This is a genomic window from Aeromicrobium wangtongii (assembly GCF_024584515.1).
GTDB lineage: Bacteria > Actinomycetota > Actinomycetes > Propionibacteriales > Nocardioidaceae > Aeromicrobium > Aeromicrobium wangtongii.
Map to the genome: position 1 here is coordinate 2,021,634 of NZ_CP102173.1, position 57,671 is coordinate 2,079,304.

The following is a 57,671-nucleotide window of genomic DNA, read 5'->3' on the forward strand; positions in this document are numbered from 1 at the left end:
CCGCGACCGACGAGCCGGCGCTCCAGCTCCTCGAAGCTCGGCGGCGCCAGGAAGCACATCAACGCCTCCGGCATGGTCTTGCGCACCTGGCGCGCACCCTGCAGGTCGATCTCGAGCAGTGCCGGCCGACCGGCGGCGAGGTGCTCCTCGACGGGGGCCCGGGGCGTGCCGTACCGCGCGGCGCTGTGCACCACGGCCCACTCCAGCAGACCGTCCTCGGCCACGAGCCGGTCGAACTCCTCATCGGAGATGAAGTGATAGTGCACACCGTCGATCTCACCGGGACGCGCCGGTCGGGTCGTGACCGACACGGAGATCCAGATGTCGGGGTGCTGGTCGCGGACGCACGCCGCCACGGTGCCCTTGCCGACGGCGGTCGGCCCGGCCAGGACGATGAGCCGGGACCGTGCTGGGGCCTCAGACACGCCGGGTACGTCCCGTGCGGCCGGCGAACTCGGCCAGCAGCGCCTCGACCTGGTGCGCGCCCAGGCCGCGCAGCCGGCGGCTGTCGGCGATGCCGATGCGCTGCATGATCTCCTGCGCGCGCACCTTGCCGACACCGGGCATCGACTGCAGCAGGTCGACGACCCGCAGCTTGGCGACCACCTGGTTGACCTTCGACTCCTGGATGACCTCCTGGAGGTCTGCCGACGAGGACTTGAGCCGCGCCTTCAGGTCGGCGCGCATCTGCCGGGCGGCGGCAGCCTTCTCCAGGGCAGCGCTGCGCTGCTCGGGGGTGAGTGTCGGAAGAGCCACTCGGGTCACCTCTCTGCTTGGGTGAGCTGGGTCATTTGAGCGTGATGCCGCAGACGTCCTTGACGTCCTTGACGACAGCCTCGCGCTGCTTGGTGGTGCCGTTGAACGCACTGTAGGCGTTGTTCAGCGATGTGAGGTCCCCGGAGTCGAGCTTGGCGACCTTGGCCGGGTCGTCCATGTCCTGCAGGGCGATGTCGGTCTTCTTCTGGGCCTTCAGCACCCGGTCGGTGACGGCACCGAGCTTGGCCCAGTCGTCCTTGCTCGAGTCGGGAGCCGTCGTGGTGATCGCCCGCAGCGCATCGGCGTACTTCGCGAACCCCGCATTGGTGCGCTTCTGCCCGAAGGTGTCCAGCGCTGCCTTGTTCTCCTTGACGGCGACGCAGTACGGGTCATCGCCCCCACAACCGGCCAGGACGCTGCCGGCCACGAGGGCCGTGACCAGCACCGTAGCGGTCTTCTTCATTCAGATCTCCTCGATCGAGCGGCCACTGGGCGTCTACGAGCCTACAAGTTCGGCATTGACGCGCGCGGCCGCCTCGCGCAGCGCGGCGACATCGGGTCCGGCGGCCAGGACGCCGCGGGAGGTGGACGGGATGACGTGGTCGATGACGTCGCCGAACAGCCGGCGGATGTCCTCGACCGTGCCGCCCTGTGCCCCGAATCCGGGCACCAGGATCGGCCCGTTGATCGACAGGTCTTCGTCCGCGCTGCCGATCGTCGCGCCCACCACGGCGCCGTACGAGCCCATGGGAGCGGCGCCGGCGTTGAGGTCGGCGAGCTGCGCCAGCACTCCCCCGGCGACCGTCGTGCCGCTGGAGTCCGCGAGGCGTGCGTGCTGGACCTCGGGCCCCTCAGGGTTGGAGGTCAGCGCCAGCACGAAGACCCCGGCGTCGTTCTTCTCGGCCACCTCGAAGAACGGTGCCAACGAGCCGAAGCCCAGGAACGGGCTGACCGTGATCGCGTCGGCCGCCATGGGCGCGTCGTCGTCCAGGTAGGCCTCGGCGTACGCCTGCGCGGTCGACCCGATGTCGCCGCGCTTGACGTCCAGGACGACCAACGACCCGGTGTGGCGCAGGTCCTCGATCGTGCGCTCCAGCACGACGACACCGCGGGCGCCGAAGCGCTCGAAGAAGGCCGACTGCGGCTTGACGAAGGCGACCTGCCCCGCGAAGGCCTCCACGCAGATGCTCGCGAACCGGTCGAGTCCCTCGACCGAGTCCTCCAGTCCCCACTGCTCCAGCAGCGCGGCGTGCGGGTCGATGCCGATGCACGCCGGCCCGTAGGCCTGCATCGCCACGTGGGCGCGCGAACCGAAGCTCACGAGTGCTCCCCTCCCCGCTGAGTGTGACGTTTGCGCGAGGCTGCACGCGGACCGACGCGCGGAAACGTCGCACTCAGCGGGTGCGGGGTCATGCGCGGGCCTCCGCGAGGACCTCGGCCCACTCCTGGAGCGACTTGACGCCGATGCTGCCCTCGATGAGCGCCTCGATGCCCTGCACCGCCGCGGCCAGGCCCTGCACCGTGGTGATGCACGGGATGCCCTCGGCGACCGCCGCCGTCCGGATCTCGTAGCCGTCGATGCGGGGGCTGCCCCCGGACGTCACACCGTGCGGCGTGTTGATGATGAGCTGCACGTCCTGCTCGCGGATCTTCTCCACGATCGTGCTGCGCGACTGGCCCGGCAGCGGCTCCTCGTGGATCTTGCGGATCACCGTGGCCTGCACGCCGTTGCGGGCCAGGACGACCGCCGTGCCGCTGGTCGCGAGGATCTCGAAACCGAGGTCGGCGAGCCGCTTGACCGGGAAGATCATGTGCCGCTTGTCGCGGTTGGCGACCGACACGAAGACCTTGCCCGAGGTGGGCAGGCCGTTCTGGGCGCCGGCCTGCGCCTTGGCGAACGCCTGGCCGAAGCCGGCGTCGAAGCCCATGACCTCACCGGTGGACCGCATCTCGGGGCCGAGCAGCGTGTCGACGTACGTCCCCTCGTAGGTGCGGAAGCGGTTGAAGGGCATGACCGCCTCCTTGACCGCGATGGGCGCGGCGTCGGGCAGCCGTCCACCGTCGCCGGTGGCCGGCAGCGCACCCGCGGCGCGCAGATCGGCGATCGACTCGCCCAGCATGAGCCGCGCGGCGGCCTTGGCCAGCTGCGTCGCCGTGGCCTTGGACACGAACGGCACCGTGCGGGACGCGCGGGGGTTCGCCTCGATGACGTACAGGATGTCCGAGGACAGCGCGAACTGGATGTTGATCAGGCCGCGCACCCCCACGCCCTTGGCGATCGCCTCGGTCGACTCCCGGATGCGCTGGATCTCCAGGTCGCCGAGCGTGATCGGCGGGAGCGCGCAGGCCGAGTCGCCCGAGTGGACCCCGGCCTCCTCGATGTGCTCCATGACGCCACCCAGGAACAGCTCGTGGCCGTCGTAGAGCGCGTCCACGTCGATCTCGATCGAGTCGTCCAGGAAGCGGTCGACCAGCACCGGGCGGTCGGGCGAGATCTCCGTCGAGCGGCTGATGTACTCGCTCAGCGTGGTCTCGTCGTAGACGATCTCCATGCCGCGGCCGCCCAGGACGTACGACGGACGCACCAGGACCGGGTAGCCGATCTCGTCGGCGATCGCCTTGGCGTGGTCGAACGTCGTGGCCATGCCGTGCTTGGGGGCCGGCAGGTTCGCCGCGGCCAGCACCTGTCCGAAGGCGCCACGCTCCTCGGCCAGGTCGATCGCGGCCGGCTGGGTGCCGACGATCGTGACACCGGCCGCCTCCAGTCCCGCGGCCAGGCCGAGCGGCGTCTGCCCGCCGAGCTGCACGATGACACCGGCGACGGGGCCGGCCTGCTCCTCGGCGTGGACGATCTCCAGCACGTCCTCGAGCGTCAACGGCTCGAAGTAGAGCCGGTCGGCGGTGTCGTAGTCGGTCGAGACGGTCTCGGGGTTGCAGTTGACCATGACGGTCTCGTAGCCGACCTCCGACAGCGCCATCGCGGCGTGGACGCACGAGTAGTCGAACTCGATGCCCTGGCCGATGCGGTTGGGGCCGCTGCCCAGGATCAGCACCGCGGGCTTGGTCCGCGGCTCGACCTCGGTCTCCTCGTCGTACGAGGAGTAGTGGTACGGCGTCTTGGCGGCGAACTCGGCCGCGCAGGTGTCCACCGTCTTGTAGACCGGGCGCACGCCGAGCGCGTGGCGGACGCCGCGGATGACGTCCTCGCTCACGCCGCGGATGCGTCCCAGCTGGGCATCGGAGAAGCCGTGCCGCTTGGCGCGGCGCAGCAGCGCCGGCGACAGCTCGGGAGCCTCGATGAGCTCGACCGCGATCTCGTTGATCAGCGCCAGCTGGTCCAGGAACCACGGATCGATGCGGGTCGCGGCGAACACCTCTTCGGGCGTCGCGCCGGCCCGGATGGCGTCCATGACCTTCTTGATGCGTCCGTCGTGCGGGACGGCGATCTGCTTGAGCAGCTCGTCCTTGTCCAGCTCGACCCAGCTCTTGCTCCAGTCGAACACCGACTCGGACTTCTCCAGCGAGCGCAGCGCCTTCTGCAGCGCCTCGGTGAAGTTGCGGCCGAATGCCATCGCCTCACCGACCGACTTCATGTGCGTCGTCAGCGTCGGGTCGGCGGCGGTGAACTTCTCGAAGGCAAAGCGCGGGACCTTGACCACGACGTAGTCCAGGGTCGGCTCGAACGAGGCCGGCGTCTCGGCCGTGATGTCGTTGGGGATCTCGTCCAGCGTGTAGCCGATCGCGACCTTCGCGGCGATCTTGGCGATCGGGAAGCCGGTGGCCTTCGAGGCCAGGGCGGACGACCGGGACACGCGCGGGTTCATCTCGATGACGACGATGCGCCCGTCCTCGGGGTTGACCGCGAACTGGATGTTGCAGCCGCCCGTGTCGACGCCGACCTCCCGGATGATGCCGATCGAGATGTCCCGCAGTCGCTGGTACTCCACATCGGTCAGCGTCATCGCCGGGGCGACGGTGATCGAGTCGCCCGTGTGCACGCCCATGGGGTCGAAGTTCTCGATGGAGCACACGATCACCACGTTGTCGGCGGTGTCGCGCATGACCTCCAGCTCGTACTCCTTCCACCCCAGGATCGACTCCTCGAGCAGCACCTCGGTGGTCGGGCTCAGCGCGAGGCCCGAGCCGGCGATGCGGTGCAGGTCCTCCTCGTTGTAGGCCAGTCCGCTGCCCGAGCCGCCCATCGTGAAGGAGGGACGCACGACGACGGGGTAGCCGCCGAGACCCTCGACGCCGTCGAGGCACTCCTGCATCGTGTGGCAGATGACCGAGTTGGCCGACTCCGCGCCCCACTCGGGCGGCAGGGTCGCGACGACCTGCTTGAAGGACTCGCGGTTCTCGCCCTTCTGGATCGCCGCGATCGACGCGCCGATCAGCTCGACGTTGTACTTCTCCAGCACACCGGCCTCGTGCATCTGGATCGCGGCGTTGAGGGCGGTCTGTCCGCCGAGGGTCGCCAGCAGCGCGTCGGGGCGCTCCTTGGCGATGACCTTCTCGACGAACTCCGGCGTGATCGGCTCGACGTAGGTCGCGTCGGCGAAGCCCGGGTCGGTCATGATCGTGGCGGGGTTGGAGTTGATCAGGATGACCCGGATGCCCTCCTCGCGCAGCACCCGGCAGGCCTGGGTGCCGGAGTAGTCGAACTCCGCCGCCTGGCCGATGACGATGGGTCCCGAGCCGATGACCAGGACGCTCTTGATGTCAGTTCTCTTGGGCATTACGCATCCTCGCTGGCTGAGCTCGTCGAAGCCATGAGCTCCACGAACCGGTCGAACAGGTAGGCCGCATCGTGCGGGCCGGCGGCGGCCTCGGGGTGGTACTGGACGCTGAAGGCCGGCTGGTCCAGCAGCGCCAGACCCTCGACCACGTCGTCGTTGAGGCACACATGGGTCACGCGGCCGGGCCCGTAGGGGGTCTCGAACGTCCCCTCGAGCGGCGCGTCGACCGCGAAGCCGTGGTTGTGCGCGGTGATCTCGACCTTGCCGGTCGTGAGGTCCTGCACCGGCTGGTTGATGCCGCGGTGACCGTAGGTCAGCTTGTAGGTGCCCCGGTCGAGCGCGCGACCGAAGATCTGGTTGCCCAGGCAGATGCCGAAGTACGGGGTGCGGGCGGCCAGCACGTCCTTGAGCGTCTCGACGGCGTGGTCGGCCGTCGCCGGGTCTCCGGGCCCGTTGGACATGAAGACACCGTCCGGCTCGAGGGCGGCGATCTGCTCGTAGGTCGTGGTGGCCGGCATGACGTGCACCTCGATGCCGCGCTCGGCCAGGCGACGCGGGGTCATGCCCTTGATGCCCAGGTCGATCGCGGCGACCGTGAAGCGCTTCTCCCCCACCGCCGGCACGACGTAGGTCTGGTCGGTCGTGACGTCGGCCAGGAAGTTCGCGCCCTTCATGGTCGGCGCGGCGGACACCCGCTGCAGCACCGCATCGACATCGGTGGACGTCGAGCTGATGGCACCGCGCATCGATCCCCGCTCGCGCAGGTGACGGGTCAGGGCGCGCGTGTCGATGCCGGAGATGCCGACGACGTCCTGCGCCGCGAGCTCCTCGTCGAGGCTGCGGTTGGAGCGCCAGCTGCTGCGGACACGGGCGGGGTCGCGGACGATGTAGCCGTCGACCCAGATGCGGCGGGACTCGAAGTCCTCGTCGTTGACGCCGGTGTTGCCCACGTGCGGCGCGGTCATCGCCACGATCTGCCCCTTGTAGGACGGATCGGTGAGGGTCTCCTGGTAGCCGGTCATGCCGGTCGAGAACACGATCTCGCCGATCGTCTCGCCGACGGCGCCGAACGACTCGCCGCGGAACACGCGGCCGTCCTCCAGCACGAGAATTGCCTCGGTCATGCGGTCACAGCCTCTTTCACTAGCGGAGTCACGAGGGCACGGTCACGGACCGTCGGCCTGCCGCGCAGGAAGGTCGCGACGACCTCCCCGGGCAGGGTCAGCCCGTCGTAGGGGTTGTTGCGCGACAGCGATGCGGTGTCGCGGGCGTCGATCGTGCGCTGCGCGGCGGGGTCGACCAGCACGATGTTGGCCGGCTCCCCCACCGCGATCGGACGACCCTGGTTGGAGACGCGGCCGATCTCGGCCGGCTTGGTCGACATCTTCTCGGCGACCTGTTCCCACGTGAGGCGGCCGGTGTCGACCATCGTCTGCTGGACGACCGACAGCGCGGTCTCGAGCCCGAGCATGCCGAAGGCTGCGGCCGCCCACTCGCACTCCTTGTCCTCCATGGGGTGCGGTGCGTGATCGGTCGCGACGATGTCGATCGTCCCGTCGGCCAGGCCGTCGCGGACCGCCTCGACGTCGTCGTTGGAACGCAGCGGCGGGTTGACCTTGTAGATCGGGTCGTAGCTGCGCACCAGGTCGTCGCTCAGCAGCAGGTGGTGAGGGGTCACCTCGGCGGTGACGTCGATGCCCCGGCTCTTGGCCCAGCGGATGATCTCGACCGATCCGCGGGTCGACAGGTGGCACACGTGCAGGCGCGACCCGACGTGCTCGGCCAGCAGGACGTCGCGGGCGATGATCGCCTCCTCGGCGACCGCGGGCCAGCCGACGAGTCCCAGCTCGCCGGACAGCGGTCCCTCGTTCATCTGGGCGCCCTCGGTGAGGCGGGGCTCCTGGGCGTGCTGCGCGATGACGCCGTCGAAGGCCTTGACGTACTCCAGCGCACGGCGCATCAGCACGGCGTCCGAGACGCACTTGCCGTCGTCGGAGAAGACCTTGACCCCGGCTGCGGAGTCGGCCATCGCCCCGAGCTCGGCGAGCTGGGTGCCCTTCAGGCCGGCCGTGACGGCGCCGACGGGCTGCACGTCGCAGTAGCCGCCCTCGCGGCCGAGCCGCCAGACCTGCTCGACGACGCCGGCGGTGTCGGCGACCGGCTCGGTGTTGGCCATCGCGTGCACGCAGGTGAAGCCGCCGCGGGCGGCGGCCTGCGAACCGGTCAGGACGGTCTCGGCGTCCTCACGACCGGGCTCACGCACGTGCGTGTGCAGGTCGACGAGGCCGGGCAGGGCCACCAGTCCGGTGGCGTCGATCTCCTCGCCACCGCTCAGGTCGGCACCGATGCCGGTGATGACGCCGTCCTCGATCGCGATGTCGGTCGGTTCTCCGCCGAGGATCTTGGCTCCCCGGATCACGTACGAGGTCATTCCCGTCCTTCGTTCGATGAGGTGTCTTGGCTGCTGGTGTCACCGGAGGCGCCGCCCAGCAGGAGGTACAGGACCGCCATGCGGACCGCGACGCCGTTGGTGACCTGCTCGACGATGACCGACCGGGCGTGGTCGGCGACATCGGCGGTGATCTCCATGCCGCGGTTCATGGGCCCGGGGTGCATCACGATCGCGTGCGACGGCAGGCGCCCGAGCCGGGCGGTGTCGAGGCCGTAGCGGCGTGAGTACTCGCGCGCGCTGGGGAAGTACGAGGCGTTCATCCGCTCGGCCTGCACGCGCAGCATCATGACCGCGTCGGCGTTCTCCAGCGAGGCGTCCAGGTCGTACGACGTCTTGACCGGCCAGTGGTCGACACCGACCGGCAGCAGGGTCGGCGGCGCGACCAGCGTGACGTTCGCGCCGAGGGTGTCCAGCAGCAGGGCGTTCGACCGGGCGACCCGGCTGTGCAGGACGTCGCCGACGATCGTGATGTTCTTGCCGACCAGGCTGCCGTCGCCGTCCGGGGCGAGGTGGCGGCGCATCGTGAACGCATCCAGCAGTGCCTGGGTGGGGTGCTCGTGCGTGCCGTCACCGGCGTTGATGACCGCGCCCTTGACCCACTTGGACTGGGCCAGCCGGTGCGGTGCGCCCGACGAGTGGTGGCGGATGATGACCGCGTCGGCGCCCATCGCCTGCAGGGTCAGCGCGGTGTCCTTCAGGCTCTCGCCCTTGGAGACGCTCGATCCCTTGGCCGAGAAGTTGATGACATCGGCGCTGAGCCGCTTGGCGGCGGCCTCGAACGAGATGCGGGTGCGGGTGGAGTCCTCGAAGAACAGATTCACCACGGTGCGTCCGCGCAGGGTCGGCAGCTTCTTGATGGGGCGCTGGGCCACGCCCAGCAGCTCCTCGGCGGTGTCGAGGATCCTGATGGCGTCCGCCCGGTCCAGGTCCCCGGCGCTCAAGAGGTTGCTGATCATGCGGCACCCCCGGTGATCGAGACGGAGTCGTCGCCATCGGTCTCGGCGACCCTGACCTTGACCTTCTCGGCCAGCGACGTCGGCAGGTTCTTGCCCACGAAGTCGGCCCGGATCGGCAGCTCGCGGTGCCCGCGGTCGATCAGCACGGCCAGCTGGACGGCCTTGGGGCGTCCCAGCTCGGTGAGGGCGTCCAGCGCCGCACGGATCGTGCGTCCCGAGAACAGGACGTCGTCGATCAGCACGACGATCTTGCCGTCGATGTCATCGGGGATCTCGGTGTGCTCCAGCGCCCGGGCCGGCTTGAGCCGCAGGTCGTCGCGGTACATCGTGACGTCGAGGGCTCCCGCGGTGATCTCGCGGCCCTCGACCTCGGACATGCGCTGGGCGATGCGACGGGCCAGGTGCACCCCGCGCGTCGGGATGCCCAGCAGGACGAGACCGGCGGAGTCGCGGTTGCGTTCGAGGATCTCGTGGGTGATGCGAGTCAGCGCCCGGGAGATGTCCTGGTCGTCGAGGACCGTGCGTACGGTCGACTCGGGGGGTGTGTGCGTGGCGTCAGCACGTGCGGCGTCATCGGACGCAACCATGTCTGACCTCCTTCTCCGCCTCTCGGGACGGCCGTTAAAGGATGTCGATTGAACGCTGCAACAGTATCAGCGGGCGTCCCCGGCCCTTCGAGCGCCTCGCGGAGGCATCCGCCCACCGAGGCCCCGCCCGTGGGCGGTGCCTGAGCCACCTGTCCCGGCCGTGGGCGGTGCCTGAGCCACCGATCCCGGCCGTGATGGGTGGCACAGGCACCGCCGACCGGCGCGAAAGGTGGCAGGGACACCGCCCAGCCCGGGTCAGCGGTTCTTGCGCCAGATCGCCGCCGTCAGCACGGTGGCGAAGCTGTTCCAGGCGGCATACGGCGCCAGCGCCTTGCCGGCACCGGGCGAGGCCGCTCCTGCCGTGCGGGCCAGGTCGACCGTGCTGGCGGCGAGGGCGCCGGCCACCGCGATCGACGGGACCAGGCGGTGACCCCGGAAGAACGACCAGCACCAGCCCGCGTTGAGGACCATGTTGGCCGCCAGCTTGCGCCGGTAGGTCTTCGCCTCGGCGGGCGTCATGCGGGACTGCGCGACGGCCGAGGCCGCGGCGGTCTGGGTGTACAACGCGGTCCAGACGACCGGGAACACCACCGGCGGCGGCTGGATGGCGGGCTTGCGCAGCGAGCGGTACCAGGCGCTCTGCGTGCCGGATGCCGTCGCCAGGGATCCGAGGGCTGCAGCACCCAGGGGCAGGCCGACGCTGCTGACGATCGTTCGAGTCTCCATGCGGTCACCCTAGGGGCAGCCGGGCGGCGCCGCCGGACGAGTCTCAGGCGGCCCGGCCGTCGGTCAGCGCCTGTCGGGGACGGCTGGCCGGCAGCTGCTCGGGCACCCGTTCGGCGCGCCAGACCTGCGGCAGGACGTACTTGACGAACACCGGCAGGCACTCGATGAAGTACCGGCGGAACAACCGTCGCGGCTCCTGCGCCAGACGGTAGAACCACTCCATCTTGGCCGCACGCACCCACTCGGGGGCGAGCGACGTGTCACCGGCGAACATGTCGACCGCGCCGCCGACGTTGACGACCACCCCGTCGAAGCCGGCGAGCCGGATCTCCTCGCCGATCATGTCCCCGAAGGGCGGTGTCACGGCGATGATCAGCAGCTGGACGCCGTACTTGCGCAGCTTCTTGGCCACGCGCTTGGGCTTCCAGTCGCGCCGGCTGCCGTGGTCACGGAAGACGACGTGCAGGCCGGAGTCGTGCAGCTGGCCACGGAAGTCGAACCCCGCGTCGCGACTCGCCCCCAGGATCGCGGCCTTGACGCCGTGGAACTGCCGCCCCGCCAGCATCCGCTCGATGAACTCCGAGCCGGTGACGCGCGCCGGGTCGATGCCCCGCGACCGCATCAGCGAGACGATCGGCCAGCCGTCGGCGGTGATGTAGTCGGCCCGCTCGATCGTCCGGGCGAACTCCGCCGATCGGGAGGCCAGCGCGAGGTGGTGCAGGTTGACCGTCTGGATCCGTTTGGACCCGTGGTCCAGCACGGCCGCGTCCAAGGCGTCGTCGTCAACCAGGCACTTGCGCGCCATCTGGTCGATGAGCTCTTCGGTGATCACCCTGCGTCTGCCTCCTGCGCGCCACGAGACCCGTCGTGGGCCTCATGGTGGTAGAGCAGGCACGGGGCAGTTCATGACGCGACGGCCATGGCGCCGGGTCAGACGGTCAGGCTGGGCTTCAGCTCGACGATGCGGCTCAGCAGCCCGTTGACGAACGACGGCGACTCATCGGTCGACAGCTCGCTGGCCAGGTTCACGGCCTCGCTCACGGCGACGACGTCCGGGACGTCCTCGACGTACAGGATCTCGAAGGCGCCGATGCGCAGCAGGTTGCGGTCGACGGCCGGCATCCGGTCGAGCGTCCAGTCCTTGGCGTTCTCGGTGATGATCTCGTCGAGGCGGTCGCGGTGCGCCACGACGCCCTCGACGAGCAGCACCGCGTACTCGTTGACGGGGTACTCCGCATCCTTCCGCCGTTCGGCGAGCGTGCCGCCCGGCGGAAGGTTCTGCGCCTCGGACTCGAACAGGATGTCGAGGGCGCGCTTGCGGGACTTGGTGCGGGCTGACATCAGGACGACACGCGACCGAGGTAGCTGCCGTCGCGGGTGTCGACCTTGATCTTCTCGCCGTTGACGATGAACAGCGGGACCTGGATCTCCTTGCCGGTCTCCAGGCGGGCCGGCTTGGTGCCGCCGCTGGAACGATCGCCCTGCAGGCCCGGCTCGGTGTACTCCACGAGGAGCTCGACCGAGGCCGGCAGCTCGATGTACAGCGGGACGCCCTCGTGCAGCGCGAGCATCGCGTCCTGGTTGTCCAGCATGTAGTCCTTGGCGTCGCCGACGACGGCCTCGCTGACGTTGATCTGGTCGTAGGTGACCTTGTCCATGAACACGTACGAGTCGCCGTCGTGGTACAGGTACTGGAAGTCGCGCTTGTCGACGTTGGCGGTCTCGATCTTGAGGCCGGCGTTGAAGGTCTTGTCGACGGTCTTGCCGCTCATGACGTTCTTGAGCGTGGTCTTGACCATCGCTCCGCCCTTGCCGGGCTTGTGGTGCTGGAACCAGACGACGGACCAGAGCTGCCCGTCGAGGTCGAGGACCATGCCGTTCTTGATGTCGTTCGTGGTGGCCATCAGCCGATCTCCAGGAGGTCTTTGGTCATCGTGGTGAGTACCTCGGGGGCACCCGCGGTCACGAGGACGGTGTCTTCGATGCGCACTCCCCCACGACCCGGCACGTAGATGCCCGGTTCCATCGTGAGGACGGTGCGACTGGTCAGTTTACCTGTGTGTGAGGCGGCGACGAACGGGTCCTCGTGGATCTCGAGCCCGACGCCGTGCCCGAGCCCCGTCGTGAAGGCCTCGAGCCAGCCCGATGCCTCCAGCGAGCCACGTGCCGCGGTGTCCGCATCGCTGACGGGGACGCCGTCTCGCAGGCGGTCCAGCCCAGCGGCCTGCGAGGCCTTGACGGCGGCGTGGACCTCTCGCTGCCAGTCATCGGCCGTGCCCAGGACGACCGTCCGCGTGCAGTCCGCGTGGTAGCCGTCGACGCGCGCGCCGAAGTCGATCTTGAGCAGGTCGCCCTGGGCCAGGACCCGGTCGGTCGGGTGGTGGTGCGGGATCGCGGAGTTCTCGCCGGCGGCCAGGATCGTCTCGAAGGCGATGGCCTCGGCGCCCAGGTCGAGCATGCGGTTCTCGAGGTCGCGGGCGACCTCGCGCTCGGTGCGGCCGACGAGGGGGCCCTCGAGCAGACCGGCGAGCGCGCGGGTCGAGATGTCGCAGGCCCGGGTGAGGGCGTCGATCTCCTCGGCGTCCTTGACCTCGCGCAGCTTCTCGACGACGCGGCCGGTACCGGTCAGCGACGTGGACGGCAGCAGCTCGCGCAGGCGGGCGTGCGCGTCGACGCTGAGCGTGTGCGACTCGATGCCGAGGCGGGCGACGTCCGCCCGCTCGGCCATGCCACCGATCAGGTCGCGGGTGATGACGTGCTCAAGGTCGGGCACCTCCTCGGCGGCCTGGTCGCGGTAGCGGCCGTCGGTGAAGAACACCGCGCTGCCGTCCGCGAGCACCAGCACCGCGCCGTTGGAGCCGGTGAACCCGGTCAGGTAGCGCACGTTGACCAGCGTCGTGACGAGCAGTGCCTCGACGCCGAGATCGGTCAGGGCGGCGCCGAGGCGCTGACGACGCAGCTGCGTGCTCGCGCTCACGACGACACGGCTCGGTAGCAGTCGACCAGGACCGACTCGTCAGGGCCGGCGAGGATCGTCGGGCCGGCCAGCTCCTCGAGCACCACGAACCGCAGCTGGTCGCCGCGGGTCTTCTTGTCCAGGCGCATCGTCGTGGACAGCGCCTCCCAGATGCCCGGACGCAGGTACGCCGTCGGGAGGCCCACGAGCGACAGCACCGCGCGGTGCCGGTCCAGCAGGTCCTTCTCGATCAGCCCGGAGCGGTGCGCCAGCTCGGCCACGAACACCATGCCGATCGAGATCGCCTCGCCGTGCCGCACCCGGTAGTGCTCGAAGCGCTCGATCGCGTGGCCGAAGGTGTGCCCGTAGTTGAGCGCCTCCCGGCCGATCGAGCCGTCCGCGCCGGTCTCGTGCAGGTCACCGGCGACCGTCCGCGCCTTGACCGCGATGCCCTTGGTGATCAGCTCGGCCACGATCGACGACGTCGGGTCGGCCACGGCGTCCGGGGCCGCTTCGACCAGGTCAAGGATCGTCGGATCGGCGATGAACCCGCACTTGATCACCTCGGCCATGCCGCTGCGCATCTCGCGCGCGGGCAGGCCGGCCAGGACGTCCAGGTCGCACAGCACGCCGACGGGCTCGTGGAAGGCGCCGACGAGATTCTTGCCCTCGGCGGTGTTGATGCCGGTCTTGCCACCCACGGCCGCGTCGACCATGCCGAGCACCGTGGTCGGCACGTTGACGAACCGCACCCCGCGCAGCCAGCTGGCGGCCACGAAGCCGGCCAGGTCGGTCGTGGCTCCCCCGCCGAGCCCCACGATGACGTCGGAGCGGGTGAATCCGGCCCCGCCCAGCACCTTCCAGCAGAACGCCAGGACGTCGGCGGTCTTGGCCTGCTCGCTGTCGGGCACCTCGATGAGGTGCACCTCCAGGTGGTCCGCGGCCAGCGGCGCACGCAGGCGGGCGGCCTGGGCCGCCATGGTGGGCGCGTGGATGATCGCGACGCGCCGCACATCGGCTCCGACCAGCCCGCGCAGCTGGTCGTGGACGCCGTTGCCGATGACGACCTCGTACGGGTGCGCGGTGGGCACGGTCAGCCGGGTGCTCATGCTCGGTCCTGCTCGATCAGGCGCAGCACCTCGTCGACGACCCCGGCGGCGTCGAGGTCGTCGGTGAGCACCGTGTGACGGGCGACCTCGGCGTACAGCGGGCGGCGGTGGTCCATGAGCCCCTTCATCTGCGAACGGACGTTGCCCAGCAGCAGCGGCCGGTTGCCGTTGAGCCCGACGCGGGCGACGGCAGCGGCCATCCCGGTGTCCAGGAACACGACGCGGTGCTCACGCAGCAGCGCGCGGGACGCGTCGCTGAGGACGGCACCGCCGCCGAGCGCCAGGACGCCGTCGTGCTCGGCCAGGGCCGTGGCGACGGCCTGCTCCTCCAGTGCACGGAAGTGCTGCTCACCGTGCTCGACGAAGATGTCCTGCACCGAGGTGCCGGTGAGCTCCTCGACGTCCAGGTCGGTGTCACGGAAGGTCAACCCGAGCCGTGTCGCGATGCGGCGGGCGACCGTCGTCTTGCCGGCGCCGGGAGGCCCGACGAGGACGACGACCGGGCTCAACGGAGCCTCAGGTTCGCCAGGTAGCCCTCGACATTGCGTCGGGTCTCCTCGACCGAGTCACCACCGAACTTCTCGACGATGGAGTCGGCCACGACCAGCGCGACCATGGCCTCGGCGACGATGCCGGCGGCCGGCACGGCGCAGACGTCGGAACGCTGGTGGTGCGCCCGCGCCTCCTCGCCGGTCTGGACGTCGATCGTGCGCAGGGCACGCGGGACCGTCGCGATGGGCTTCATGGCGGCCCGGACGCGCAGCATCTCACCGGTCGTCATGCCGCCCTCGGTGCCGCCGGCACGGCCGGAGACCCGCCGGATGCCCTCGGGCGTCGGGACGATCTCGTCGTGCGCGAGGGAGCCGCGGGTGCGGGCGAGCTCGAAGCCGTCACCGATCTCGACGCCCTTGATCGCCTGGATGCCCATCAGGGCCTGGGCCAGACGGCCGTCCAGGCGCTTGTCCCAGTGGGTGTAGGAGCCGAGTCCGGGCGGGAGCCCTTCCACGACGACCTCGACGACACCGCCGAGGGTGTCGCCCTCCTTGTGGGCCAGGTCGATCTCAGCGACCATCGCGGCGCTGGTGTCCGCGTCGAAGCAGCGGACCGGGTCGGCGTCGAGTGCGTCGACGTCGGCGTGGGTGGGGATGACCCCGGCGGGCGCGCGCACGGTGCCGAGCTCGACGACGTGCGAGACGATCGTGGCCCCGGTCGTCTGCTGGATGAACTGGGCGGCGATCTCGCCGAGCGCCACCCGGGCCGCGGTCTCGCGGGCGCTGGCGCGCTCGAGGACCGGACGGGCCTCCTCGAAGCCGTACTTCTGCATGCCGGCCAGATCGGCGTGGCCGGGACGCGGCCGGGTCAGCGGCGCATTGCGCTTGAGCCCTGCGAGGATCTCGCTGTCGACCGGATCGGCCGACATGACCTGCTCCCACTTGGGCCACTCGCTGTTGCCGATGCGCAGGGCGATCGGGCTGCCCATCGTCGTGCCGTGGCGCAGGCCACCGACGATCTCGAGCTCATCGGCCTCGAAGGCCATCCGCGCACCGCGGCCGTAGCCGAGGCGACGGCGGGCCAGCGCGGCCTGGATCTCCTTGCTGGTCACCTGCACGCCGGCGGGCAGACCTTCCAGGACGGCGACAAGCGCAGGGCCATGGGACTCACCAGCGGTCAACCAACGAAGCATGACGATGATTCTCCCATGCCGCGCCGGTCACCCCCGCACGCGTCCGCCCCGGTGGGCCCGCGCCGGGCTCAGCCGTAGAAGGACGGCCCCCACGCTGCGCCGATCACGGCGCCGACCACCATGTACGGGCCGAAGGCGTAGCCCCGCGGGTCGACCAGCTTCAACCGCGACAGCACGACGCCCAGCACCGCCCCGAGGATGAATCCCGCGTAGATGCCGACGAACACCTGGCTGTACCCCAGGGCACCCAGCGCGAGGGCGAGCACAGCCGAGAGACGGACGTCGCCGTAGCCGAACGCACCGGCGAAGAATCGGTTGCCGAACCAGTGGAACAGGCGGAACAGCGCGTAGACCACGGCATTGGCGATCAGCGCGTTCACCAGGACGTCGCGATCGTCCAGGAGCCAGGCGCTCAGCGCGACCAGCACCAACGAGACCACGTACAGAGGTGCCACGATCCGGTACGGCAGCAGCTGGGTGTGCCAGTCGATGAAGGCCAGCCAGACACCGACACCGGTCAGGACGACCCACACCGGCAGCAGCCCGGGATCGGCGATCCGCCACGCGACCACCGCGGCCAGCACGGCCGCGGCCATCGCCAGTCCGATGCGCAGGAACCGGAACTCCGCCAGCACCGCATAGGGCAGCTTGTCGCCCGCCGGGTCCGGGGGCTCCGGCACACGCCGGAGGATCTCAGGGCACGCCGCGCCGATGAGGGCCGCGACGAGCGCCGAGATCACGATGGACACGGACGCACCTTAGCGAGCGGACAGCTGGGCGAGGGCGGCCTCGCGCAACAGCTGTGGAGAAACTCCCGAGCCCGTCATCAGCTCGACCTGCAGCACCGCCTGGTGCGCGAGCAGGTCGATCCCCGACAACAGCGGGACGTCCGACTCGGCAGCGGCATGGCCCAGCGCGGTCGGCCAGGGGTCGTACACGACGTCGAAGACCGCCCGCGAGGAGTCGACGAGCTCGTGCGAGCGTGACCCGACCACCTCGCTCGGGACGGTCGACACCAGCAGGTCGACCCGGGTCATCAGCGGCTCGTCGAGCAGGCGGACCACGACCTCGACCCCCCGGCTGCGGGCGACGGCCACGGCCTCGGCGGCACGGGAGGTGTCGCGGACGACGAACTCCAGCGTCTCGACCCCGAGGCGGGCGAGCGTCAGGGTCATCGAGGTCGCCGTGGCGCCCCCGCCCAGGATGCGGGCCGTCCGTGGCGGCTTGATGCCGAGCTCGGCGATCGCGGACGCTGCGCCGGGCACATCGGTGTTGTACGCCGCGAGCACACCGTCCTCGACGATCAGGGTGTTGGCCACACCGAGGGTCTCGACCTCCTCGCTGCGCTGGTTGCCGACCGCGGCGGCCTCGCGCTTGAGCGGCGCGGTGACCGACAGGCCCCGCACGTCATCGCCCAAGGCGCCCACGAACGAGGCCAGCTCTCCCTCGGCGACCTCGACGGCCTCGTACGACCAGTCCAGCCCCAGCTCCGCATAGGCGGCGCGGTGCATGGCCGGCGAGAGGGAGTGGGCGATGGGCGACCCGATGACGGCGCACTGCATCAGCGGACGCTCAGCACTGGGTGTCGGCCCCGAAGGCGGCCTTGCATGCCTTCACGTGTTCTGCGTACGTGTTGCTGAATGTCGTCTCACCCGTCTCGAGATCGGTCGCCAGGAAGTACAGCCACGAGCCCTCCGCGGGGTTCAGCGCGGCCTCGATGGTCTTCTCCCCCGGTGACCCGATGGGGCCCGGCGGCAGCCCCGGGTTCTGGTACGTGTTGTAGAGCGAGGGATTGGCCCGCTCCTCCGGTGTCGTCCACACATCGCCCTCGCGGCCGCTGACGTACGACACCGTCGAGTCCAGCTGCAGCGGCATGCCATCGGCGATGCGGTTGTACAGGACGCGCGCGATCTTCGGGTAGTCCTGGTCGAGCTTGCCCTCGAACTCCAGGATGCTGGCGACGGTGAGGACCTCCTCGCCGGTGAGCCCCAGCGCCTTGGCGCGGGTGGAGATGTCCAGGGACTTGGCGACGTCGACGGTCTTCTTGACCATCCGCCGCAACAGCTCGGTCGCGGTGGTGCCGGGCTCGACCTCGTAGGTGGCGGGGTACAGATAGCCCTCGGGGTTGAGCTGCGCGACGGCGGGCAGGCCGAGTGTCTCGGGCTTGTCCAGCGCGGCGGTCAGCTCCTCCTCGGTGATGTCGGTGTTCTTGGCGATCGCGGCGACGATCTGGCCGACGCGCGATCCCTCGGGGATCGTGACCTTGCCCTCGGCGCGGTTGCCGCGGTCGGTCAGCTCACGCATCGCCCACTCGGCCGACATCTCCTTGCGCAGGTTGAACGAACCGGCCTGGATCGACTGGAACCGGGCGTCCTTCAGCGCGAGCTGGTAGAACGCGTCGGCGCTCTTGACCACGCCGGCGTCGTACAGGATGGTGGCGATCTTCTGACCGTCGGCTCCCGGCGGGATCGTCACGACGACCTGGCCCGTCCCCTGCCCGGTGTAGTCCTCGGCGCTGGAGAAGAAGCGGTCCTTGACCTTGCCGCCCACGACCACGACGGCGATCACCAGGACCACCACGACGGCCAGGGCGATGATCCGGCGTCCCCACGGGGGCCGCGGGGGGCGCTCCGCGCGGCGCCTGCCGGGCGTGTGGTCGGGCTCGGACGTGCCGTCCATGATCAGGTCCAGGCCACTGGGACCCATGGGATCGCCGGTTGTACTCATTGTGTCCTCACATGCTCTCGCCGGGGGCAGACCCGCGGCTTCGCTCGGAATCCAACGCGGTCTGCAGAATCACCGTAGCGGCCGCCTGGTCGATGATGCTGCGTTTGCCACGGCCGGAGCGGCCACTTTCGCGCAGCATCGAGTCGGCCGTGATGGTCGACATCCGCTCGTCGAACAGCCGGATCGGCACGGGGTCGATCGCTGCGGACAGCTCGTCGCAGAAGGCCCGCACCTTGATCGCCGCGGGTCCTTCTCGCCCCGACAGACCCATCGGGAGGCCGACGATGCACTCGAACACGTCGTACTCGCGGACGATCTCGGCCAGACGCTTGATCGCGCCCTGACCGGCCGGGACGGTCTCGACGGGAGTCGCCAGGATGCCATCGGGGTCGCTGATCGCGACGCCGATGCGGACATCACCCACATCCACGCCGAGCCGCCGGCCACGCCTGGTCGTCACGCTGTCAGCGCCGCCTCGACCGCGGCCAGCGCGGCGGGGATGCCCGCCACGTCGGTGCCGCCCCCCTGCGCCACATCGGCCTTGCCGCCGCCACGCCCGCCGATGTGCTGACCGACGACCTTGATCAGGTCGTTGGCGGACAGTCCACGGTCCTGGGCGGCGTCGTTCAGCGCCACGACGGCGGCGGGCTTGTCGCCCGCATCGCCGATCACGACGACGACGGCCGGGCGTCCCGCGAGGCGCTTGCGGATGTCGAGCGCGATGGTGCGCACGTCTCCCCCGCCGGCGCCGGCCGCGTGGTGACCGACATAGGCCACCCCGCCGACGTCCTTCGCGCTGTTGGCGACATCGCCGGCGGCACCCAGCAGCTGGGCGGCCTTGATCTTCTCGGCGGCCTTCTCGGCGGCCTTGAGCCGGTCCATCAGGTCCTGGACGCGGCCGGGCACGTCCTCGGGCTGGGTCTTGAGGATCTCCGTCAGCTGGCGGACGACGTCACGCTCGCGGGCGAGGTACTGGAAGCCCTCGATGCCGACCAGGGCCTCGACGCGGCGGGTGCCCGCGCCGACGGAGCCGTCCGACGTGATGACCAGGGTGCCGATCTGGGACGAGCGGTCGACGTGGGTGCCGCCGCACAGCTCGCGCGACCAGGGGCCACCGATCTCGACGACCCGGACGTCCTCGCCGTAGGTCTCGCCGAACAGCGCCAGCGCACCCCACTCGCGGGCCTCGGCCAGCGACATCGTCTGCGCGGTGACGGGCAGGTCGGCGCGCAGGGCGCGGTTCGACACCTCCTCGACGCCGGAGAGCTGATCGGGCGACAGGCCGCCGCTCCAGCCGTAGTCCAGGCGCAGATACCCGGGTCGGTTGAACGAGCCGGACTGCAGCGCCGTGGGGCCCAGCACCTGGCGCAGCGCGGCGTGGACGACGTGGGTGCCCGAGTGCGCCTGACGCGCACCGAGACGCCACTCGGGGTCGACATCGGCCTCGAGTGTCCGGTCGACCGTCAGCTCGCCCTCCAGGACGCGCACCTGGTGCACGACCAGACCGCGGACGGGGCGCTGGACGTCCAGCACCTCGGCGCGGCCGCCGTCCCACACCAGGTGGCCGGCATCGGCGTGCTGGCCGCCGGACTCGGCGTAGAACGGGGTGCGGTCGAGCACGACCTCGCCGACCGATCCGGCGCCGATCGCGGGCACCGTGCCGCCGCCGGCGATGAGCGCCAGGACGCGCGACTCGGTGGTCAGCGTCGTGTACGCCTGCCAGTCGGTGGGTCCGTTGGCGTCGAGCGCGGCCCGGTAGACCGTGGTGTCGGCGTGGTTGCCCTTCTTGGACTTGGCGTCGGCCTTCGCGCGCGAGCGCTGCTCGGCCATGAGGGCGCGGAAGCCGTCCTCGTCGACGCTGAGGCCCTGCTCGGAGGCCATCTCCAGGGTCAGGTCGATCGGGAAGCCGTAGGTGTCGTGCAGGGCGAAGGCCTGGTCGCCGGGCAGCGTCGAGCCGCCCTTCTCCTTGACCGCGACGGCGGCGCTCTCGAAGATCTGCGTGCCCTTGCCGAGGGTCTGGCGGAAGGTCTCCTCCTCGGCGTACGCGATCTGCTCGATGCGCGGGAAGTCCGCCTCGAGCTCGGGGTACGACGACTTCATGCGCTCCAGGCTGACCGGCAGCAGCAGCGGCAGGGCCGGGTCCTCGAAGCCGAGCAGACGGACCGAGCGCACCGCGCGACGCAGCAGACGACGCAGGACGTACCCGCGGGCCTCGTTGCCGGGGGTCACGCCGTCGCCCATCAGCATCAGGCCGCTGCGGACGTGATCGGCGATGACCCGGAAGCGGACATCGTCGGTGTGATCGCGGCCGTAGGCGCGCCCGGAGATCTCGGCGGCCTTCTCGATGACCGGGAAGACCTCGTCGATCTCGTACAGGTTGCCCTTGCCCTGCAACAGGTAGGCGACGCGCTCCAGGCCCATGCCGGTGTCGATGTTCTTGTTCGGCAGCTCACCGATGACATCGAACTGGTCCTTGGCGCGGACGTTGGTGATCTCCTCCTGCATGAACACCAGGTTCCAGATCTCCAGGAAGCGGTCCTCGTCGACGACCGGGCCCCCGTCGGGCCCGAACTCGGGGCCGCGGTCGACGTAGATCTCGCTGCACGGGCCACCGGGGCCGGGAACGCCCATGTGCCAGTAGTTGTCGAGCAGGCCGCGGTCCTGGATGCGCTCGTCCGGCAGGCCGGCGACCTTCTTCCACAGCGCACGCGACTCCTGGTCGGTGTGCAGGACGGTGACCCAGATCTTGTCGGGGTCGATGCCCAGCCCGCCCTCGTCGACCGAGCCGGTGATCAGGCCCCACGCGTGGGTGATGGCGCCTTCCTTGAAGTAGTCGCCGAACGAGAAGTTGCCGTTCATCTGGAAGAACGTGCCGTGCCGGGTGGTCTTGCCGACCTCCTCGATGTCGAGGGTGCGCACGCACTTCTGGACGCTCGTGGCGGTGTGCCACGGCGGCGTCTCCTGGCCGAGGAAGTACGGCTTGAACGGCACCATGCCGGCGTTGACGAACAGCAGGTTCGGGTCGTCGAACAGCAACGGGGCCGAGGGCACGACGGTGTGTCCCGCCTTCTCGAAGTGGTCGAGGAATCGGCGGCGGATCTCCGCGGTCTGCATCAGGTTGCCTTCTTGTCGAGTGGGGCCCGGTGGGCCTCTGCGAGGGGGATGTCTTCGGGGTGGGCCTCGTCGAGGCCCAGGGAGTCGGGAGCGGAACGGTCCGCCAGGGTCCGGGCGATCTGCTGCTCGCGCGCGGTCATGCCGACCCGCATCTCGGAGCTGAACGCCCGCCAGCCGACGCCGAGGGCCGCGGCCTGGTCGACGACGCCGGGAGCCGACAGCCGGTACGCGACGCGACGCGCCTTCGCGGCGGAGTAGACCCCCGCCGCGGAGCCGGCGACGAACCACACGATGCGCGACTTCATGGCGTCCTCCTCATGATCCGAGCCACTGGTCGGACGGCGGGGTGGGGCGCGTGGAGCGGACCGCGCGACGTCCGGCCTGCAGCCGCTCGCGCCGGCGGCGCCGGAACTCCCGGCGCATCAGTGCCGAGATGCGGTCGCGGCTCTCGGGTCGCAGCGCGTGGGCGGCACCGTGGAGGAACACCGACAGGCGCACGCCGGGTCGTCCGAGCACGGTCTGCACGACCTGCTGCTGCGTCGGCGGGACGACGAGGCGTCCCTCCACGATGCGCGGCTCCAGGTCGTCGGTCGTGACGTCGGCCGAGTCGAGCAGCACGACCTCGGCGGCAGGACGCGTGGGCGTCTCGACGACGGCGGCCGGAGCCGGCTGCGGAGCCACCGCGGGCTGCGAGTTCCGCGACATCTGGCGCACCGCGCGGACGGCGACGAGGGCAGCACAGATCGCGACCACGGCCAGCACCGCGGTCGCCACGAGGACCCAGACCTCTGCCGACATGCCTACGAGCCTATCGCGGCGCCGCGCGTCGCGAATCTGCTGGCCGGGAGCCTCAACGGTCGCGCAGGATCTTGCGGATCATCGCGAGCCGCTCACCGAGGCGGGCCTCGAAGCCGTGCTCGGTGGGTTCGAAGTACATCGCGCCGTCGACGTCGTCGGGCGCGTACTGCTGGCCGACGACACCGCGGACGTCGTTGTGCGGGTACTGGTAGTCGTGCCCGTGGCCCAGCTTCTTGGCACCCGCGTAGTGCGCATCACGCAGCGCCGGTGGGACCGCGCCGACCTTGCCGGCGCGGACATCGGCCTGGGCGCGGTCGATCGCGACGACCACGGCATTGGACTTCGGCGCGGCGGCCAGGTGGATGACGGCCTGTGCCAGCGGGATGCGCGCCTCGGGGAAGCCGATCATCGCGACCGCCTGAGCGGTGGCGGTGGCCAGCGGCAGGGCGGTCGGGTCGGCCATGCCGATGTCCTCGCTGGCGTGGATCATCAGGCGGCGGGCGATGAAGCGCGGGTCCTCCCCCGCCTCGATCATCCGGGCCAGGTAGTGCAGCGCGGCATCGACGTCCGAGCCGCGGATCGACTTGATGAACGCGCTGATGACGTCATAGTGCTGGTCGCCCTGGCGGTCGTAGCGGACCGCCGCCTTGTCGACGGCCAGCGCGGCGTCCTCGACGTCGATCTGCTCCTTGCCCTGACTGGTCGCGGCACCGGCGGCCGCCTCGAGGTAGGTCAGCACGCGGCGCCCGTCGCCGCCGGCCAGCCGCACGAGGTGTGACCGGGCCTCCTCGGTGAGGGTCACGGTGCCGGCGAGACCACGCTCGTCGGTCAGGGCGCGGTCGACCAGCACCCCGATGTCGTCGTCGGTGAGGCTCTCCAGGGTCAGCAGCAGGCTGCGGCTCAGCAGCGGCGAGATGACGCTGAAGTGCGGGTTCTCGGTGGTCGCGGCGACGAGGGACACCCAGCGGTTCTCGACGCCGGGCAGCAGGGCGTCCTGCTGGGACTTGCTGAAGCGGTGGACCTCGTCGACGAACAGGACCGTCTCGGTGCCGCTTTGCGCCAGCGCGCGGCGGGCCCCGGCGATCGTCTCGCGGACCTCCTTGACGCCCGCGGACACGGCCGAGACCTCGACGAAGCGACGATCGGTGTGCGCGCTCAGCAGGCTGGCGATCGTTGTCTTGCCCGTGCCGGGCGGGCCCCACAGCAGGATCGTGAGCGGCTGGTTGCCGTCGATCATCTGCCGCAGCGGCGACCCGGGCGCGAGCAGGTGCTGCTGGCCCACGAGCTCGTCGAGCGACCGCGGGCGCATCCGCACCGCCAGCGGCGCCGAGGAGTGCGTGTTGCCGCTGAGCGTCCCCGACCCGCTGCCCGTCGTGGGTGGGCCCTCCGGGATGTCGAACAATCCGTCAGAGCTCATGCCCCGAGCCTAGTCGCCGCTCCGCCGGTGGCGGTTTACCACGGTCCCTCCGCAAACCTCGTCCGCCCGAGGGAAATCTCCCGTGGGCGGACGCACCTTGCCGAGGGACCGTGGTAAACCGCCGGTCCCGGACGGCTCAGGCGTCCGCCTTCGGCTTCCAGTCGACGCCGGCGTCGCGGCGCTGCTCCGGGGTGATGGGGGCGGGTGCCGCTGTCAGCGGGTCGTAGCCGCCACCGGACTTCGGGAAGGCGATGACCTCACGGATCGAGTCCGCACCGGCCAGCATCGCGCAGATGCGGTCCATGCCGACCGCGATGCCACCGTGCGGTGGGGCGCCGAAGGTGAACGCGTCGAGCAGGAAGCCGAACTTCTCCTGCGCCTCCTCCTCCTGGATGCCCATGACCGCGAAGACGCGCTTCTGGATGTCCTCGCGGTGGATACGGATCGACCCACCGCCGAGCTCGCTGCCGTTGCAGACGATGTCGTACGCCCATGCCAGGGCGTTGCCGGGATCGGTGTCGAAGGTCTCCAGGTCCTGGGGCGAGGTGAACGCGTGGTGCACCGCGGTCCAGGCGCCTGCGCCGACGGCGACGTCACCGGAGGCGACCGCGTCACCGGACGGCTCGAACAGCGGGGCGTCGACGATCCAGACGAACTCCCACGCGTCCTTGTCGATCAGGCCGCAGCGCTCACCGATCTCCAGGCGCGCCGCGCCCAGCAAGCCGCGAGTCGCCTTCGTCGCGCCGGCGCCGAAGAAGATGCAGTCGCCCGGCTTCGCACCGACGTGATCGGCCAGCCCGGCCCGCTCGGCGTCCGACAGGTTCTTGGCCACGGGACCGCCGAGCTCGCCGTCCTCGGAGATCGTGACGTACGCCAGGCCCTTGGCGCCGCGCTGCTTGGCCCACTCCTGCCAGGCGTCGAACTGCCGACGCGGCTGCGAGGCGCCACCGGGCATGACGACCGCGCCGACGTACTCAGCCTGGAACACCCGGAAGGACGTGTCCTTGAAGAACTCCGTGCACTCCACGAGCTCCTGGCCCATGCGCAGGTCCGGCTTGTCCGAGCCGAAGCGACGCATCGCCTCGGCGTACGTCATGTGCGGGATCGGCGTCGGGATCTCGTAGCCGATGAGGGCCCACATCTTCTTGAGGATGCCCTCCATCAGCTCGATGATGTCGGCCTGCTCGACGAAGCTCATCTCGATGTCGAGCTGGGTGAACTCGGGCTGGCGGTCGGCGCGGAAGTCCTCATCGCGGTAGCAGCGCGCGATCTGGTAGTACCGCTCCATGCCGCCGACCATCAACAGCTGCTTGAACAGCTGAGGGCTCTGGGGCAGCGCGTACCAGCTGCCGGGCTTGAGCCGGGCCGGGACGAGGAAGTCGCGGGCGCCCTCGGGCGTCGAGCGGGTCAGCGTGGGCGTCTCGATCTCCACGAAGTCGCGCTCGGCCAGCACCGCACGGGCAGCGGCGTTGACCTTGCTGCGCAGGCGGATCGCGGCAGCGGGGCCGGAACGGCGCAGGTCGAGGTAGCGGTACTTCAGGCGCGCCTCCTCGCCCACGTCGACGTGGTCATCGATCGGGAACGGCAGCGGCGCGGCGGCGCTGAGGATCTCCACGTCGTCGGCGATGACCTCGATCGCGCCGGTCGGGATCGCGGAGTTCTCGTTGCCCTCGGGGCGCTGCTGGACGGTGCCGACGATCTTGAGGCAGTACTCGGCGCGCAGCTGGTGCGCGACCTCCTCGCGGACGACGACCTGGACGACCCCGGAGGCGTCGCGCAGGTCGATGAAGGCGACTCCGCCGTGGTCTCGGCGGCGCGCGACCCATCCGGCGAGCGTGACCTGCTGGCCGATGTGGTCGGCGCGCAGGCTTCCGGCGTCATGGGTGCGGATCACGTGTTCTGCTCCTTGGTGAGGATGTGCGGGGTGAGGTCTTCGGTGGGCGGTGCCCAGGTGTCGGGATCGGCGTCCATCTGGTCGCCGCTGCGGATGTCCTTGACGGCCGCGGGCGGGAACCAGACGTACGGGATGCCGCGCTTCTCGGCATTCTGGATCTGCTTGCCGAACTTGGCCGCCTTCGCCGCGACCTCGGTGGGGATGCCGCGCGCCCGCAGGCGTCCGGCGATGGCATTGCTCTCGGCGCGGGAGTCCTCGGAGTCGACGGCCACCAGCACCGCCGACGGGACCGAGCGGGACGCCGACAGCTCCAAGGGTACGAGCAGGCGCGACACGCCCAGCGAGATGCCGACGCCCGGGTAGGTGGAGCGACGGTCCTGCGCGAGCTGGTCGTAACGTCCGCCCGAGCAGATCGAGCCCAGGTGCTCCCAGCCGGCCAGACGCGTCTCGAAGACCGTGCCGGTGTAGTAGTCCAGCCCGCGCGCGATGCGCAGGTCGGCGGTGACGACGACGCCCTCGACGCCCGTCGCCCCGTCGACGACCTGGGCCAGCTCGGCCAACCCTTCGGCGAGCAGCTCGTGCTCCACGCCGAGGGACTCGACCCGGGCGACGAACGAGGTGTCGGTGGTGACGATCTCGGCCAGTGCCAGGACCTTGTCGGCCTGGTCGCCGTCCAGTCCCTGCTCCAGCAGGAGCTCGCGGATCTTCTCGGCGGGGACCTTGTCGAGCTTGTCGACGACCTGCATCACCGCGACCGGGTCGCTCACGCCGAGGCCGAGGTAGAAACCCTCGAGGATCTTGCGGTTGCTGATCTGCAGCGTCGGCGTCGGGATCGGCAGGCCGGACAGCGCCTCGGCCATGACCCGGGCCACCTCGACGTCGAAGTGGAACGGCAGCACGTCGCGGGCGACGATGTCGATGTCGGCCTGGGTGAACTCGCGGAAGCGTCCCTGCTGCGGACGCTCACCACGCCACACCTTCTGGATCTGCCAGCGGCGGAACGGGAACTCCAGCTTGCCGGCGTTCTCCAGCACGTACCGGGCGAACGGCACGGTCAGGTCGTAGTGGAGGGCCAGCTCGGCCGGCTCGGAGTCGGCGGAGGCCAGCCGCTTGACGGCGTAGACCTCCTTGTCGATCTCACCCTTGCGCAGCAGGACGTCCAGCGGCTCGACCGCGCGGGTCTCGATGTTGGCGAAGCCGTGCAGCTCGAACGTGCGGCGCAGGTGATCCAGGACCTGCTGCTCGACGATGCGCTCGCGCGGCAGGAACTCCGGGAACCCGGACAGCTTGGTCGCCATCAGGACACCGCCCTCGAGAAGAGCCAACGATACGAGACCGGTGTCCTGAGTGTCCCGATGATGCACTCGCTGCGCTCGTTCATGACATCACCTCCGCGAGGAACGGGTTGGTCGCGCGCTCGCGGCCGACGGACGTCTGGCCGCCGTGGCCGGGCAGCACGACGATGTCGTCGGGCAGCGGCAGGACGCGGTCACGCAGGCTGTCGAGCATCTGCGGGTGCGAGCCGCCCTCGAGATCGGTGCGGCCGATCGACCCGGCGAACAGGAAGTCACCGGAGAACATGAGCTGTGAGACGTCCTCGGGCCCGTCGTAGTCGATCCGGTAGACGACCGTGCCGGGCGTGTGGCCGGGCACGTGGTCGACGGTGAACGTCAGCCCGTCGACCTCGATCTGCGCGCCGTCGACGGCATCGCGGACGTCGGCGGGCTCGGTGAACTCCGGCATGTCGGTCATGCCGAGCTGGCTGCGCAGCATCGCCGCGGACTGACCCGAGATGGCGGCCATCGGATCGCTCAGCAGGTGCCGGTCGGCGGGGTGGATCCACACCGGGCAGTCGTACTCGGACGCGACGTCCTGGGCGTTCCACATGTGGTCGAAGTGCCCGTGCGTGATGAGGACCGCGAGCGGTTTCAGGTTGTGCTCGGCGACCACCTGACGGACGCCGTCGATGGCGTCCATGCCGGGGTCGACGATGGCGCAACCGGCGCCGGGACCCCGCGAGACGAAGTAGCAGTTCGCCTGCAGCGGACCGGCCGGAAATGAGGTGAGCAGCACGTTCGACAGGGTACGCGAGACGCCAGCGGCGCCATGAGTGCGCCTGCACCTACACTGTGGCTCATGAGCTCTGCGCCCACGAACCCCTGGGGTCGTGTCGACGACGACGGCAACGTCTACGTCAAGACATCCGACGGTGAACGACTGATCGGCCAGTGGCCCGGCGGTGACCCCGCTGAGGCGATGTCACTGTACGTCCGTCGCTTCGAAGGTCTCGAGGTCGAGGTCGACCTCCTCGAGAAGCGGCTGAAGGGCGGGACTGTCTCTCCCGACGACGCCGCCAAGGCCGTCACCAAGGTGCGCGGGCTGCTGGTCGATGCCCAGGCGATGGGCGACCTCGACTCGCTGGTCAAGCGGCTGGATGCCCTCCAGCCGGCGATCGACGAGCAGCGTGAGCAGCGCAAGGCCGAGCGGGCCGCGAAGGTCGCCGAGGCGCAGACCGAGAAGACCCGCATCGCCGACGAGGCCGAGAAGATCGCCGCCGGCAGCGACTGGAAGAACGGTGCCGACAAGCTGCGCGCCCTGCTGGATGAGTGGAAGGCGCTCCCCCGCCTGAGCAAGTCCGCCGACGACGAGCTGTGGCACCGCTTCAGCTCGGCACGCACGGCCTACACGCGCCGGCGCAAGGCCCACTTCGGTGAGCAGTCGACGCTGCGCGACGCGGCCAAGGCCGTCAAGGAGAAGCTCATCGTCGAGGCGGAGGCGCTGTCGACGTCCACCGAGTGGGGTCCCACCGCCGGCAAGTACCGCGACCTGATGACGGAGTGGAAGAAGGCCGGCTCGGCCCCCCGCAACGTCGAGGACAAGCTGTGGAAGCGCTTCCGCGCCGCCCAGGACGCCTTCTTCACCGCGCGTGACGAGGCCAACTCGGCATTGGACGCCGAGTACGAGGTCAATGCGGAGAAGAAGCTGGAGATCCTCGCCGAGGCCGAGAAGCTGCTGCCGATCAAGAACGTCGACGCCGCCCGCAAGGCGTGGCTGGACATCGCCGACCGCTGGGAGGCCGCCGGCAAGGTGCCCCGCGCCAAGATCGGCGAGTTCGAGGCCAAGATCCGCAAGGTCGAGCAGGCCGTCAAGGACGCGACCGAGAGCCAGTGGAAGAAGACCGATCCGGAGAAGTCCGCTCGGGCCGACGACATGATCGGCAAGCTGCAGCGCTCGATCGACGAGGTGGCGGAGAAGATCGCCGCTGCCGAGGCCAAGGGCGACACCAAGAAGGTCAAGGACCTCACCGCCGACCTGGAGTCCAAGCAGGCCTTCCTCGAGATGGCCAAGAAAGCCCAAGCGGACTTCTCCTGACCCGCCCCCACCGCTGACGCGTGGGTTGCGCACGCCGACGCGTGGGTTCCGCACGCTGACGCGTGGGTTGCGCTCGCTGACGCGTGGGTTGCGCTCGCTGACGCGTGGCCTGTGGACGACGGAGTCGACGGGATGCCGTGCTGGGTCGTTGGATCGGCCCATGTCAGAACTCATCAACGACGGATTTCCGTTCACCGTGGCGCAGGGTCGGAACCTGGGTTTCTCCTCAGCAGAGCTACGGCGGATGCACGCAGCGATGCAGCTCCGCCGTGAGTTCCGCGGCGTCTACGTCGACGCCCGCGTGCCCGACTCGCGCCGCGGACGCCTGCGTGCGATCAATCTCGTGACTCCCGACAACGCGGTGGTCTGCGACGAGACCGCCGCGTGGGTGCGAGGGCTCGATGTCTTCTCACCCGGAACCCGCTTCGACTTCACCCCCGCGATGCTCGTGCGCCACGGCGGCGCGCACATCGTGCATCCCGGCAGCCGCGGGCGCCAGGCCATCCTGGCGACCGGGGACGTCGAGTTCGTTGACGGCGTCCACGTGACGACCGCCGTCCGAACCGTCTCGGATCTCCTGCGCAGGATGTACCGGCCCTACGCCCTCGCCGCAGCGGATGCCTTTGCGGCCGCGGAGCTGGTGACGGCGCCCGAGGTGATCGAGTACGTCGCCAAGCTGAAGGGCTACCGCGGGATCGTCCAGGCCCGCAGCCTGGCCGCGATGATCGAGCCACGGACCCAGTCACCGGGTGAGTCGTGGCAGCGCCTGCGCATCCTGGATGCCGGGTTTCCGCCGCCAGAACCGCAGCACGAGGTCGTCGACGACTTCGGTCGCTCCTACTTCATCGACCTGCCGTACCCAGATCTGCTCATCGGCTCGGAGTACGACGGGCGCGAGTTCCACACGGACGACGCGCACCGCCAGCACGACGCCGAACGCCGCGAGTATCTCTCAGAGCTCTACGGCTGGCGGTGGGTGATCGGCACACGCCAGAGGATCTTCGGGCAGGACACATCGTTCGAGGACGAGCTGGGCGCGCTGCTCGGGATGAAGCCCATCCACCGGTGGTGGGGCACCCGTGCGCAACCCGCGCTTCGTGCGGCGTAACCCACGCATCAGCGTGCACAACCCACGCGTCAGCGTGCGCAACCCACGCGTCAGCGTGCGCAACCCACGCGTCAGCGGTTATTGGGTGAGGCGGTAGACGTCGAAGACGCCCTCGACGGTGCGGACGGCGCTCAGGACGTGGCCCAGGTGCTTGGGATCGGCCATCTCGAACGTGAACTTGGACTTCGCGACGCGGTCGCGGCCGGTCGACAGCGCAGCCGACAAGATGTTGACGTGCTGGTCCGAGATGACCCGCGTGATGTCGCTGAGCAGGCGCGGACGGTCCAGCCCCTCGACCTGGATCGCGACCAGGAAGGTGCTCTTGCCCGTCGCCGCCCACCGCACGGAGACCAGACGCTCCGGCTGGTTGCGCAACGCGATCAGGTTGGCGCAATCGGTGCGGTGCACCGAGACGCCTGTGCCACGGGTGACGAATCCTTGGACCTTGTCGCCGGGCACCGGCGTGCAGCACCTGGCCAGCTTGACCATGACGTCGCCGTCCAGCCCTTCGACGATGACACCCGCATCGCGGTTCTGGGTGCGCGGACGGGTGGCGCCGACCCCGGGCAGCGTGGTGGCCTCGGCGAGGTCCTCCTGGGCGCCGTCGCGCCCGCCGGCCAGGTCGATGACCCGCTCGACGACGTTCTGAGGGCTGGCGTTGCCCTCGCCGACCGCGGCGTACAGCATCGAGATGTCCGGCAGCTGCAGCTCCTGCGCAACGGTTGCCAGCGTCTCGTGCTTGAACAGCCGGTGCAGCGGCAGACCCTCCTTGCGCATCTGCTTGGCGATGAGGTCCTTGCCGCGCTCGATGGCCTCCTCGCGGCGTTCCTTGGTGAACCACTGCCGGATCTTGTTGCGGGCCCGCGGGCTGGCCACGAACTCCAGCCAGTCACGGCTCGGCCCGGCATCGGCCGACTTGGAGGTGAAGATCTCCACGACATCGCCGCTCTCGAGCGTCGACTCCAGCGACACGAGCCGGCCGTTGACGCGGGCGCCGATGCAGGCGTGCCCGACCTCGGTGTGGACGGCGTACGCGAAGTCGACCGGCGTGGCGTTGGCCGGCAGCTGGATGAGGTCGCCGCGCGGCGTGTACGCGTACACACCGGCGTTGTTGATCTCGAAGCGCAAGGAGTCCAGGAAGTCGACGGAGTCCGACGTCTCGGACTGCCAGTCCAGCAGCTCGCGCAGCCACAGCATCTCGTCCTTGTCGGGCGCCTTGCCACTCTTGCCGGCGGTCGCGTCCTCCTTGTACTTCCAGTGCGCGGCGACGCCGTACTCGGCGCGGCGGTGCATCGCGTACGTCCGGATCTGCAGCTCGACGGGCTTGCCCTGCGGACCGATGACCGTCGTGTGCAGCGACTGGTACATGTTGAACTTCGGCACCGAGATGTAGTCCTTGAACCGCCCCGGGATCGGGTTCCATCGGGCGTGCAGGACGCCGAGGACGCCGTAGCAGTCGGCGACCGAGTCGACCAGGATCCGCACGCCGACCAGGTCGAAGATCTCGGAGAACTCGCGGCCGCCGACCAGCATCTTCTGGTAGATCGAGTAGTAGTGCTTCGGCCGGCTCGACACCGTGGCCTTCAGCTTGACGTGCCGCAGATCGGACTCGACGTCGTTGACGACCCGTTCGAGGAACTGCTCGCGCGACGGCGCACGGTCGGCGACCAGGCGCACGATCTCGTCGTAGACCTTGGGGTGCAGGGTGGCGAAGGCCAGATCCTCCAGCTCCCACTTGATCGTGTTCATGCCGAGGCGGTGGGCCAGCGGCGCGAAGATCTCGATCGTCTCGCGGGCGATGCGCTCCTGCTTGTCCTGACGCAGGTAGCGCAGCGTCCGCATGTTGTGCAGGCGGTCGGCGAGCTTGATGACGAGCACGCGGATGTCGCGGCTCATCGCGACCACCATCTTGCGGATCGTCTCGGACTGCGCCGAGTCGCCGTACTTGACCTTGTCGAGCTTGGTCACGCCGTCGACCAGGTGACGCACCTCGTCGCCGAAGTCGGCGGTCAGCTGCTCCAACGTGTACGGCGTGTCCTCGACCGTGTCGTGCAGGAGCGCTGCGCACAGGGTGGGCGTCGTCATGCCGAGCTCGGCCAGGATGGTCGCGACGGCGAGCGGGTGGGTGATGTACGGATCGCCGCTCTTGCGCTTCTGCCCTGCGTGCATCCGCTCGGCGATGTCGTACGCCTTCTGCAGGGTCGTGATGTCGCCCTTGGGATGCGTCGCGCGGAAGACCTTGATCAGCGGGTCGAGCACCGGGTCGCACGAGCTGGACTTGCTGTTGCCGATGCGGGCCAGCCGGTTGCGCACGCGGGCAGACGTGGGCGCCTGGTCGGTGTTCTTGGACTCCACCGATGGTGCCTCGATGCGATCAGCCACGCGCGCTCCTCACTGTTGCTCCAGTCTAGTCACGCAGGCGTCAGGTGAGCTCCCCGAGCAGGGTGGCGGCGGCGCCGAGCACGAGAATGGCGACCAGGACGAGGGCCACGATCCGGACCTGTTGGGTGTTCATGGGATCTCGATTCGGTAGGTGTCAGTAGGAACGCAGCGCGGAGCAGCGGATGGGAGCCAACCGCTCGCGGCCGCCGAGGGCGAGCAGCTCGATCAGGACGAGGTTGCCGACCACGACTCCCCCGGCCTGGCTGACCAGGTCGGCCGCCGCCATCATCGTCCCACCCGTGGCCAGCACGTCGTCGACCACCAGCACCCGGGCGCCCGGCGCGAGCGCGTCGACGTGCATCTCCAGGGTCGACGAGCCGTACTCGAGGTCGTAGGAGGTGGACAGCAGGTCGGCCGGCAGCTTGCCCAGCTTGCGGACGGGCACGAAGCCCACGCCCAGGCGCAGCGCGATGGACGGACCGAACAAGAACCCGCGCGCCTCGATGCCCAGGATCGCGTCGACCGGTCCGGCCTCCTCGGCCAGGGCGACCAGCCCGTCGATGACCGCCCCGTAGGCCGCCGGGTCGCCCAGCAGCGGCGTGATGTCGCGGAAGGTGACACCCGGCTCGGGCCAGTCCTCGATCGGTCGCACGAGATCGTCGATCAGGGATTCCAGCTCGGTCACGGGGGTCCTTCCGGGGTGGGGGTCATGACTAGATCGCGCCCAGCTTCACGTTGCAGGTGTCCTTGGCCTGCTTCGCGATGGCCGCACGGGCCTCGTCGAACGCGGAGGTGTTGAGCTTTTGCAGGTCTGCCGCGAAGGTTGTCAGCTTGGTGACGTCGACGCCCGGCGGGATCTGGCCCTGCTGGACGGCCGGCAGGTCCGAGAACTTCAGTCCGGACTCCTTCAACGCCTTCTCGATCGACGTCGCCGCATCGTCGAGGCTACGCCAGTCGTCCTTCAGCTCGCTGGGCGCCTCGTCGGCCAGCCGGTGAAAGGTGTTGAGTCCTTCCTCCAGCTTGGACAGGTCACCGGTCGCGAGGTCCTCGAACACCGGCTTGGCCTTGGCGACGTCCTTGCAGTACGCGCTGGAGTCGGACCCGCTGCCGCCCCCCTCGCTGTCGCTGCCGCTGCACGCGGCCAAGGAGGTGCCCAGCAGGACGACGGTGGCCAGCGTCAGGATCTTCACGAGCACTCCTCGGCACGAGCGACGAGCGGGACCGTCCCGAGCCGTCGAACAGGTGTGCTCAAGATCATGGCACGCGGCGCCTACCGTTCGGGTCCAGAGCCGCCCTTTCCGCGCTGCGAGCGCGGCTTCCGGGACGGCTGGGCACGCTTGGCGGCACCGGACGTGCGGACGGTCCGGGCGGGGGCGACGGCGGTCGCGGTCGACGACCCGACGGAGAGCCCCTCGCCCTCCTTGGCCCGGCGAGCCATGACCCGGGCGGTCTGCGCCTTGATCGCGGGCTCCCGCTCCTTGAGCTGGACGACGAACGGCGTCGCGATGAAGATCGAGGAGTAGGTGCCGGCCGCCATGCCGACGAACAGGGCCAGCGCCAGGTCCTTCAGGGGCCCGGTGCCGAGCACCCCGGCGCCGACGAACAGCAGTGCGCCCACCGGCAGCAGCGCGGTGATCGAGGTGTTGATCGAGCGGACCAGCGTCTGGTTGACCGCGAGGTTGCCCTGCTCCGCATAGGTCTTGGTGGTCGACGACAAGATGCCCTTGGTGTTCTCGCGCACCTTGTCGAACACCACGACGGTGTCGTACAGCGAGTAGCCCAGGATCGTCAGCAGACCCGTGACGGTTGCCGGCGTGACCTCGAAGCCGGACCACGCGTACACGCCGCCGGTGATGATCAGGTCGTGCGCGAGGGCCACGATGCCGCCGGCGGACATGCGCCACTCACGGAAGTACACCCAGATGAAGATCACGACCACGACCAGGAACACGATCAGGCCGGTCAGCGCCTTGGTCGCCACCTGCTTGCCGTAGGTGGGTCCGATCAGGTTCTGGCTGACCTCGGAGGCACCCGCCTTCTCCAGCGACTGCGTGACCGCGGTGGCCTGGTCCTGCGTCAGGGCCCGGGTCTGGATCCGGATCGTGTCGGAACCGGAGGTCTGGACGGTCGGGTCGCCGGCCTCCGGGACGTCGGCGTCCTCGACGGCCTGCACCATCTCGTCGGACGTCTGGGAGTTGGCAACCTGGACCTTGGCGGTGAACTCGACACCGCCCTTGAACTCCACGCCGTAGTTGAAGCCCTTCACCACGAACCCGAGCGCCGCCAGGACGACGATGACGGCCGAGATCGAGTACCAGAGCTTGCGCCGTCCGACGAAGTCGAACGAGACGCGCCCCTCGTACAGGTGCTGGCCGAATGTGCTCATGCGACCCATCAGAGACCCTTTCCGGAGGTGCTGACTTCTTCGCGGGTACGGGCGATCTCGGTGACCTTGCGGCCCGAGATGCCCAGGTGGGCCGCGTCCAGGCCCGACAGCCTGTGCCCCTGGCCGAAGAACTTCGTCCTGGCGAGCAGGGACACCAACGGCTTGGTGAAGAAGAACACCACGAACACGTCGATCAACGTCGTGAGGCCCAGGGCGAAGGCGAATCCGCGGACCACGCCGATCGCGAAGATGAACAGGGTCACCGCCGCGATGATCGACACGGTGTCGGCGGCCAGGATGGTGCCCCGTGCCCGCACCCACCCCGCCTCGACGGCCAGGCGCAGCGACTTGCCGTCACGCACCTCGTCGCGGAGGCGCTCGAAGAACACGATGAACGAGTCTGCGGTGATGCCGATCGCGACGATCAGGCCGGCGATGCCCGGCAGCGTCAGGGTGAACCCGACTCCCCTGCCCAGCAGCAGCACCATGACGTAGGTCAGGGCCGCGGCGACGAACAGCGATCCGATGATCACCAGGCCCAGGCCGCGGTAGTACAGCAGGCAGTACACGATCACGAGCACCAGTCCGATGACGCCGGCTGCGAGCCCGGCGTCCAGCTGGGTGCCGGCCAGCGACGGCCCGATCTCCTCGCTGCCGTTGACGCTGAACGTCAGCGGCAGGGCGCCGTACTTGAGCTGGTTGGCCAGCGTCTTGGCGGTCGTGCCGTTGAAGTCACCCGAGATCTGCGACTCACCGTTGGTGAAGTGGCCGTTGGTGGTCGGCGACGTCAGGATCTCCCCGTCGAGCACCACGGCGAACTTGCTGCCCTGGGTGTTGCCGGCCTGCAGCTGCTTGTACAGCGCGTCGGTGACGGTGCTGAAGGTCTTCTTGCCCTCACCCTTGAGCTTCAGCGAGACGACCCACGAGACCTGCCCCTGGGGGACGACCGCCTCCGCGCCGCTGACGTCGGTGCCCTTGATGACGGTGGGGCTGAGGATCTCGACCTCACCGGTCTTCGTGTCACAGGTGACCAGCGGCTTGTCGGCGATGTCGTTGACATCGATCCCGTCCGGCGTGCAGACGAAGCCGGCGGCCTCCTTCTGCAGGGCGGCGATGCCCGGCTGGTACTCGGCGGGCAGCGATGCGACCCCAGTGGTCTCGGCGGCGATGATCTGGTCGAGGCTGAGCTTGGACCAGTCGAGGTCGTCGATGATCTTCTGCTGGGCGGCCACATCAGCCGGGGTGGCGGGCGTTGTCGCGCTCGTCAGGCCGCCGGCCCAGACCAGCCGGAACCGCAGCTGGGCCGTCTTGCCGACCTCGTCCACGATGTTGGCGCGCTTCTCACCCGGGATCTCGACGATGATCTGGTTGCCACCCTGCGTGGTGACCTCGGCCTCGGCGACGCCGGAGGCGTTGACCCGCTGGTCGATGATGTCGCGAGCCTGCTCGAGCTTCTCGGCCGTGATGTCACCGGACTCGGCCTTGGCCTGGAAGGTGATGCGGGTGCCGCCCTCGAGGTCGAGGCCCAGCTTGGGGTGCCAGGGACTGTCGTCGCCCTTGTCGCCCGTGATGCCGATGAGGGCCACCAGGGCGTACAACGCGACGATCGCGGCCAGGAACAGCGACAGGGTCCGCCCCGGACGGGCCCGGTTCGGGCTGCGCTTGGACGATGACGCCATCAGAGGTCGGTGCTTGCGTCGTCGTCGGGTACCGCCTCGACCACGCGCGCGACGGCGTGCCGGTTGACCGTGATGACGGTGCCGGGTGCGATCTGCAGCTCGACGGTCTCCTCACCGATCGCCGCGAGCTCGCCGAAGATCCCGCTGGTCAGCATGATCTGCTGGCCGACCTCGAGCTGACCCTGCAGGCGCTGGAAGTCGCGCTGGCGGGCCCGCGCCGGTCGGACGACCAGGAACAGGAAGGCCAGGACGAGCAGGATCAGGGGAATGATGGATGCCCAGTCGTTCACGGTGGATGCTCCGTTGCACGTGTAAGAGGGACCCGCTCGACGGGTCGTCGGCCGGTGGGCCGCCGGATAGTTTAACCCGGCAACCGTCCCATCGTGACGTGCGACACCAAGCGCGTGTCAGGCAGGGTCGTCAGGAAGCGGCAGCTGCTCGATTCCTGCGGGCACCGACAGGCCCAGGTGACGCCACGCGGCAGCGGTCGCGACGCGTCCCCGCGGCGTCCTGGCCAGGAATCCCAGCCGGACCAGGAAGGGCTCGGCGAGCTCCTCGACCGTCTCCCGCTCCTCGGCGACGGCGACGGCAAGCGTCGAGATGCCGACCGGTCCCCCGCCGAAGTTGCGGCACAGGGCCGACAGCACGGCGCGGTCCAGACGGTCCAGCCCCAGCTCGTCGACCTCGTACAGGGCCAGGGCGCCGCGGGCCACGTCGTGGTCGACGACTCCCCCGGCCCGGACCTCCGCGTAGTCGCGGACGCGGCGCAGCAGCCGGTTGGCGATTCGCGGCGTCCCACGCGAGCGCGAGGCGATCTCCCGTCCGCCGTCATCGGTGATCTCCAGGCCGAGCAGGCCCGCCGAGCGCTGGACGATGCGGTGCAGCTCGTCGGTGTCGTAGTAGTCCAGCTGGGCGGTGAAGCCGAAGCGGTCGCGCAGCGGGCTGGGGAGCAGGCCGGCGCGCGTGGTCGCGCCGACCACCGTGAACGGCGGGATCTCCAGCGGGATCGCCGTGGCGCCGGGGCCCTTGCCGACGATCACATCGACGCGGAAGTCCTCCATCGCCATGTACAGCAGCTCTTCGGCGGGCCTGGACATGCGGTGGATCTCGTCGATGAACAAGACATCGCCCTCGTTGATGCCCGACAAGATGGCGGCCAGGTCGCCGGCGTGCTGGATCGCGGGCCCACTGGTGATGCGCAGTGGGGCGGACAGCTGGTGGGCGATGATCATCGCCAGCGTGGTCTTGCCCAGTCCGGGCGGGCCCGACAGCAGCACGTGATCGGGGGTACGGCCCCGGGCCACCGCGGCCTCCAGCATCAGCGACAGCTGCTCGCGGACGCGTTCCTGCCCCACGAGCTCGTCGAGCGTGCGCGGGCGCAGCGCCGCCTCGAAGGCACGGTCCTCGGGACCGGCCTCGGCCACGATCGCCTCGAACCCGTCGCCGTCGTACCCGGTGTCGTCGTGCATCAGCGGCTCTTCGCCAGCGACCGGAGCGCATCACGCAGGATGGTCGAGACGTCGGGGCTGGCACCCGGCGGCAGCTCGGCGGCCACGGCGTCCAGGGCGGCGTCCGCGTCGCGGGCCGACCAGCCCAGCCCGAGCAGGGCTTCGTGGACCTGGGTGCGCCAGGCCGCGGCGCCGGCGGCGACCGTCGTGGTGACGCCGACCCGGTCCTTGAGCTCGACGACGATGCGCTCGGCACCCTTGCGGCCGATGCCCGGCACGGTGGTCAGCGTCGCCAGGTCGCCCTGGCCGATGGCCTGGCGCAGCCGGTCGGGGTCGAGGACCGCGAGCATCGCCTGGGCGACCTTGGGGCCCACACCGCTGGCGGTCTGCACCAGCTCGAACATGTCGCGCTCGTCGACGGTCGCGAAACCGAAGATCGTCAGCGAGTCCTCACGCACGACCATCGACGTCGACAGCTGGACCTCCTGGCCGATGCGCAGCGTCGCGATCGTGCCGGGGGTGCACATGACCTGCAGGCCCACCCCGCTGACGTCCAGGACGGCAGAGGTGAGCGTGACGGCGGCGACCCGGCCGCGGACGTGGGCGATCATCGGGTGCCCACGGCCCCGGGCGCGCGGCGCGTCCCGGCCGCAGCCGCGACAGCGGCCTCCAGCCGGTTCATCGCCCCGCCACGCCAGATGTGGCAGATGGCCAGCGCCAGGGCATCGGCCGCGTCGGCGGGCTTCGGCGCCTCGGTGAGCCGCAGCAGACGGGTCACCATCTGGGTGACCTGCGCCTTGTCGGCGCGTCCGCTGCCGGTGACCGAGGCCTTGACCTCGCTGGGCGTGTGCAGGTGGACGGGGATGCCGTGCCGCGCGGCGACCAGCATCGCGATGCCGCTGGCCTGGGCCGTGCCCATCACGGTGCGGACGTTGTGCTGGGCGAAGACCCGCTCCACCGCGACCACATCGGGGCGATGCGCCAGCACGCTGGCCTCGACCTGCTGCTCGAGCTGGTGCAGGCGGCGGGCGGTGTCGAGGTCCGCGGGCGTGCGGAACACGCCGACGTGCACCATCGTCAGGGGACGCCCGACGGTGCCGTCGACCACGCCGACGCCGCAGCGGGTCAGGCCGGGATCGATCCCGAGCACCCTCATGACCGGACCATCGCCGCAGTAGAACGCATGTTCGACAGCCTAGCCGCCCCCGACGTCACGCCGTCGGCGACGCGCCGTCGGCCGCGCCGACCCAGGTCACTGGACCTGGGCCATGACCTCGTCGGACGCGTCGAAGTTGGCGAAGACGTTCTGGACGTCGTCGCAGTCCTCCAGCGCGTCGATCAGCTTGAGGATCTTGGTCGCCGCGTCGACGTCGACGTCGACCGTCATCGTCGGCACGAACGAGGCATCGGCCGAGTCGTAGTCGAGCCCGGCCTCCTGCAGCGCCTCACGGACGGCGACCAGGTCGGTGGCCTCGCTGATGACCTCGAACGATCCGTCGAGGTCGTTGACCTCCTCGGCGCCGGCGTCCAGCACCGCTGCCAGGACGTCGTCCTCGTTGGTGGGGCCGCCCTCCTGCTCCTGCGGCACGAGAATGACGCCCTTGCGGTGGAACATGTACGACACCGAGCCGGGGTCGGCCATCGTCCCGCCGTTGCGGGTCATGGCGGTGCGGACCTCCATCGCGGCCCGGTTCTTGTTGTCGGTGAGGCACTCGATCAGCAGCGCCACACCGCCGGGGGCGTACCCCTCGTACATGATCGTCGTGTAGTCGACCGCGTCCGCGCCGACGCCGCCGCCGCGCTTGACCGCGCGATCGATGTGGTCCTTGGGGACCGAGGACTTCTTCGCCTTCTGGATCGCGTCGTACAGCGTCGGGTTGCCGTCGGGGTCAGGGCCGCCGATCCGCGCTGCGACCTCGATGTTCTTGACCATCTTGGCGAACATCTTGCCGCGCTTGGCGTCGACGATGGCCTTCTTGTGCTTCGTGGTCGCCCACTTGGAATGGCCTGACATGGCGCTGCCCCTTAACTCACGACGGACTGGTTCTGCGACTGCTTGACGAGTTCGACGAAGTAGCGATGGATGCGATCGTCGCTCCCGACTTCGGGATGGAACGAGGTCGCCATCAGGCTGCCCTGCCGGACGGCGACGATCCTACCGGCCGCCTCCCCCGTGGCGATGGTGGCAAGAACTTCGACCTCCGGTCCGACCTGTTCGACCCACGGTGCGCGGATGAACACCGCGTGCACCGGGTCGTCCAGGTGGCGGAACTCCAGCTCGCCCTCGAAGGAGTCGACCTGGCGTCCGAAGGCGTTGCGGCGGACGGTGATGTCCAGGCCGCCGAGCGTCTCCTGGCCCTCGCTGCCGTCCTCGATGCGATCGGCGAGCATGATCATGCCGGCGCACGTCCCGAAGGTCGGCATGCCGCCGCTGATCCGCTTGGCCAGCGGCTCGAACAGGTCGAAGGTCCGGGCGAGCTTGTACATCGTGGTCGACTCGCCGCCGGGCAGCACCAGGCCGTCGCAGCGCTCGAGCTCCTCGGGGCGGCGGACGCGGAAGGCATCGACGCCGAGATCGTTCAGGACGCGCAGGTGCTCGCGCACGTCACCTTGGAGGGCGAAGACACCGATTGACACTGACACCGTTCGAGCCTATCGAACGCCGTCGACTCCGTGTCGCGACGGCGGTGGCGTGAGAAGGCCGAGGCCCTCCAGGGGATACGCCACCACCGCCGCCCCCCTTCGGAATCGCTTCCGACGGGGTCCAACGGAGTGAGTGGACCGCCTGCGACGCGAACGTCCGGCGGGTCGCGCTCCCTCGAGTGCCGAGCACGATGTGGGGCACTCCCATACCCCTCGCACCCGGCACGAAGAAGCATACTCCGCCGACCCCACCGGGCGCGATCCCTGGAATCACAGCCTGTTCTCGGGCGAACCCGGGCCGCGCGCAGCGAGGCCCAGGCCGCGACGAAGTCGCGGGGAGGCGAAGTCTCCCGCCTTACCAGCCGCGCTCGGCCAGGCGGTGGGGCTCGGGGATGTCGTCGACGTTGATGCCGACCATGGCCTCACCGAGGCCACGGGAGACCTTGGCGATGACGTCGGCGTCGTCGTGGAACGTCGTGGCCTTGACGATGGCCTCGGCGCGCTGCGCGGGGTTGCCGGACTTGAAGATGCCCGAGCCGACGAACACGCCCTCGGCGCCCAGCTGCATCATCATCGCGGCGTCGGCGGGGGTCGCGATGCCACCGGCGGTGAACAGCACGACCGGGAGCTTGCCGGCCTCGGCGACCTCCTTGACCAGGTCGAACGGAGCCTGCAGCTCCTTGGCGGCGACGTACAGCTCGTCCTCGTTGAGCGACTGCAGACGGCGGATCTCGCCACCGATCTTGCGCATGTGCTGGGTGGCGTTGGAGACGTCACCGGTGCCGGCCTCGCCCTTGGACCGGATCATGGCAGCGCCCTCGGTGATGCGGCGCAGCGCCTCGCCCAGGTTGGTGGCTCCGCACACGAAGGGAACCGTGAAGTTCCACTTGTCGATGTGGTTGGTGTAGTCCGCCGGCGTCAGCACCTCGGACTCGTCGATGTAGTCGACCCCGAGGGACTGCAGCACCTGCGCCTCGACGAAGTGACCGATGCGGGCCTTGGCCATGACGGGGATCGAGACCTGCTCGATGATGCCGTCGATCAGGTCGGGGTCGGACATGCGCGCGACGCCGCCCTGCGAGCGGATGTCGGCGGGCACCCGCTCCAGCGCCATGACGGCCACGGCGCCGGCGTCCTCGGCGATCTTGGCCTGCTCGGCGTTGACGACGTCCATGATCACGCCGCCCTTGAGCATCTCTGCCATGCCGCGCTTGACGCGGGAGGTGCCGACCGTTGTTGCCTCAGTGCTCACTGCAGTGTCCTTTGTTGTACTGACCAGATGTGCCAGGGAAAGTGGTGCCGAAGATCGTCATTTCAGTCTACTCCCGGAACGCCCCGATCTGATCCCCCGGACACATCGCGGACGCGAGCGGTCAGCGACGGGCCCGGCCGGGACGACGTCTGCGGCGGCCTGGGCCATCGGCGACCGCCGCGGCCGCCACCAGCTCTGGCACGCGGACCATCTTGCGGCGCGGACGACCGGCGGGTGCACCGTCGAGTCGCTCCTGGCGGTCGATGGCCCGCCAGCCGGCGCGATCGACCGGCGCGCCCGACCGTGACTCGACCAGCTCGAGCATCGCCCGCGCCGGCCGGATCGGCGACGCCAGCCGGCCGGCGTTGGCGTCCGCCACGAGGGTGTCGACGGTCTCCTGGGCGCACGACTTGTTCGTGCCGATGAACCCGGACGGCCCGCGCTTGATCCATCCCACGACATAGCTGCCGGGCAGCCCGAGCACCCGGCCCCGCTCGTGCGGGATCGTGGCAGTGACCTCGTCGAAGGGCACCCCCGGAATTGCGGTGCCGCGGTAGCCGATCGAGCGCAGGACGAGCGTGGTCGCGATCGAGTCGGTGTCGTCGGTCGCGACAGCCCGCCTGACCCCGGCAGCGTCCGTGACCACGGCGTTGCGGCGCACCAGCACCGACTCGACGCCGTGCGTCCCCTCCAAGGACGTGGGCGACGTCGCGAACCTGAACACGATGCGGCGGGCGCCGGGACGGGCCGGCCGGGCCGCGGCGCTGCGCAGCACCTGCAGCTTCTGCTGCGTCGTCGCGTCCTCGGAGGCGGTCAGCAGGTCGTCGCCCTCGACGGCGATCGCGATGTCGTCGCGGGCGACCAGCCCGAGCAGCTCCGGCAGGGTGAATGCGGCGTCGGCGGCGCCGCGGCGACCCAGCAGGACGATCTCGCGCACGGAGCTGGCGCGCAGCGCCTCCAGCGCGTGGTCGGCGATGTCGGTGGACGACAACCGGTCCGGGTCGGTGGCCAGGATGCGCGCGACATCCAGGGCCACGTTCCCGTTGCCGACCACCACGACCCGGTCGCCACTGAGGTCGAAGGTGCGGTCGGCGTGCTCGGGATGGCCGTTGTACCAGGCCACGAAGGCCGTCGCGGTCGCGCTGCCGGGCAGGTCCTCCCCGGGGATGCCCAGCCGGCGATCGGCCGACGCACCCGTCGCGTACACCACCGCGTGGTGGTGCGCTGCCAGCTCGGCATGGGTGATGTCGGTGCCGACCTCGACGCCCAGCGCGTACGCGAACCCGTCCTGGTCCTCGATCTGCCGGAACAACCGGTCGATGCCCTTGGTGGTCTGGTGGTCGGGCGCGACACCGGCTCGCACCAGTCCGTGGGGCGTCGGCAGCCGGTCGAGCACCGTGACCCGCACGCCCGGACGCTTCAGCAGCTCATCGGCCGTGTACAGCGCGGCGGGGCCGGAGCCGACGATCGCGACCCGCAGCTCATCGCCGCCTGTGCGTGCGAGCACCGGTGCGACCGGCGCCTGGGCCGGGTGGTCGCGCGGCTCGGCATGGAACAGGGCGTTGACGTCGACGAAGGGCAGCTGGTCGTCGGTCAGCTTGTCCTGGGCGCTGATCGCGCCCACGGGGCAGGCCGTGACGCATGCCCCGCAGTCGACGCACGAGACCGGGTCGATGTAGAGCATCTCGGCCAGCCCGAAGTCCGGCTCGTCCGGCGTCGGGTGGATCGCGTTGACCGGGCAGGCGAAGACGCACGAGGCGTCGCCGCAGCATGCCTGGGTGACGACGTGGGGCACCGCTCAGACCTGCGCCGCGAACGAGACCGGCGGCTCGCTGCGGTAGCGCGAGGGACGTCCGTCGATGCGGCACAGCCGCCACATGAGCCGCGCGAGCCGGCCGCGCCGCAGACCCGCCTGGTCGGCGAGCATGCGCACGTCGCCGAACAGCTCCTGCAGGCGCTCGCGGGACTCCGGCGCGCGCCACCACAGCTGCTTCATGACGCTGCGCGGGATGCCGAACTCCCGACGGAAGGACTTCGAGGGCACCATGATCACGTCGCAGAGCACCCGCATGATGACGGGGAACAGCAGGGACATCACGAACTTCTCCCGCCGTCCCAGGCGCGGGGCGTTGCGCCGGATGTAGTGGTGCGCGAAGGAGATGTGCCGGGCCTCCTCGGCCACGTGGATCTGCATGATCCGCGACAGCACGGGCGGCAGGTCGCTGCTGCTGCGCAGGATCGCCTTCTGCGTGTGGTCGATGGGCTCCTCCCCCGCCAGCACGCCGATGAAGAAGGCGTAGGGAACGGCCGAGCCGGCCCACGGCAGCAGCCCGGCGATCTTGCGCATCAACCAGGGCATCCCCTCGACAGGAGCGCCGATGCGGTTGACGGTCTCCTGGAACATCTGCGTGTGGTGACACTCCTCGGTCGCCTCGTGCGTGAGGTAGCGGTACTCCGGCGAGCCGTTCGGCAGCGTGAAGACGTACTGCATGATGCCGCGGATGAGGATGTTCTCGAACTGCAGGCCGACCTTGAGGATGTTGGCCTGGCGCCACTGCCCGATCGCGATCTGACGCTCCAGGGACTGCGCCCGGTACCAGGGATGCGCACCCAGCGGGTCGACATCGGCCGGCAGGACCCAGCGCGGGTCGTCCGCACGGACCTGGAAGTCCGGGTCGTCCCACGGGACGTCGACGAAGGCGTCGAAGTGCCGATCGACGGAGGCCTGCGAGAGGGACCGCAGGATGTCGGCGTACTGCTCGGGGGTGACATCCGTCGGGATGTCAGGAAGGTCGACGGTCGGTTCGTCCAGCGTCTGCGACATCGGGGCTCCTCGCTGCGGGTGATGCTGTCAGCATGTTCCGTACCGAGGGTATGTGTCAACCCGAATGTCACATAGTCGATGTCATGTTTGATCTCAGGTGTCGAGTCCGGGGTTGGCGAGCGTCTGCTTGCGGACGATCGCCATGCGCTGGAAGACCGTGATGAGGCTGGCCAGCGCCAGGGCCCACAGGGTGATCTCGCGCAGCACGGGGAGATCGAACAGGCCCGACAGACCCGTCATCACCAGGATCGCCACGAGCCGGTCGGAGCGCTCCGCGATACCGCCCTTGGCCGTCATGCCGAGCGACTCGGCGCGGGCACGGGCGTACGACGTGAGGTTGCCGAGCACCAGGCACGCCAGGCTCAGCCACAGGTAGAGGTCGGCGTCGCCGAGCTGTGTCTCGCGGTCCCCGATGCCGTAGTAGACGACCAAACCGCCGAAGACGGCCGCATCGCCGACACGGTCGAGCGTCGAGTCGAGGAACGCGCCCCACTTGCTCGACTTGCCCGTCTTGCGGGCCATGTAGCCGTCCATGAGGTCGGAGAACACGAACAGCGTGATGACGAGCGTGCCCACGAAGAACTCGCCGCGCGGGTAGAACCACAGTGCGCCCGCCGACACGCCGAGCGTGCCGACCAGCGTGACCTGGTCCGGTGTCACGCCGAGCCTCAGCAGGCCGTCGGCCGGATAGGACATGATCTTCGTCCAGAACCCGCGGAATCGTTCGAGCACTAGTCCTCCTGGTTCCAGGCCTCGCGCAGCATGGCGCAGGTGTCCTCGAGGACCTGGTTCATCGTCTTGGCCTTGCCGACCACGGTCATGAAGTTCGCGTCGCCGCTCCAGCGTGGCACGACGTGCTGGTGCAGGTGCGCCGACAGCGAGCCGCCGGCGACATCGCCGAGATTGATCCCGACATTGAAGCCGTGCGGCTGGCTGACCCGGCGGATGGCGCGCAGCGCCGCCTGGGTCAGCTCGGCCACCTCGACGGTCTCGCTCCGCGTCAGGTCCGCATAGTCCGCGACGTGCCGGTTCGGCAGGACCATGAGGTGGCCGGGGTTGTACGGGTACAGGTTCAGCGCCACGAACGCCTCGGCGCCGCGATGCACCACCAGGGAGTCCTCGCCGCCGGCCAGGACGCAGAACGGGCACCGGTCGTCCTGCGGGTCGCCGGCCTCGCCGCGCACGTATGCGAGGCGATACGGCACCCAGAGGCGCTCGAGCTCGTCGCCCACGTCAGACCTGGACCCGGGTCTGGATCGCCTCGACGATGCGGGCGACGGCGTCGTCGACCGCGACGCCGTTCTCCTGCTCGCCGCTGCGGTAGCGGAACGACACGGCGCCGGCCTCGACGTCGTTGTCGCCGGCGATCAGCATGAACGGCACCTTCTGCAGCTGCGCGTTGCGGATCTTCTTCTGCATGCGCTCGTCGGAGTCATCGACCTCGACACGGATGCCCAGCTTCTTGAGCCGCTTGGCCAGCTCGTACAGATAGTCGGCGTGCCGCTCGGCGACGGGAATGCCGACGACCTGCACGGGCGCGAGCCACGGCGGGAAGGCGCCGGCGTAGTGCTCGACCAGGACGCCCATGAACCGCTCGATCGAGCCGAACTTGGCCGAGTGGATCATGACCGGCTGCTGCCGCGAGCCGTCGGCCGCGACGTACTCGAGGTTGAAGCGCTCGGCCGACGGCATGTTGAAGTCGTACTGGATCGTCGACATCTGCCAGGTGCGGCCGATCGCGTCACGAGCCTGCACCGACACCTTGGGGCCGTAGTACGCCGCTCCGCCCGGGTCGGGGACCAGCTCGAGACCGCTCTCGAGGCATACGTCCTCGAGCACCTTGGTCGCGACCGCCCACTCCTCGTCGGAGCCGATGAACTTGTCGGGCTTGGAGTCGTCGCGGGTCGACAGCTCGAGATAGAAGTCGTCGAGGCCGAAGTCGCGCAGCAGGCTCAGCACGAAGTTCAGCAGGTGGCGGATCTCGTCGGGCGCCTGCTCGGGGGTGACGTACGAGTGCGAGTCGTCCTGCGCGAAGCCGCGTACGCGGGTCAGGCCGTGGATGACGCCGGACTTCTCGTTGCGGTACACGTGCCCGAACTCGAACAGGCGCAGCGGCAGCTCACGGTACGAGCGCTGACGCGACCGGAAGATCAGGTTGTGCATGGGGCAGTTCATGGCCTTGAGCCGGTAGTCGCCGCCGTCGAGGTGCAGCGGAGGGAACATGCCCTCGCCGTAGTACGGCAGGTGACCGGAGGTGTAGAACAGTCCCTCCTTGGCCACGTGGGGGGTGCCGACGTACTCGAAGCCCTCCTCGATGTGCCGGCGGCGGACGTAGTCCTCCATCTCGCGCTTGATGACGCCACCCTTGGGGTGGAACACCGGCAGGCCCGAGCCGATCTCGTCGGGGAAGCTGAACAGGTCGAGCTCGGTGCCGAGACGACGGTGGTCGCGGCGCTGAGCCTCCTCGATGCGGTGCAAGTGCTCCTCGAGAGCTTCCTTGGTCTCCCACGCCGTGCCGTAGATGCGCTGGAGCTGCTTGTTCTTCTCGTCGCCGCGCCAGTAGGCCGCCGCGCTGCGCATCAGCTTGAACGCCGGGATGCGCTTGGTGGTCGGCAGGTGCGGGCCACGGCACAGATCGCTCCAGACGACCGATCCGTCGCGCTTGAGGTTGTCGTAGATCGTCAGGCCGCCCTCGCCGACCTCGACGCTGGCGCCCTCGGCACTCTCCACACCACTGGCGCCGGCGGTGGACTTCAGGCCGATCAGCTCGAGCTTGTAGGGCTCATCAGCCAGCTCGACCCGGGCGTCGTCGTCGGAGATCTCGCGGCGGTCGAACTTCTGACCTTCCTTGATGATCTTCTTCATCCGCGACTCGATCTTGACGAGGTCCTCGGGCACGAACGGCTCGGGCACGTCGAAGTCGTAGTAGAACCCGTCGGTGATCGGCGGGCCGATGCCGAGCTTGGCCTCCGGGAACAGCTCCTGGACGGCCTGGGCCATGACGTGCGCGGTCGAGTGACGCAGGATGTCGCGGCCGTCCGCTGAGTCGATCGCGACCGGCTCGACGGAGTCGCCGTCGGCGAGCTCGTACGCCAGGTCCTTGAGCTGGCCGTCGACGCGGGCGGCGATGACCTCGGGCGTGTCGGCGAACAGCTGCCAAGCCTTCGTGCCCTGCTCCACCGATCGGGACTCGGAGTCGACGGCGATCTGGATGTCGGACACGGTGCTACCTCTGTTCGGGTTTCGACGCGCCCTACGGATGGCGCGTGCTGCTTGGGCCCACCCTAACGCCCGGTGGCGGGGCGGAAACTTTCGACCACTGCCGCGCGGCGGGGTGCAGAGGGCAATACCCTGAACTCCATGGCAACTTCGCGGCCGACCGTCGTAGTCATCGACGACGCACCCGAGGTGCGCGCACTCGTCAAGACCCGTCTGCGGTTGTCCGGCCTGCTGGACGTGGTCGCTGACGGAGCCGACGGCACCGAGGCGATCTCCTTGGCCCACCTGCACCAGCCGACCCTGATGCTGCTGGACATGTCGATGCCGTCGATGGATGGGATCGACGCCCTGAACGGCGTCCTGGCGGTCTCCCCCGACACCCGCGTGGCGGTGTTCACCGGCTTCGACGCCGACGGGCTCGGAGATCTCGCGATCGACATGGGTGCTGCGGCGTTCTTCCAGAAGTCCGACGACCTGGACACCCTGGCCGAGCGCCTGCTCGCGGTCGCGCAGGGCGAGCCGCCGCGGCTGCCCGCCGACCTGCCGCCCCGGCCGCAGACAGCCACCGGCGACCGGCCCTCCCACGACCGGGCCGTCCTCAACGAGCACCTCGAGCGGTTCCGCGAGGTGTTCGACGAGGCGGCGATCGGCATGGCGACGCTGACTCTGACCGGAGGGATCGTCCGGGCGAACCGGGCCTTCGGCTCGCTGGTCCAGCACCCGCACGAGGATCTGGCCGGCGTCGACTACGCGGCCCTCATGGCCGGTCAGGGGGCCCTGCTGGACGATGCCCTGGAGCGGATCAACAAGGAGGCGGTCGAGCTCATCCAGGTCGAGCACCTGGTGTCCGGTGCCCGCTCCTCGCGCCGCGTCCTGGCGACGCTGGCCCCGGTGCGCGACTCCAGCGGTCAGGCCCTGTACGTCTTCCTGCAGCTGCGCGACATCACCGAGCAGCGCGCGGCCGAGGACGAGCTGCGCAGCAGCGAGGAGCGCTTCCGGCTGCTGGTCGAGGCGGTCGAGGACTACGCGATCTTCATGCTCTCCCCAGACGGGATCGTGTCGAGCTGGAACGCCGGCGCCGAGCGCACCAAGGGATACCGGGCCGACGAGATCATCGGCCGGCACTTCCGGACGTTCTACGACGAGCAGCTCCAGCGCTCGGGTCACCCCGAACGCGAGCTGGAGATGGCGCTGCGCGACGGTCAGTACTCCGAGGAGGGCTGGCGGGTCCGCAAGGACGGCTCGAAGTTCTGGGCGCACGTCCTGATCACCGCCCTGTTCGACAGCGGTGGCAATCACGTGGGCTTCAGCAAGGTGACCCGCGACATCACGCCGTCGCGCGCCGCGCAGGAGTCGCTGCGTCAGAGCGAGGAGCGGTTCCGGCTGATCGTCGACGCGGTCCGCGACTACGCGATCTTCATGCTCGACCCGACCGGCCACATCGCCAGCTGGAACGCCGGCGCCCAGCGCACCAAGGGCTACACGGCCTCCGAGATCGTCGGGCAGCACTTCCGGGTGTTCTACCCGCCGGAGCTGCAGGAGTCACGGCACCCCGAGCACGAGCTCGAGCTGGCGCTGCGGGACGGCAGCTACTCAGAGGAGGGCTGGCGCGTCCGCAGGGACGGCACCCGGTTCTGGGCCCACGTGACCATCACGGCGGTCTTCAACGAGGTCGGCGACCACCTGGGGTTCTCGAAGGTCACCCGGGACACCACCGCGCAACGCATCGCGGAGCAGGAACGCGAGCAGGCGGCCAAGGAGCTGGCCGCGGCGAACACATCCCTGAAGTCGCTGAACTCCCAGCTGCAGCACGCCGCCTCCGACCAGTCGCAGTTCCTGGCGGTCACCGCCCACGAGCTGCGCACCCCCGTCGCGGTGCTCGGCGGGACGGCGAACCTGCTGTCCAAGCACTGGTCGGAGCTGGGCGAGAGCGAGCGGCAGACCCTGCTGGAGGGGATGACCAGCAGCGCGGGCCGGCTGCAACGGCTGCTGTCGGACCTGCTGACCGCCTCCAAGCTCGATGCCAGCGCCCTGCGTCTCGAGCTGGCACCCACGTCGTTGACCCAGGTCGTCACGGTGGCCGTCCAGTCGGTGCGGCGCACCGCACCGGACGCGGACGTCACCGTCACGCCGCACGAGGACGTCATCGTGAACGCCGATGCCGCACGCCTGGCGCAGGCCATGGACAACCTGCTGGAGAACGCCCTGCGGCACGGCCGGTCACCGGTGTGCGTCGAGGTCGACCGTCAGGGCGATGTCGCCCGGGTCCGCGTCATCGACCGCGGCCCCGGAGTCCGCGCCGACGTCCGGCCCCGACTGTTCCAGCGATTCGCCACGGGCGACGAGATCACCGGAACGGGCCTGGGCCTGTTCATCGTGCGTGAGCTGGCCAGGGCCCACGGCGGCGACGCGGACTACGAGGACCCGACGCCCGAGCGTCCGGCCGGCGCCTTCCTGCTCACCCTGCCGACCGCCTGAGCGTCCTCACGCCCGCGGGGGGACCGTCGGCACCGGGATGAGCAGGGCAGCCGGCGCGCCCGCGGGCACGGCGGGCTTGACCGGCGCGACGACCGGGACGCGGACGTAGGGCTCGCCCAGCGCCGGCCGGGCATCCACCTCGCCCTTGTTGGGCCACAGCGCCATGGCGCGCTCGGCCTGGGCGGTGATGGTCAGCGAGGGGTTGACGCCGAGGTTGGCCGTGATCGCCGAGCCGTCCGCGATGTGCAGGCCCGGGTACCCGAACACCCGCTGGTAGGGATCGATCACGCCGGTCTTGGGCGACTCGCCGATGACGCACCCGCCGATGAAGTGGGCGGTCATCGGGATGCCGGCCAGGTCGGCGGTCGAGCTGCCGGCGTTGCCACCGATCTCGCGGGCCAGGTCACGGGCGACCTTGTTGGCCATCGGGATCCAGCTGGGGTTGGGATCGCCCACGCCCTGCTTGCTGGTCATGCGCCGGCCCAGCAGGCCGCGCTTGACGTAGGTCGTGATCGAGTTGTCGAGGGTCTGCATGACCAGCACGACGATCGACTGCTCGGCCCAGCGGCGCGGGTTGTGGATCGCGAGCGCGCTCCGCAGGCCCAGGGTGCGATACGCGAGCCAGACCGCGGCGAGCCGAGATCCCTCGTGGCCGCCGTCCACGAGCGGGGCGTTGATGAGCCCCAGCGCGCTCGAGCCCTGACCGTAGCGACAGACCTCCACGTGGGTGTCCTCGTCGGGGTGGAACGAGGAGGTGATCGCGATGCCGGGCGTGAAGTTGGCGTCCTTGCGCATCGAGCGCGCCGTCAGCACGGCCTCGGAGTTGGTGCGGCTCAGCTCGCCGATGCGCGGGGAGAGATTCGGCAGCGACTCCTCCTTCAGCTTGTGCAGCAGGCGCTGAGTGCTCAGCGCGTTGCCGGCGAAGACCACGTGGTCGGCGGTGAAGGTGCGCCGGCTCAGCGGGTTTCCGGTCCGGCGGGTGCGGACGGTGTAGCCGCCCTTGCCCCGCGGACGCACGTCGGTCACGGTCGTGAGCGGATGCACGACGGCGCCCGCCGCCTCGGCCAGGTGCAGGTAGTTCTTGACCAGGGTGTTCTTGGCGTTGTGCGGGCACCCGGTCATGCAGGCGCCGCAGTCGATGCAGGTCTTGCGGCTCGGGCCGGCGCCACCGAAGAACGGATCGGGGACCTCCTGGCCGGGCTCGTCACCGAACAGCACGCCGACGTCGGTGGGGTGGAAGGTCTCCTCGACGCCGTAGTCCTTCGCCAGGGCACGGAGGTGCTCGTCGGCGGTGCTGTTGCCCGGGTACGTGGCGACGCCGAGCATCTTCTTGGCCTGCGCGTAGTGCGGCGCGAGCTCGTCCTTCCAGTCGGTCAGGTGCGCCCACTGGCGGTCGCGGTAGAACGCGTCGAGCGGCTCGTAGAGCGTGTTGGCGTACACCAGCGACCCGCCGCCCACCCCGGTGCCGCTGGCGATGAGGACATCTCGCAGCAAGGTGATGCGCATGATGCCGAAGCACCGGGCCCACGGCGCCCACAGGTAGCGCGACAGCTGCCAGTTGTTGCGGGGCAGCTCGTGGTCCTCAAACCGGCGGCCGGCCTCCATGACACCGACGCGGTAGCCCTTCTCCGTCAGCCGCAGTGCGGCGACGCTGCCGCCGAAACCGGATCCGACCACCAGGACGTCATAGTGCTCACGCTTGCTCATGACCGGGAGCATACGGCCTTGTTGACACTCTGCCAATAGCCGGTGAGACTACCTCCATGTCCACCCCCCGACTGCGCCTCGCCCCGGCCGAGCGACGTCAGCAGATCATCGATGCGGCAGGCCGGCTCTACGCCGACCGTCCGTACGACGCGGTCTCCACGGCCGAGCTGGCCGATGCCGCCGGCGTCGCGCGGGGCCTGATCAACCACTACTTCGGCGACAAGCGCGAGCTGTTCCTGGAGGTCATGCGCGAGTCGATCATGATGCCCGAGCGGGCGTTGCCGGACTACGACGGCAAGTCGATCCAGGAGCGCGCCCGCCTCACGATGGACTGGATCCTGGACGCCGCCACGACGTACGGGCAGGCCTGGGTCGCGGCCAGCGGCGCGGCCAACCTGCACGGCAGCTCGGACCTGCAGGCCGTCGTCGACGCCGCCGATGACCGCGCCGCGCGCCTGGTGCTCGACGCGCTGGGCCTGCCCGACACCCCTCACCTGCGAGCCCGGCTCCGCCCGATGGCCGCCCTGACCAAGGCCGTGTGCCGCGAGTGGCTGCAACGTGCCACGCTGACGCGCACCGAGGCACTCGACCTGCTGACCGACAGCGTCCTGCTGTTCATCCGGAAGGAACCCTCAGTGACAGGTGACGAGTCATGACGTCCATCGGCATCATCGGTTCGGGCTTCGGCGCCCTGTCCGTGGCGATCGAGCTGAGGCGCGCCGGCCACACCGACCTGCGGCTGTGGGAGCGGGCCCATGCCATCGGTGGCGTCTGGCGCGACAACACCTATCCCGGCGCGGCGTGCGACGTCCCGTCGCCGCTGTACTCCTTCTCGTACGAGCCGTACGCCGGGTGGTCGCACCGGTACGCCGGCCAGCCGCAGATCCTGCGCTACCTGCAGCGGACGGCCGACAAGTACGGCATCACTCCCCTCGTCCAGTTCGGGCACGACGTCGTCTCCGCGCACTTCGACGAGGACGCCGCCAGCTGGACCGTCCGGTTCGCCGACGGCAGGGAGCAGGTCGTCGACATCCTGGTCAGTGCGGTGGGCCAGCTGTCCCAGCCGGCGCTGCCCAGCATCCCGGGCGTCGACACGTTCGAGGGACAGGCCTTCCACTCCGCGCGCTGGCGTCACGACGTCGACCTGACGGGCAAGCGCGTCGCGGTCGTCGGCACCGGCGGCAGCGCGATCCAGTTCATCCCGCACGTCGCCGAGCAGGCCGCGCACCTGACGGTCTTCCAGCGCACCCCGTCGTACATCCTGCCCAAGCCCGATCAGCGCATCGGCAGCATCTACCGCGCTGCGCTGCGTCGTGTCCCCGGTGCGCTGCGCGGCGAGCGAGCCGGCTGGTGGACGTTCGGCGAGCAGTTCTCGCGCGGGCTGGACGATGACTCCAAGGTCGGCAAGGTCATCAGCGCCACCGCGCTGAAGCACCTGGCCGTCAAGGTCAAGGATCCCGAGCTGCGCGCCAAGCTGACCCCGGACTACCCCGTGGGCTGCAAGCGCATCCTGTTCGCCAACACCTACTACCCGGCGATCACCCGGCCGAACGTGCACCTCGTCGCCGACGGCATCGCGTCGGTCACCCCGACGGGGGTCGTGACCGACGCCGGCACGGCGCACGACGTCGACGTGATCATCTACGCGACCGGCTTCGACTCGCAGGAGTTCCTCGAGTCGATCGACATCACCGGTGTCGCCGGTCAGAAGCTCGCGGAGCAGTGGGTCGACGGGGCGCGGGCCTACCTGGGCATCTACGTGCCGAACTTCCCCAACCTGTTCCTGTCGTACGGTCCCAACACGAATCTCGGAGGTGGCTCGATCGTGTACATGCTCGAGGCCCAGGCCCGGCACATCCGCCAGGCCGTCGACCGGCTGGTGGCCGGCTCGTACCGGACGGTCGAGGTCACCCGCGACGCGGAGGAGACCTACGACCGCGAGGTGCAGTCGAAGCTGTCGCACTCGGTGTGGGCGCACTGCAACAGCTGGTACCGGCACGCATCCGGCCGGATCACGTCCAACTGGCCCGGTTCGACCCACCCCTACGCCCAGCGGACGAAGACGCTGGAGCCCGACGCCTTCGAGTGGGCATGACCGGCTATCCCGCGGAGCCGTGGGACCTGCACGGGCACGCCTACATCGGCGCCTGGCTCGTCCCCCGTTCGGCGCTGCCCGCGCCGCACTCCCCCGCCACCAAGCCGCTGACGGTCTTCGGTCGCGGCATCGTCGGGACGGCGTTCTTCGTGTACGAGGAGCCCAGCCCGCTGACCTATGACGAGATCATGGCGACGGTCCTGGTGCGGCAGGGCTGGCGGATCCGCGTGTCGATCACCCACATCTGGGTCAACAGCCCGGACTCACGCGACGGCGGTCGCGCCCTGTGGGCCATCCCCAAGGAGCTCGCCGACTTCGACGTGCTCCCCCACGCTGCGTACACCGCCCGGGGCATCGGCTCGCTCTCGCTGCACCGCGTGCGGCGGCTGCCGTGGATGCTCCCGGCGGGCTTTCGCATCGCCCAGGACCGGGACGGATCGCTCCTGGTCTCCCCCGTCGCCGGGCGCGTGCGCCCCGGCATCGCGTCGGCGCGCTGGACGTTCGCTGCGGACGGCCCGCTGGGCTTCCTGCGGGGGCGCAAGCCCTTCATGACCGTCGCGGCACGGCCCTTCCGGCTGATGTTCGGGAGCCGCTGAGCAGCGCCCGCGCCTCAGGCGTCGCGATGCTGCCTGACATTCGCCGCGAATGCCGCGAACCGCGACACGGCGGGACCCTGGGACGTGATGCTCGACTCACGCACCAGCCGGGGCGTCGGGCGGGCGGCCCGGAGGGCCGGCAGGCCGTGGCGCAGCGACTGCACTCCCATCCACGTCAGCGTCCCGATCCACTTCATGGCGACCACGAACCCCAGCCCGATCAGGACGAGCACGCACACCGTCACCTGGGCCACGATCAGCCACATCATGCCTCGGACACCCGCTTCGCTCGCCGACTCGTCCGTCCGGGTCCATCATGTGGCTGCATGGCTCCTCCTCCGTGATCCATCAGCCTCTCGGATCCGGCGGCGCCGCCGTACGAGCGATCGTCCCCCGGCACTCAGGCCGAAGGGCCCTGCCGGGAGCCGGCGGCGGTTCACGGATCGCAGGGGCCGGCGCACCGGCTGCGGAAGGGGCCGGCCAGCTCGTAGGGCCGAACGTCATGACCGCGGCGGGAACCCCGGCCCTCACGCACAGGTGCGGGCATGTCCAGCCTGAGAGGACCCCGGATCCCTAGGAGCGTCATGGCCGAGCTTGCACCCATCGTGGTCGGTATCGACGGGGGTCCGGCGTCGGTCGCGGCCCTGGAGTTCGCACTGCGTGAGGCCCAGCTGCGGCGCACCTCCGTGGAGGCGATCAGCTGCTGGCCGGCGACGGCTCGGCGCGACGACTCCAGTCTCATGCAGTGCGCGACGCAGGAGCAGGCCGCGGAGGTCCTCGAGCACGTCATCGACACGGTCCAGCTGCGGCACCCCCACACGGTGCCGATCGTGCGCACGGTCACCCAAGCCATCCCGGGACCCGCGCTCGTGCATGCCTCGCGGAACTCCGAGCTCATCGTGCTCGGCTCGACCACACGAGGACCATATGGTCATCACCACGGGCGCAAGACCATCGAGCACTGCATGCTGTACGGCCAAGGACCGGTCGCGGTGGTCCCCTGGTTGGCCGCCACCTTGGACCAGGCCGACATCGACATCGATCTGCACCAGCGTCCGTCGACGGAGTGAGGCCCGCAAGGTCAAGCCCCGGCGTAGTCGACCGGCACGACGGCGACCGGGCAGTGCGCCCCTCGCAGCACCTGGGTGGCCAGTGAGCCGCTGGCCGCGAGCGCGCGGTGACTGCGCGGGCGTGCCACGACCACGAGCCGGGCGCCGCTCGTGGACCGGATGATGGCCGGTTCGGGCTCGCCGATCGAGAACGACGTCTCCACGGGGATGTCGGGGTAGGTCGTGCGCCAGCCGGCGATGACCTTCTCCACATCGGCCTTGATGGCCTCGGCCTCGTCGGCGAGCGTGCGCGGCGCGATGACGTGCAGGACCCTGACCGCGGTGTGATGGGCGGCCGCGTGCTCGAAGGCGAACCGGATGGCGCCATCGGCGACGGTGTCACCGTCCAGCGGCAGGATGATGCTGCCGTCGTGCGTGTGCGCGCTGTTGAGCTCGGGGACGACCACGACCGGGCAGTCGGTGTGCCGGGCCAGCCGTCCCGCGACCTCGCTGAGCAGCAGTCGGTCGAACCACGGGACGTGGTCCGAGCCCACGATGAGCGCACGGGCGCCGCGGGATGCGTCCTCCAGGGCCTGCATCGGGGGGACCGCCGTGAGGACGTACTCAGCCTGGAGATCGGGCGCCTCGTGCTGGACGAACTCCTTGACCTCGTCCAGCAGGGTCCGACCGTGGGCGCGGAGCTCGCCCAGCACCTCGCGGTCGGCGTACAGATCGCCCGCCTGCATGGCCAGCCCGGTCGAGTGCATGACCGTGAGCGGGCTGTGGGTCTCGGCGGCCTCCTGCATCGCGAAGGTCAGGACGCTGGACTGCTTGCCCATGACGCCGACGACGACGGGTTTGGTCGTGGTCCTCGTGGCTTCGTGCTGTGCTGTCGTCATCGTGCTCAGAGCTCGAAGACGAGCCGGGCGGGGACGGCGCCGCGGAGCACCTGGTCGATCGCCTCGTTGACCTGCTCGAGCCGGCGTCCCTCGGCGATGACCCGGGTGCGGCCCCGTGCGTGCAGCGCGAACACCTCGGCGAGGTCCTGACGGGTGCCGACGATCGAGCCGATGATCGAGATCCCCTTGAGCACGGTGTCGAAGATCGGGATGCTCATGGTGCCCTCGGCCGGCAGCGCCACGCACACCAGCCGGCCACCCCGGTTGAGCGAGGCGAAGGCCTGCTCGAACGACCGCGGCGCCACGGCGTAGGCCAGGGACACGTCGGCCCCGCCCAGGGAGGCGATCGCGGTGACCGGGTCGACCTCGGCGGCGTTGACGACGTGGTCCGCGCCCAGCTCGGTGGCCAGGGCCAGCTTCTCGTCCTCGACATCCACCGCGATGACGACGGCGCCGACCAGGCGGGCGTATTGAACGGCCAGGTGACCGAGTCCCCCGATCCCGAAGACGGCGACTGTCTCTGCCGGCTGGACGTGGGCGACCTTGACGGACTTGTAGGCCGTGACCCCCGCGCAGCTCAGCGGCGCCGCGTCGAAAGAACTGACCCCCTCGGGCACCCGCA

General features: G+C 69.9%; 56 protein-coding genes (2 of these 56 cut by a window edge). 7 read left to right on the forward strand and 49 right to left on the reverse strand.

The window, feature by feature from the left end:
- From gmk to NQV15_RS10175, 28 genes are all read right to left on the reverse strand, one after another.
- A protein-coding gene (gene gmk / locus NQV15_RS10040) for a guanylate kinase (RefSeq protein ID WP_232399686.1) crosses the window boundary here: on the reverse strand, positions 1-425 show its 5' portion. It extends 163 nt beyond the left edge of the window; the window shows 425 of its 588 coding nt (coding positions 1-425); the start codon lies at positions 423-425; its stop codon lies beyond the left edge, outside the window.
- On the reverse strand, positions 418-756 hold the full coding sequence (gene mihF, locus NQV15_RS10045; RefSeq protein WP_232399687.1) for an integration host factor, actinobacterial type: 339 nt from the start codon (positions 754-756) through the stop codon (positions 418-420). Before mihF ends, gmk begins: the two co-directional genes overlap by 8 nt.
- Before the next feature lie 31 nt (positions 757-787).
- Complete coding sequence (locus tag NQV15_RS10050) at positions 788-1,219, reverse strand: hypothetical protein (RefSeq protein WP_232399688.1); 432 nt, start codon at positions 1,217-1,219, stop codon at positions 788-790.
- A gap of 33 nt (positions 1,220-1,252) precedes the next feature.
- Entirely contained in the window at positions 1,253-2,077 is an 825-nt protein-coding gene (pyrF, locus tag NQV15_RS10055) for an orotidine-5'-phosphate decarboxylase (protein WP_232399689.1), read from the reverse strand.
- A gap of 88 nt (positions 2,078-2,165) precedes the next feature.
- On the reverse strand, positions 2,166-5,492 hold the full coding sequence (gene carB, locus NQV15_RS10060) for a carbamoyl-phosphate synthase large subunit (protein WP_232399690.1): 3,327 nt from the start codon (positions 5,490-5,492) through the stop codon (positions 2,166-2,168).
- Complete coding sequence (gene carA, locus NQV15_RS10065) at positions 5,492-6,616, reverse strand: glutamine-hydrolyzing carbamoyl-phosphate synthase small subunit (RefSeq protein ID WP_232399691.1); 1,125 nt, start codon at positions 6,614-6,616, stop codon at positions 5,492-5,494. Before carA ends, carB begins: the two co-directional genes overlap by 1 nt.
- Positions 6,613-7,923, reverse strand: coding sequence for a dihydroorotase (locus NQV15_RS10070; protein ID WP_232399692.1), 1,311 nt, complete (start codon positions 7,921-7,923; stop codon positions 6,613-6,615). Before NQV15_RS10070 ends, carA begins: the two co-directional genes overlap by 4 nt.
- Positions 7,920-8,900 (reverse strand): aspartate carbamoyltransferase catalytic subunit, encoded by a 981-nt coding sequence (locus tag NQV15_RS10075; protein ID WP_232399693.1) that lies wholly within the window; start codon positions 8,898-8,900, stop codon positions 7,920-7,922. The genes NQV15_RS10070 and NQV15_RS10075 overlap by 4 nt, the downstream gene beginning before the upstream one ends.
- Positions 8,897-9,487 carry a bifunctional pyr operon transcriptional regulator/uracil phosphoribosyltransferase PyrR gene (gene pyrR / locus NQV15_RS10080; protein ID WP_232399694.1) on the reverse strand — a complete coding sequence of 197 codons (591 nt, stop codon included), beginning with the start codon at positions 9,485-9,487 and terminating at the stop codon, positions 8,897-8,899. Before pyrR ends, NQV15_RS10075 begins: the two co-directional genes overlap by 4 nt.
- A gap of 255 nt (positions 9,488-9,742) precedes the next feature.
- The gene (locus NQV15_RS10085; RefSeq protein ID WP_232399695.1) at positions 9,743-10,213 is read right to left on the reverse strand and encodes a TspO/MBR family protein; all 471 of its coding nucleotides are present in this window, start codon (positions 10,211-10,213) and stop codon (positions 9,743-9,745) included.
- A 43-nt stretch (positions 10,214-10,256) separates the two neighbouring features.
- A complete protein-coding gene (locus NQV15_RS10090; RefSeq protein ID WP_232399696.1) occupies positions 10,257-11,045 on the reverse strand; it encodes a WecB/TagA/CpsF family glycosyltransferase in 789 nt (262 codons plus the stop codon).
- Between the two features lie 98 nt (positions 11,046-11,143).
- Entirely contained in the window at positions 11,144-11,554 is a 411-nt protein-coding gene (gene nusB, locus NQV15_RS10095; RefSeq protein ID WP_232399697.1) for a transcription antitermination factor NusB, read from the reverse strand.
- On the reverse strand, positions 11,554-12,120 hold the full coding sequence (efp, locus tag NQV15_RS10100) for an elongation factor P (protein WP_232399815.1): 567 nt from the start codon (positions 12,118-12,120) through the stop codon (positions 11,554-11,556). Before efp ends, nusB begins: the two co-directional genes overlap by 1 nt.
- Positions 12,117-13,190 carry a M24 family metallopeptidase gene (locus NQV15_RS10105; protein WP_232399698.1) on the reverse strand — a complete coding sequence of 358 codons (1,074 nt, stop codon included), beginning with the start codon at positions 13,188-13,190 and terminating at the stop codon, positions 12,117-12,119. Before NQV15_RS10105 ends, efp begins: the two co-directional genes overlap by 4 nt.
- Positions 13,187-14,278, reverse strand: coding sequence for a 3-dehydroquinate synthase (gene aroB / locus NQV15_RS10110; protein WP_232399699.1), 1,092 nt, complete (start codon positions 14,276-14,278; stop codon positions 13,187-13,189). The genes NQV15_RS10105 and aroB overlap by 4 nt, the downstream gene beginning before the upstream one ends.
- Complete coding sequence (locus tag NQV15_RS10115) at positions 14,275-14,787, reverse strand: shikimate kinase (RefSeq protein ID WP_232399700.1); 513 nt, start codon at positions 14,785-14,787, stop codon at positions 14,275-14,277. The genes aroB and NQV15_RS10115 overlap by 4 nt, the downstream gene beginning before the upstream one ends.
- Positions 14,784-15,962: a chorismate synthase gene (aroC, locus tag NQV15_RS10120; protein WP_232399701.1), complete on the reverse strand. Its 1,179-nt coding sequence runs from the start codon at positions 15,960-15,962 to the stop codon at positions 14,784-14,786. The genes NQV15_RS10115 and aroC overlap by 4 nt, the downstream gene beginning before the upstream one ends.
- Positions 15,963-16,030: 68 nt before the next feature.
- Complete coding sequence (locus NQV15_RS10125) at positions 16,031-16,711, reverse strand: prepilin peptidase (protein ID WP_232399702.1); 681 nt, start codon at positions 16,709-16,711, stop codon at positions 16,031-16,033.
- 9 nt (positions 16,712-16,720) lie between these two features.
- Entirely contained in the window at positions 16,721-17,524 is an 804-nt protein-coding gene (locus NQV15_RS10130) for a shikimate dehydrogenase (RefSeq protein ID WP_232399703.1), read from the reverse strand.
- Between the two features lie 10 nt (positions 17,525-17,534).
- The gene (mltG, locus tag NQV15_RS10135) at positions 17,535-18,689 is read right to left on the reverse strand and encodes an endolytic transglycosylase MltG (RefSeq protein WP_232399704.1); all 1,155 of its coding nucleotides are present in this window, start codon (positions 18,687-18,689) and stop codon (positions 17,535-17,537) included.
- A 7-nt stretch (positions 18,690-18,696) separates the two neighbouring features.
- Entirely contained in the window at positions 18,697-19,149 is a 453-nt protein-coding gene (gene ruvX / locus NQV15_RS10140) for a Holliday junction resolvase RuvX (RefSeq protein WP_232399705.1), read from the reverse strand.
- The gene (gene alaS / locus NQV15_RS10145) at positions 19,146-21,803 is read right to left on the reverse strand and encodes an alanine--tRNA ligase (protein WP_232399706.1); all 2,658 of its coding nucleotides are present in this window, start codon (positions 21,801-21,803) and stop codon (positions 19,146-19,148) included. The genes ruvX and alaS overlap by 4 nt, the downstream gene beginning before the upstream one ends.
- A complete protein-coding gene (locus NQV15_RS10150; RefSeq protein ID WP_232399707.1) occupies positions 21,803-22,108 on the reverse strand; it encodes a DUF6167 family protein in 306 nt (101 codons plus the stop codon). Before NQV15_RS10150 ends, alaS begins: the two co-directional genes overlap by 1 nt.
- A 10-nt stretch (positions 22,109-22,118) precedes the next feature.
- Positions 22,119-22,601, reverse strand: coding sequence for a hypothetical protein (locus tag NQV15_RS10155; RefSeq protein ID WP_232399708.1), 483 nt, complete (start codon positions 22,599-22,601; stop codon positions 22,119-22,121).
- A gap of 52 nt (positions 22,602-22,653) precedes the next feature.
- On the reverse strand, positions 22,654-24,018 hold the full coding sequence (locus NQV15_RS10160; protein WP_232399709.1) for a replication-associated recombination protein A: 1,365 nt from the start codon (positions 24,016-24,018) through the stop codon (positions 22,654-22,656).
- A 136-nt stretch (positions 24,019-24,154) separates the two neighbouring features.
- Complete coding sequence (gene aspS / locus NQV15_RS10165; protein ID WP_232399710.1) at positions 24,155-25,912, reverse strand: aspartate--tRNA ligase; 1,758 nt, start codon at positions 25,910-25,912, stop codon at positions 24,155-24,157.
- Positions 25,909-27,210, reverse strand: coding sequence for a histidine--tRNA ligase (gene hisS / locus NQV15_RS10170; protein ID WP_232399711.1), 1,302 nt, complete (start codon positions 27,208-27,210; stop codon positions 25,909-25,911). The genes aspS and hisS overlap by 4 nt, the downstream gene beginning before the upstream one ends.
- A 79-nt stretch (positions 27,211-27,289) precedes the next feature.
- Entirely contained in the window at positions 27,290-27,985 is a 696-nt protein-coding gene (locus tag NQV15_RS10175; protein WP_232399712.1) for an MBL fold metallo-hydrolase, read from the reverse strand.
- A gap of 63 nt (positions 27,986-28,048) precedes the next feature.
- On the opposite strand from NQV15_RS10175, the gene NQV15_RS10180 reads away from it, so the two are divergent.
- Together NQV15_RS10180 and NQV15_RS10185 are read left to right on the forward strand one after the other, a co-directional pair.
- Positions 28,049-29,284, forward strand: a complete 1,236-nt coding sequence (locus NQV15_RS10180) for a DUF349 domain-containing protein (protein ID WP_232399713.1) — start codon at positions 28,049-28,051, stop codon at positions 29,282-29,284.
- Positions 29,285-29,444: 160 nt separating this feature from the next.
- Positions 29,445-30,392, forward strand: a complete 948-nt coding sequence (locus NQV15_RS10185; RefSeq protein ID WP_232399714.1) for a hypothetical protein — start codon at positions 29,445-29,447, stop codon at positions 30,390-30,392.
- A 78-nt stretch (positions 30,393-30,470) separates the two neighbouring features.
- On the opposite strand, the gene NQV15_RS10190 is transcribed toward NQV15_RS10185, so the two are convergent.
- The 17 genes from NQV15_RS10190 to thrS all read right to left on the reverse strand — a co-directional run bounded on the left by NQV15_RS10190 (position 30,471) and on the right by thrS (position 48,228).
- Positions 30,471-32,705 carry a RelA/SpoT family protein gene (locus tag NQV15_RS10190; RefSeq protein ID WP_306459376.1) on the reverse strand — a complete coding sequence of 745 codons (2,235 nt, stop codon included), beginning with the start codon at positions 32,703-32,705 and terminating at the stop codon, positions 30,471-30,473.
- 223 nt (positions 32,706-32,928) lie between these two features.
- The gene (locus tag NQV15_RS10195; protein WP_232399715.1) at positions 32,929-33,459 is read right to left on the reverse strand and encodes an adenine phosphoribosyltransferase; all 531 of its coding nucleotides are present in this window, start codon (positions 33,457-33,459) and stop codon (positions 32,929-32,931) included.
- Between the two features lie 28 nt (positions 33,460-33,487).
- On the reverse strand, positions 33,488-33,964 hold the full coding sequence (locus NQV15_RS10200) for a hypothetical protein (protein WP_232399716.1): 477 nt from the start codon (positions 33,962-33,964) through the stop codon (positions 33,488-33,490).
- Between the two features lie 80 nt (positions 33,965-34,044).
- A complete protein-coding gene (gene secF, locus NQV15_RS10205; protein ID WP_232399717.1) occupies positions 34,045-35,160 on the reverse strand; it encodes a protein translocase subunit SecF in 1,116 nt (371 codons plus the stop codon).
- An 8-nt stretch (positions 35,161-35,168) separates the two neighbouring features.
- Entirely contained in the window at positions 35,169-36,839 is a 1,671-nt protein-coding gene (gene secD / locus NQV15_RS10210; protein WP_232399718.1) for a protein translocase subunit SecD, read from the reverse strand.
- Positions 36,839-37,129 carry a preprotein translocase subunit YajC gene (gene yajC / locus NQV15_RS10215; protein WP_232399719.1) on the reverse strand — a complete coding sequence of 97 codons (291 nt, stop codon included), beginning with the start codon at positions 37,127-37,129 and terminating at the stop codon, positions 36,839-36,841. The genes secD and yajC overlap by 1 nt, the downstream gene beginning before the upstream one ends.
- A 117-nt stretch (positions 37,130-37,246) precedes the next feature.
- On the reverse strand, positions 37,247-38,308 hold the full coding sequence (gene ruvB, locus NQV15_RS10220; protein ID WP_232399720.1) for a Holliday junction branch migration DNA helicase RuvB: 1,062 nt from the start codon (positions 38,306-38,308) through the stop codon (positions 37,247-37,249).
- Positions 38,308-38,898, reverse strand: a complete 591-nt coding sequence (gene ruvA, locus NQV15_RS10225) for a Holliday junction branch migration protein RuvA (RefSeq protein ID WP_232399721.1) — start codon at positions 38,896-38,898, stop codon at positions 38,308-38,310. Before ruvA ends, ruvB begins: the two co-directional genes overlap by 1 nt.
- A complete protein-coding gene (gene ruvC, locus NQV15_RS10230; RefSeq protein WP_232399722.1) occupies positions 38,895-39,443 on the reverse strand; it encodes a crossover junction endodeoxyribonuclease RuvC in 549 nt (182 codons plus the stop codon). The genes ruvA and ruvC overlap by 4 nt, the downstream gene beginning before the upstream one ends.
- A gap of 96 nt (positions 39,444-39,539) precedes the next feature.
- A complete protein-coding gene (locus NQV15_RS10235) occupies positions 39,540-40,301 on the reverse strand; it encodes a YebC/PmpR family DNA-binding transcriptional regulator (RefSeq protein WP_232399723.1) in 762 nt (253 codons plus the stop codon).
- Between the two features lie 11 nt (positions 40,302-40,312).
- Positions 40,313-40,930: a pyridoxal 5'-phosphate synthase glutaminase subunit PdxT gene (gene pdxT / locus NQV15_RS10240; protein ID WP_232399724.1), complete on the reverse strand. Its 618-nt coding sequence runs from the start codon at positions 40,928-40,930 to the stop codon at positions 40,313-40,315.
- A gap of 355 nt (positions 40,931-41,285) precedes the next feature.
- Positions 41,286-42,182: a pyridoxal 5'-phosphate synthase lyase subunit PdxS gene (gene pdxS, locus NQV15_RS10245; protein WP_257125039.1), complete on the reverse strand. Its 897-nt coding sequence runs from the start codon at positions 42,180-42,182 to the stop codon at positions 41,286-41,288.
- Positions 42,183-42,303: 121 nt separating this feature from the next.
- A complete protein-coding gene (locus NQV15_RS10250) occupies positions 42,304-43,977 on the reverse strand; it encodes an FAD-dependent oxidoreductase (protein ID WP_232399725.1) in 1,674 nt (557 codons plus the stop codon).
- A 3-nt stretch (positions 43,978-43,980) separates the two neighbouring features.
- Positions 43,981-45,006 carry an AurF N-oxygenase family protein gene (locus NQV15_RS10255; protein WP_232399726.1) on the reverse strand — a complete coding sequence of 342 codons (1,026 nt, stop codon included), beginning with the start codon at positions 45,004-45,006 and terminating at the stop codon, positions 43,981-43,983.
- 93 nt (positions 45,007-45,099) lie between these two features.
- Entirely contained in the window at positions 45,100-45,738 is a 639-nt protein-coding gene (gene pgsA, locus NQV15_RS10260) for a phosphatidylinositol phosphate synthase (protein WP_232399727.1), read from the reverse strand.
- The gene (locus NQV15_RS10265) at positions 45,738-46,238 is read right to left on the reverse strand and encodes an HIT family protein (protein ID WP_232399728.1); all 501 of its coding nucleotides are present in this window, start codon (positions 46,236-46,238) and stop codon (positions 45,738-45,740) included. Before NQV15_RS10265 ends, pgsA begins: the two co-directional genes overlap by 1 nt.
- A 1-nt stretch (position 46,239) precedes the next feature.
- Positions 46,240-48,228 (reverse strand): threonine--tRNA ligase, encoded by a 1,989-nt coding sequence (thrS, locus tag NQV15_RS10270; protein WP_232399729.1) that lies wholly within the window; start codon positions 48,226-48,228, stop codon positions 46,240-46,242.
- A 138-nt stretch (positions 48,229-48,366) separates the two neighbouring features.
- Here thrS and NQV15_RS10275 point away from each other — a divergent pair, with 138 nt between their 5' ends.
- A complete protein-coding gene (locus NQV15_RS10275; protein ID WP_232399730.1) occupies positions 48,367-50,703 on the forward strand; it encodes a PAS domain S-box protein in 2,337 nt (778 codons plus the stop codon).
- A 6-nt stretch (positions 50,704-50,709) separates the two neighbouring features.
- Here NQV15_RS10275 and NQV15_RS10280 read toward each other — a convergent pair whose 3' ends face one another.
- A complete protein-coding gene (locus NQV15_RS10280; protein ID WP_232399731.1) occupies positions 50,710-52,410 on the reverse strand; it encodes an FAD-dependent oxidoreductase in 1,701 nt (566 codons plus the stop codon).
- 56 nt (positions 52,411-52,466) lie between these two features.
- On the opposite strand from NQV15_RS10280, the gene NQV15_RS10285 reads away from it, so the two are divergent.
- Genes NQV15_RS10285 through NQV15_RS10295 form a run of 3 tightly spaced genes read left to right on the forward strand, consistent with a single transcriptional unit; the run spans position 52,467 to position 55,101 of the window.
- A complete protein-coding gene (locus tag NQV15_RS10285; RefSeq protein WP_232399732.1) occupies positions 52,467-53,066 on the forward strand; it encodes a TetR/AcrR family transcriptional regulator in 600 nt (199 codons plus the stop codon).
- Positions 53,063-54,505, forward strand: a complete 1,443-nt coding sequence (locus NQV15_RS10290; protein WP_232399733.1) for a flavin-containing monooxygenase — start codon at positions 53,063-53,065, stop codon at positions 54,503-54,505. The genes NQV15_RS10285 and NQV15_RS10290 overlap by 4 nt, the downstream gene beginning before the upstream one ends.
- The gene (locus tag NQV15_RS10295) at positions 54,502-55,101 is read left to right on the forward strand and encodes an acetoacetate decarboxylase family protein (RefSeq protein WP_232399734.1); all 600 of its coding nucleotides are present in this window, start codon (positions 54,502-54,504) and stop codon (positions 55,099-55,101) included. The genes NQV15_RS10290 and NQV15_RS10295 overlap by 4 nt, the downstream gene beginning before the upstream one ends.
- 14 nt (positions 55,102-55,115) lie before the next feature.
- On the opposite strand, the gene NQV15_RS10300 is transcribed toward NQV15_RS10295, so the two are convergent.
- Positions 55,116-55,370: a hypothetical protein gene (locus tag NQV15_RS10300; protein ID WP_232399735.1), complete on the reverse strand. Its 255-nt coding sequence runs from the start codon at positions 55,368-55,370 to the stop codon at positions 55,116-55,118.
- Positions 55,371-55,685: 315 nt separating this feature from the next.
- Between NQV15_RS10300 and NQV15_RS10305 the strand changes: the two genes are divergently transcribed.
- Positions 55,686-56,171, forward strand: a complete 486-nt coding sequence (locus NQV15_RS10305) for a universal stress protein (protein WP_232399736.1) — start codon at positions 55,686-55,688, stop codon at positions 56,169-56,171.
- Positions 56,172-56,182: 11 nt separating this feature from the next.
- Here the strand turns inward: NQV15_RS10305 and NQV15_RS10310 are convergent, their stop codons facing one another.
- Both NQV15_RS10310 and adhP read right to left on the reverse strand, forming a co-directional pair.
- Positions 56,183-57,049: a universal stress protein gene (locus NQV15_RS10310; protein WP_232399737.1), complete on the reverse strand. Its 867-nt coding sequence runs from the start codon at positions 57,047-57,049 to the stop codon at positions 56,183-56,185.
- Between the two features lie 5 nt (positions 57,050-57,054).
- On the reverse strand, positions 57,055-57,671 hold the 3' portion of the coding sequence (adhP, locus tag NQV15_RS10315) for an alcohol dehydrogenase AdhP (RefSeq protein ID WP_232399738.1). The gene runs 394 nt beyond the window's last position; the window shows 617 of its 1,011 coding nt (coding positions 395-1,011); its start codon lies beyond the right edge, outside the window — the gene reads right to left on this strand; it ends in the stop codon at positions 57,055-57,057.

Coding starts and splice junctions, on each gene's coding strand:
- NQV15_RS10050 (WP_232399688.1), bottom strand. CDS start 1,219: ATGAAGAAGACCGCTACGGTGCTGGTCACGGCCCTCGTGGCCGGCAGC.
- carB (WP_232399690.1), bottom strand. CDS start 5,492: ATGCCCAAGAGAACTGACATCAAGAGCGTCCTGGTCATCGGCTCGGGA.
- carA (WP_232399691.1), bottom strand. CDS start 6,616: ATGACCGAGGCAATTCTCGTGCTGGAGGACGGCCGCGTGTTCCGCGGC.
- NQV15_RS10070 (WP_232399692.1), bottom strand. CDS start 7,923: ATGACCTCGTACGTGATCCGGGGAGCCAAGATCCTCGGCGGAGAACCG.
- NQV15_RS10075 (WP_232399693.1), bottom strand. CDS start 8,900: ATGATCAGCAACCTCTTGAGCGCCGGGGACCTGGACCGGGCGGACGCC.
- pyrR (WP_232399694.1), bottom strand. CDS start 9,487: ATGGTTGCGTCCGATGACGCCGCACGTGCTGACGCCACGCACACACCC.
- NQV15_RS10085 (WP_232399695.1), bottom strand. CDS start 10,213: ATGGAGACTCGAACGATCGTCAGCAGCGTCGGCCTGCCCCTGGGTGCT.
- nusB (WP_232399697.1), bottom strand. CDS start 11,554: ATGTCAGCCCGCACCAAGTCCCGCAAGCGCGCCCTCGACATCCTGTTC.
- aroB (WP_232399699.1), bottom strand. CDS start 14,278: ATGAGCACCCGGCTGACCGTGCCCACCGCGCACCCGTACGAGGTCGTC.
- aroC (WP_232399701.1), bottom strand. CDS start 15,962: ATGCTTCGTTGGTTGACCGCTGGTGAGTCCCATGGCCCTGCGCTTGTC.
- NQV15_RS10130 (WP_232399703.1), bottom strand. CDS start 17,524: ATGCAGTGCGCCGTCATCGGGTCGCCCATCGCCCACTCCCTCTCGCCG.
- mltG (WP_232399704.1), bottom strand. CDS start 18,689: ATGAGTACAACCGGCGATCCCATGGGTCCCAGTGGCCTGGACCTGATC.
- alaS (WP_232399706.1), bottom strand. CDS start 21,803: ATGCAGACCGCGGAGATCCGCCGCCGATTCCTCGACCACTTCGAGAAG.
- NQV15_RS10150 (WP_232399707.1), bottom strand. CDS start 22,108: ATGAAGTCGCGCATCGTGTGGTTCGTCGCCGGCTCCGCGGCGGGGGTC.
- NQV15_RS10155 (WP_232399708.1), bottom strand. CDS start 22,601: ATGTCGGCAGAGGTCTGGGTCCTCGTGGCGACCGCGGTGCTGGCCGTG.
- NQV15_RS10160 (WP_232399709.1), bottom strand. CDS start 24,018: ATGAGCTCTGACGGATTGTTCGACATCCCGGAGGGCCCACCCACGACG.
- hisS (WP_232399711.1), bottom strand. CDS start 27,210: ATGGCGACCAAGCTGTCCGGGTTCCCGGAGTTCCTGCCGCGCGAGCGC.
- NQV15_RS10180 (WP_232399713.1), top strand. CDS start 28,049: ATGAGCTCTGCGCCCACGAACCCCTGGGGTCGTGTCGACGACGACGGC.
- NQV15_RS10185 (WP_232399714.1), top strand. CDS start 29,445: ATGTCAGAACTCATCAACGACGGATTTCCGTTCACCGTGGCGCAGGGT.
- secF (WP_232399717.1), bottom strand. CDS start 35,160: ATGAGCACATTCGGCCAGCACCTGTACGAGGGGCGCGTCTCGTTCGAC.
- secD (WP_232399718.1), bottom strand. CDS start 36,839: ATGGCGTCATCGTCCAAGCGCAGCCCGAACCGGGCCCGTCCGGGGCGG.
- ruvB (WP_232399720.1), bottom strand. CDS start 38,308: ATGCACGACGACACCGGGTACGACGGCGACGGGTTCGAGGCGATCGTG.
- ruvA (WP_232399721.1), bottom strand. CDS start 38,898: ATGATCGCCCACGTCCGCGGCCGGGTCGCCGCCGTCACGCTCACCTCT.
- ruvC (WP_232399722.1), bottom strand. CDS start 39,443: ATGAGGGTGCTCGGGATCGATCCCGGCCTGACCCGCTGCGGCGTCGGC.
- NQV15_RS10235 (WP_232399723.1), bottom strand. CDS start 40,301: ATGTCAGGCCATTCCAAGTGGGCGACCACGAAGCACAAGAAGGCCATC.
- NQV15_RS10255 (WP_232399726.1), bottom strand. CDS start 45,006: ATGTCGCAGACGCTGGACGAACCGACCGTCGACCTTCCTGACATCCCG.
- NQV15_RS10275 (WP_232399730.1), top strand. CDS start 48,367: ATGGCAACTTCGCGGCCGACCGTCGTAGTCATCGACGACGCACCCGAG.
- NQV15_RS10280 (WP_232399731.1), bottom strand. CDS start 52,410: ATGAGCAAGCGTGAGCACTATGACGTCCTGGTGGTCGGATCCGGTTTC.
- NQV15_RS10285 (WP_232399732.1), top strand. CDS start 52,467: ATGTCCACCCCCCGACTGCGCCTCGCCCCGGCCGAGCGACGTCAGCAG.
- NQV15_RS10290 (WP_232399733.1), top strand. CDS start 53,063: ATGACGTCCATCGGCATCATCGGTTCGGGCTTCGGCGCCCTGTCCGTG.
- NQV15_RS10295 (WP_232399734.1), top strand. CDS start 54,502: ATGACCGGCTATCCCGCGGAGCCGTGGGACCTGCACGGGCACGCCTAC.
- NQV15_RS10300 (WP_232399735.1), bottom strand. CDS start 55,370: ATGATGTGGCTGATCGTGGCCCAGGTGACGGTGTGCGTGCTCGTCCTG.
- NQV15_RS10305 (WP_232399736.1), top strand. CDS start 55,686: ATGGCCGAGCTTGCACCCATCGTGGTCGGTATCGACGGGGGTCCGGCG.
- NQV15_RS10310 (WP_232399737.1), bottom strand. CDS start 57,049: ATGACGACAGCACAGCACGAAGCCACGAGGACCACGACCAAACCCGTC.